This is a genomic window from Estrella lausannensis, from assembly GCF_900000175.1.
In the GTDB taxonomy this organism is placed as follows: domain Bacteria; phylum Chlamydiota; class Chlamydiia; order Chlamydiales; family Criblamydiaceae; genus Estrella; species Estrella lausannensis.
The window spans coordinates 1-57,671 of sequence record NZ_CWGJ01000011.1 but is presented as its reverse complement, the minus strand read 5'-3'; the positions used below and the strand labels follow the sequence as shown (position 1 = coordinate 57,671).

At 48.7% G+C, this 57,671-nt stretch carries 49 protein-coding genes, 3 tRNA genes and 2 pseudogenes (1 of these 54 running past the window's edge); 19 read left to right on the top strand and 35 right to left on the bottom strand.

Features of this window, described 5'->3' with window-relative positions; all coding sequences use genetic code 11:
- The 3 genes from ELAC_RS03370 to ELAC_RS03360 form a co-directional block, all read left to right on the top strand.
- A protein-coding gene (locus ELAC_RS03370) for a hypothetical protein (protein ID WP_098037871.1) crosses the window boundary here: on the top strand, positions 1 to 318 show its 3' portion. 195 nt of this gene lie to the left of the window's left edge; only the last 318 of its 513 coding nucleotides appear in the window; the start codon falls outside the window, past its left edge; it ends in the stop codon at positions 316 to 318.
- Between the two features lie 716 nt (positions 319 to 1,034).
- On the top strand, positions 1,035 to 2,393 hold the full coding sequence (locus ELAC_RS03365; protein WP_158227795.1) for a glycogen/starch synthase: 1,359 nt from the start codon (positions 1,035 to 1,037) through the stop codon (positions 2,391 to 2,393).
- On the top strand, positions 2,386 to 5,409 hold the full coding sequence (locus ELAC_RS03360) for an alpha-amylase family glycosyl hydrolase (protein ID WP_098037869.1): 3,024 nt from the start codon (positions 2,386 to 2,388) through the stop codon (positions 5,407 to 5,409). The genes ELAC_RS03365 and ELAC_RS03360 overlap by 8 nt, the downstream gene beginning before the upstream one ends.
- Here ELAC_RS03360 and ELAC_RS03355 read toward each other — a convergent pair.
- The 6 genes from ELAC_RS03355 to ELAC_RS03330 form a co-directional block, all read right to left on the bottom strand.
- Positions 5,333 to 6,493: a hypothetical protein gene (locus tag ELAC_RS03355; protein ID WP_098037868.1), complete on the bottom strand. Its 1,161-nt coding sequence runs from the start codon at positions 6,491 to 6,493 to the stop codon at positions 5,333 to 5,335. The two genes, ELAC_RS03360 and ELAC_RS03355, sit on opposite strands and share 77 nt — an antisense overlap.
- Positions 6,494 to 6,501: 8 nt before the next feature.
- Positions 6,502 to 7,389, bottom strand: coding sequence for a YybH family protein (locus ELAC_RS03350; protein WP_098037867.1), 888 nt, complete (start codon positions 7,387 to 7,389; stop codon positions 6,502 to 6,504).
- 333 nt (positions 7,390 to 7,722) lie between these two features.
- Positions 7,723 to 8,118 carry a DUF1398 family protein gene (locus ELAC_RS03345; protein WP_098037866.1) on the bottom strand — a complete coding sequence of 132 codons (396 nt, stop codon included), beginning with the start codon at positions 8,116 to 8,118 and terminating at the stop codon, positions 7,723 to 7,725.
- 3 nt (positions 8,119 to 8,121) lie between these two features.
- Entirely contained in the window at positions 8,122 to 8,547 is a 426-nt protein-coding gene (locus ELAC_RS03340) for a MarR family winged helix-turn-helix transcriptional regulator (RefSeq protein WP_098037865.1), read from the bottom strand.
- 45 nt (positions 8,548 to 8,592) lie between these two features.
- Positions 8,593 to 9,075: a peptidoglycan amidohydrolase family protein gene (locus ELAC_RS03335; protein WP_098037864.1), complete on the bottom strand. Its 483-nt coding sequence runs from the start codon at positions 9,073 to 9,075 to the stop codon at positions 8,593 to 8,595.
- 76 nt (positions 9,076 to 9,151) lie between these two features.
- Positions 9,152 to 11,035 carry a hypothetical protein gene (locus ELAC_RS03330; protein WP_098037863.1) on the bottom strand — a complete coding sequence of 628 codons (1,884 nt, stop codon included), beginning with the start codon at positions 11,033 to 11,035 and terminating at the stop codon, positions 9,152 to 9,154.
- Positions 11,036 to 11,499: 464 nt separating this feature from the next.
- Here ELAC_RS03330 and ELAC_RS03325 point away from each other — a divergent pair, with 464 nt between their 5' ends.
- Entirely contained in the window at positions 11,500 to 11,871 is a 372-nt protein-coding gene (locus tag ELAC_RS03325) for a hypothetical protein (RefSeq protein ID WP_098037862.1), read from the top strand.
- 26 nt (positions 11,872 to 11,897) lie between these two features.
- On the top strand, positions 11,898 to 12,863 hold the full coding sequence (gene tal, locus ELAC_RS03320; protein WP_098037861.1) for a transaldolase: 966 nt from the start codon (positions 11,898 to 11,900) through the stop codon (positions 12,861 to 12,863).
- A 251-nt stretch (positions 12,864 to 13,114) separates the two neighbouring features.
- On the opposite strand, the gene ELAC_RS03315 is transcribed toward tal, so the two are convergent.
- The gene (locus ELAC_RS03315) at positions 13,115 to 13,357 is read right to left on the bottom strand and encodes a DUF5407 family protein (protein WP_098037860.1); all 243 of its coding nucleotides are present in this window, start codon (positions 13,355 to 13,357) and stop codon (positions 13,115 to 13,117) included.
- Between the two features lie 225 nt (positions 13,358 to 13,582).
- Between ELAC_RS03315 and ELAC_RS03310 the strand changes: the two genes are divergently transcribed.
- Genes ELAC_RS03310 through ELAC_RS03300 form a run of 3 tightly spaced genes read left to right on the top strand, consistent with a single transcriptional unit; the run spans position 13,583 to position 15,485 of the window.
- Entirely contained in the window at positions 13,583 to 14,155 is a 573-nt protein-coding gene (locus ELAC_RS03310) for a TetR/AcrR family transcriptional regulator (RefSeq protein ID WP_143406424.1), read from the top strand.
- Positions 14,152 to 14,418 (top strand): zinc ribbon domain-containing protein, encoded by a 267-nt coding sequence (locus tag ELAC_RS03305; RefSeq protein ID WP_098037858.1) that lies wholly within the window; start codon positions 14,152 to 14,154, stop codon positions 14,416 to 14,418. The genes ELAC_RS03310 and ELAC_RS03305 overlap by 4 nt, the downstream gene beginning before the upstream one ends.
- Entirely contained in the window at positions 14,415 to 15,485 is a 1,071-nt protein-coding gene (locus ELAC_RS03300; protein WP_098037857.1) for an oxidoreductase, read from the top strand. The genes ELAC_RS03305 and ELAC_RS03300 overlap by 4 nt, the downstream gene beginning before the upstream one ends.
- Before the next feature lie 72 nt (positions 15,486 to 15,557).
- Here ELAC_RS03300 and ELAC_RS03295 read toward each other — a convergent pair whose 3' ends face one another.
- From ELAC_RS03295 to infA, 13 genes are all read right to left on the bottom strand, one after another.
- Positions 15,558 to 15,827 carry a DUF5407 family protein gene (locus ELAC_RS03295; RefSeq protein ID WP_098037856.1) on the bottom strand — a complete coding sequence of 90 codons (270 nt, stop codon included), beginning with the start codon at positions 15,825 to 15,827 and terminating at the stop codon, positions 15,558 to 15,560.
- Between the two features lie 80 nt (positions 15,828 to 15,907).
- Positions 15,908 to 20,119, bottom strand: a complete 4,212-nt coding sequence (rpoC, locus tag ELAC_RS03290; protein ID WP_098037855.1) for a DNA-directed RNA polymerase subunit beta' — start codon at positions 20,117 to 20,119, stop codon at positions 15,908 to 15,910.
- A gap of 103 nt (positions 20,120 to 20,222) precedes the next feature.
- Positions 20,223 to 23,999, bottom strand: coding sequence for a DNA-directed RNA polymerase subunit beta (gene rpoB, locus ELAC_RS03285; protein ID WP_098037854.1), 3,777 nt, complete (start codon positions 23,997 to 23,999; stop codon positions 20,223 to 20,225).
- 223 nt (positions 24,000 to 24,222) lie between these two features.
- Positions 24,223 to 24,606, bottom strand: a complete 384-nt coding sequence (gene rplL, locus ELAC_RS03280; RefSeq protein ID WP_098037853.1) for a 50S ribosomal protein L7/L12 — start codon at positions 24,604 to 24,606, stop codon at positions 24,223 to 24,225.
- A gap of 76 nt (positions 24,607 to 24,682) precedes the next feature.
- The gene (gene rplJ / locus ELAC_RS03275; protein WP_098037852.1) at positions 24,683 to 25,201 is read right to left on the bottom strand and encodes a 50S ribosomal protein L10; all 519 of its coding nucleotides are present in this window, start codon (positions 25,199 to 25,201) and stop codon (positions 24,683 to 24,685) included.
- Between the two features lie 12 nt (positions 25,202 to 25,213).
- Positions 25,214 to 25,912 (bottom strand): 50S ribosomal protein L1, encoded by a 699-nt coding sequence (gene rplA, locus ELAC_RS03270; RefSeq protein WP_098037851.1) that lies wholly within the window; start codon positions 25,910 to 25,912, stop codon positions 25,214 to 25,216.
- A 14-nt stretch (positions 25,913 to 25,926) separates the two neighbouring features.
- The gene (gene rplK, locus ELAC_RS03265; RefSeq protein ID WP_098037850.1) at positions 25,927 to 26,355 is read right to left on the bottom strand and encodes a 50S ribosomal protein L11; all 429 of its coding nucleotides are present in this window, start codon (positions 26,353 to 26,355) and stop codon (positions 25,927 to 25,929) included.
- 95 nt (positions 26,356 to 26,450) lie between these two features.
- Positions 26,451 to 27,002, bottom strand: coding sequence for a transcription termination/antitermination protein NusG (gene nusG / locus ELAC_RS03260; RefSeq protein ID WP_098037849.1), 552 nt, complete (start codon positions 27,000 to 27,002; stop codon positions 26,451 to 26,453).
- Between the two features lie 50 nt (positions 27,003 to 27,052).
- Entirely contained in the window at positions 27,053 to 27,331 is a 279-nt protein-coding gene (gene secE, locus ELAC_RS03255; protein WP_239414340.1) for a preprotein translocase subunit SecE, read from the bottom strand.
- 61 nt (positions 27,332 to 27,392) lie between these two features.
- Positions 27,393 to 27,465: transfer RNA gene (locus ELAC_RS03250), tRNA-Trp, on the bottom strand.
- A gap of 38 nt (positions 27,466 to 27,503) precedes the next feature.
- On the bottom strand, positions 27,504 to 28,688 hold the full coding sequence (gene tuf, locus ELAC_RS03245) for an elongation factor Tu (RefSeq protein WP_098037848.1): 1,185 nt from the start codon (positions 28,686 to 28,688) through the stop codon (positions 27,504 to 27,506).
- Positions 28,689 to 28,798: 110 nt separating this feature from the next.
- Positions 28,799 to 28,870 (bottom strand) — tRNA-Thr (locus tag ELAC_RS03240).
- A 163-nt stretch (positions 28,871 to 29,033) separates the two neighbouring features.
- A complete protein-coding gene (infA, locus tag ELAC_RS03235) occupies positions 29,034 to 29,252 on the bottom strand; it encodes a translation initiation factor IF-1 (protein ID WP_098037847.1) in 219 nt (72 codons plus the stop codon).
- Positions 29,253 to 29,641: 389 nt separating this feature from the next.
- On the opposite strand from infA, the gene ELAC_RS03230 reads away from it, so the two are divergent.
- The 4 genes from ELAC_RS03230 (at position 29,642) to ELAC_RS03215 (ending at position 32,817) form a co-directional block, all read left to right on the top strand.
- Complete coding sequence (locus ELAC_RS03230; protein WP_098037846.1) at positions 29,642 to 30,082, top strand: SufE family protein; 441 nt, start codon at positions 29,642 to 29,644, stop codon at positions 30,080 to 30,082.
- Between the two features lie 433 nt (positions 30,083 to 30,515).
- Complete coding sequence (locus ELAC_RS03225; RefSeq protein WP_204250528.1) at positions 30,516 to 31,523, top strand: macro domain-containing protein; 1,008 nt, start codon at positions 30,516 to 30,518, stop codon at positions 31,521 to 31,523.
- A 17-nt stretch (positions 31,524 to 31,540) separates the two neighbouring features.
- Positions 31,541 to 32,143 carry a hypothetical protein gene (locus tag ELAC_RS03220; RefSeq protein ID WP_098037845.1) on the top strand — a complete coding sequence of 201 codons (603 nt, stop codon included), beginning with the start codon at positions 31,541 to 31,543 and terminating at the stop codon, positions 32,141 to 32,143.
- Positions 32,035 to 32,817 carry a protein-tyrosine phosphatase family protein gene (locus tag ELAC_RS03215; RefSeq protein WP_098037844.1) on the top strand — a complete coding sequence of 261 codons (783 nt, stop codon included), beginning with the start codon at positions 32,035 to 32,037 and terminating at the stop codon, positions 32,815 to 32,817. The genes ELAC_RS03220 and ELAC_RS03215 overlap by 109 nt, the downstream gene beginning before the upstream one ends.
- A gap of 64 nt (positions 32,818 to 32,881) precedes the next feature.
- Here the strand turns inward: ELAC_RS03215 and ELAC_RS03210 are convergent, their stop codons facing one another.
- Genes ELAC_RS03210 through ELAC_RS03200 form a run of 3 tightly spaced genes read right to left on the bottom strand, consistent with a single transcriptional unit; the run spans position 32,882 to position 36,480 of the window.
- On the bottom strand, positions 32,882 to 34,675 hold the full coding sequence (locus tag ELAC_RS03210) for an Hsp70 family protein (protein WP_098037843.1): 1,794 nt from the start codon (positions 34,673 to 34,675) through the stop codon (positions 32,882 to 32,884).
- A 20-nt stretch (positions 34,676 to 34,695) separates the two neighbouring features.
- Positions 34,696 to 35,181 (bottom strand): DUF2760 domain-containing protein, encoded by a 486-nt coding sequence (locus tag ELAC_RS03205; protein WP_098037842.1) that lies wholly within the window; start codon positions 35,179 to 35,181, stop codon positions 34,696 to 34,698.
- A gap of 18 nt (positions 35,182 to 35,199) precedes the next feature.
- Positions 35,200 to 36,480 (bottom strand): amino acid permease, encoded by a 1,281-nt coding sequence (locus ELAC_RS03200; protein ID WP_275425081.1) that lies wholly within the window; start codon positions 36,478 to 36,480, stop codon positions 35,200 to 35,202.
- A gap of 135 nt (positions 36,481 to 36,615) precedes the next feature.
- Here ELAC_RS03200 and ELAC_RS03195 point away from each other — a divergent pair, with 135 nt between their 5' ends.
- Both ELAC_RS03195 and ELAC_RS03190 read left to right on the top strand, forming a co-directional pair.
- The gene (locus ELAC_RS03195) at positions 36,616 to 38,553 is read left to right on the top strand and encodes a hypothetical protein (RefSeq protein ID WP_098037841.1); all 1,938 of its coding nucleotides are present in this window, start codon (positions 36,616 to 36,618) and stop codon (positions 38,551 to 38,553) included.
- 89 nt (positions 38,554 to 38,642) lie between these two features.
- Positions 38,643 to 39,635, top strand: a complete 993-nt coding sequence (locus ELAC_RS03190) for a hypothetical protein (RefSeq protein ID WP_098037840.1) — start codon at positions 38,643 to 38,645, stop codon at positions 39,633 to 39,635.
- On the opposite strand, the gene ELAC_RS03185 is transcribed toward ELAC_RS03190, so the two are convergent.
- From ELAC_RS03185 to ELAC_RS03165, 5 genes are read right to left on the bottom strand one after another with little or no spacing between them, the layout of a single operon-like run.
- Complete coding sequence (locus ELAC_RS03185) at positions 39,624 to 40,796, bottom strand: M24 family metallopeptidase (protein WP_098037839.1); 1,173 nt, start codon at positions 40,794 to 40,796, stop codon at positions 39,624 to 39,626. The two genes, ELAC_RS03190 and ELAC_RS03185, sit on opposite strands and share 12 nt — an antisense overlap.
- A gap of 7 nt (positions 40,797 to 40,803) precedes the next feature.
- The gene (locus ELAC_RS03180; RefSeq protein ID WP_098037838.1) at positions 40,804 to 42,555 is read right to left on the bottom strand and encodes a HEAT repeat domain-containing protein; all 1,752 of its coding nucleotides are present in this window, start codon (positions 42,553 to 42,555) and stop codon (positions 40,804 to 40,806) included.
- Complete coding sequence (locus ELAC_RS03175; RefSeq protein ID WP_098037837.1) at positions 42,552 to 43,115, bottom strand: isochorismatase family protein; 564 nt, start codon at positions 43,113 to 43,115, stop codon at positions 42,552 to 42,554. The genes ELAC_RS03180 and ELAC_RS03175 overlap by 4 nt, the downstream gene beginning before the upstream one ends.
- 18 nt (positions 43,116 to 43,133) lie before the next feature.
- Positions 43,134 to 43,469 (bottom strand): histidine triad nucleotide-binding protein, encoded by a 336-nt coding sequence (locus ELAC_RS03170; protein ID WP_098037836.1) that lies wholly within the window; start codon positions 43,467 to 43,469, stop codon positions 43,134 to 43,136.
- Positions 43,466 to 44,356 (bottom strand): MYG1 family protein, encoded by an 891-nt coding sequence (locus tag ELAC_RS03165; RefSeq protein WP_098038182.1) that lies wholly within the window; start codon positions 44,354 to 44,356, stop codon positions 43,466 to 43,468. The genes ELAC_RS03170 and ELAC_RS03165 overlap by 4 nt, the downstream gene beginning before the upstream one ends.
- Before the next feature lie 865 nt (positions 44,357 to 45,221).
- On the opposite strand from ELAC_RS03165, the gene ELAC_RS03160 reads away from it, so the two are divergent.
- The gene (locus tag ELAC_RS03160; RefSeq protein WP_239414336.1) at positions 45,222 to 47,375 is read left to right on the top strand and encodes an LOG family protein; all 2,154 of its coding nucleotides are present in this window, start codon (positions 45,222 to 45,224) and stop codon (positions 47,373 to 47,375) included.
- Between the two features lie 43 nt (positions 47,376 to 47,418).
- Here ELAC_RS03160 and ELAC_RS03155 read toward each other — a convergent pair whose 3' ends face one another.
- From ELAC_RS03155 to ELAC_RS03135, 5 genes are all read right to left on the bottom strand, one after another.
- Entirely contained in the window at positions 47,419 to 47,802 is a 384-nt protein-coding gene (locus ELAC_RS03155; RefSeq protein WP_143406423.1) for a hypothetical protein, read from the bottom strand.
- A gap of 16 nt (positions 47,803 to 47,818) precedes the next feature.
- Entirely contained in the window at positions 47,819 to 50,623 is a 2,805-nt protein-coding gene (locus tag ELAC_RS03150; protein ID WP_098037834.1) for a hypothetical protein, read from the bottom strand.
- Between the two features lie 211 nt (positions 50,624 to 50,834).
- Complete coding sequence (locus tag ELAC_RS03145) at positions 50,835 to 51,569, bottom strand: hypothetical protein (RefSeq protein ID WP_098037833.1); 735 nt, start codon at positions 51,567 to 51,569, stop codon at positions 50,835 to 50,837.
- Positions 51,570 to 52,015: 446 nt separating this feature from the next.
- Entirely contained in the window at positions 52,016 to 52,921 is a 906-nt protein-coding gene (locus ELAC_RS03140) for a hypothetical protein (protein ID WP_098037832.1), read from the bottom strand.
- Between the two features lie 11 nt (positions 52,922 to 52,932).
- A complete protein-coding gene (locus tag ELAC_RS03135; RefSeq protein WP_098037831.1) occupies positions 52,933 to 53,931 on the bottom strand; it encodes a DUF1207 domain-containing protein in 999 nt (332 codons plus the stop codon).
- Between the two features lie 166 nt (positions 53,932 to 54,097).
- On the opposite strand from ELAC_RS03135, the gene ELAC_RS03130 reads away from it, so the two are divergent.
- Positions 54,098 to 54,171: transfer RNA gene (locus tag ELAC_RS03130), tRNA-Ile, on the top strand.
- A 363-nt stretch (positions 54,172 to 54,534) separates the two neighbouring features.
- A complete protein-coding gene (locus ELAC_RS12050) occupies positions 54,535 to 54,792 on the top strand; it encodes an integrase core domain-containing protein (protein ID WP_420810326.1) in 258 nt (85 codons plus the stop codon).
- 88 nt (positions 54,793 to 54,880) lie between these two features.
- Here ELAC_RS12050 and ELAC_RS03120 read toward each other — a convergent pair whose 3' ends face one another.
- Complete coding sequence (locus ELAC_RS03120) at positions 54,881 to 55,345, bottom strand: hypothetical protein (protein WP_098037829.1); 465 nt, start codon at positions 55,343 to 55,345, stop codon at positions 54,881 to 54,883.
- Between the two features lie 74 nt (positions 55,346 to 55,419).
- Positions 55,420 to 56,121, bottom strand: a complete 702-nt coding sequence (locus ELAC_RS03115) for a hypothetical protein (protein ID WP_098037828.1) — start codon at positions 56,119 to 56,121, stop codon at positions 55,420 to 55,422.
- 697 nt (positions 56,122 to 56,818) lie between these two features.
- On the opposite strand from ELAC_RS03115, the pseudogene ELAC_RS12045 reads away from it, so the two are divergent.
- Positions 56,819 to 57,250 (top strand): annotated as a pseudogene (locus tag ELAC_RS12045) (transposase); the annotation flags it as partial.
- Between the two features lie 77 nt (positions 57,251 to 57,327).
- Positions 57,328 to 57,653 (top strand): annotated as a pseudogene (locus tag ELAC_RS12040) (IS3 family transposase); the annotation flags it as partial.
- Positions 57,654 to 57,671 lie beyond the last annotated feature (18 nt).

The following is a 57,671-nucleotide window of genomic DNA, read 5'->3' as shown; positions in this document are numbered from 1 at the left end:
TATATCAGCATCCTCTCGATCCCCCTTAGGTCTTCACCCGGCGCTCCTCAAACAACAGAGTGCAAACTTCACTACGGCGATGGTGCCGAAGACACCATCCAGCTCTCTAGACTAGAGGGCGGCCAGCGCTTTTTAGTTCCTGACGATGCAATGCACACAGTCATCGACAGACTCTGGGCGGGAGACTCCGTGGTCATCAAGCTCGGCCGCTACGAAGGAATCTTGGTGAGCGACAATTTTAGAGCGGTTTATCAGGAGCTTCTCAACAAAAGCTCTTGCTCTGTCAAAGTGCACTGGTCTTCATTCTCCCTCCGTTAGTCCAACTCTTTCCTCACAGTACTCTCCTTACCCCAATCTTTTAATTGATGATTTGCAAACTACCGCGAATCATCAACACACTCCTCTTTAATCACATTTATTAAAAATAACAATTTAACAAAACCTCTCACCAACCATTCTTTACACAATATTAATAAATATTCATTATACTTAGCTTTTTGAATTTATTTTTATTACATTAAAACAGTAATCTCATGAAAATATTTAATATTGAAAGCAAATGCCGCCAAATTTCAGCAACCAAGCAAGCGCTCGTTTCCGCTTCGATAAATGAAGATCTAGGCTCTATTGCCCGGGCTGTTCGCCATCTCGATAACACTCAGCTGTCAGGATTTGCTGTTATCTTATTTAAGATCATGTCTGTTGTTATCCGTCTATTCTTTGGCAATCCTGCAAAAATCAATAGACTTCTTAACGAAGACAAACACACAAAAGAAATTTTAAAGTGCTCAAGAAAATTCTCGCAACTAGCTGATTTTCAAAAGCACATAAAGCACCCTTTTATTATCACCGCCGGAAAAGTCGATACTATCGCAACTCGCTATCAGCTGAAGGCCTACAAAGCCCGAATTTTCTCGCAAAGGATAGATGATTTAAAAACCTTGTTCAGAGCCCCCTCTTCCGATAATGAGAGGAAAGCATTGTACAGTTCGACACCGGAAAAGTTACTGAAGCTACTGCGCAACACAGCCGATATGTACGCCCCGCCCGAGACCCAAGTAGAAATGACCGCCCAAAACTTCGACATTTGGCTTACAAAACTATCCGCATTAAAAGACGCCTATGGAATGAGTGCGCTTGATCAGTTATCGGAACTTTACAAAAAGAAGTGCAACGTATTATTTGAAATCACCCGATTGAGAGTTCTACAGAACAAGCTGTCTTCTAAGGAACTAAATGAGTCTGTCGAAGAATTAACCAAAGAATTTATTGACACCACCAAGACTTACCCTCCCCACGCCGAGATCGAAAGAGAAACTCTAGGATCGATAATTTCCAATGCCTTGGCCTCATTAGAAGAAAACACCCTCTCAAAAATCGATTCGCTCGTAAAAGACCTAATAAATAGCGTTTACGATGAATTTGCCCTACACCAAGTTTCAGCTGAAAGACTCCTCCCGCTAATCCCTAAAGAAGAGATAGCAAAGCCCCTCAGTGTGACAATGATTGGAGCTGAGTTTACAGGTTTTGTTAAAGAAGGAGGTCTTGCCGAGGCTCTAGAAGGCATGACAAAAGGTTTAAAAGCACAAAATCAAGAAAACAAAGTACGAGTAATCCTCCCAAACTTCAGCACCTTCCCTGCTTCCATAAAGGAGAAAATATCGCTTAATCCCCCGCTTAATTTTCAAACAGCAGAGGGAGTGGAATATTCTGTCTCCATACTCAACCAGGATGGAATTGATTTCTATTTGATCAATCATCCCTGCTTCAAGCTCAAAGGTGAAAAGGCCAGCATCTACGGCCCTGACGATGAAACGGTAAAAAGGCGCTTCGTTACCTTCACAAACCTTGCTGCTGACTTGGCTAAACGCACCCCTACTGACGTAATTCACCTGCATGACTGGCACGTTGCAGGAGTAGCACTCAAATTAAAGAAAGAAAATCCAAAAAACTGGAAAACCGGAACTGTCCCCCCCATTGTTTTCACCTATCACAATAACTCAAGAGGTGCTCAAGGAAGGCTTTCATCGAGTGGAATTTATAATTACGACTCTGTCGTTCAAGGTTTAATCGAAGCAGGCATCGCGAGCGAGAAGGTCAACGTATTTGCTGAAGTACTTAAAGTTGCTGACTGCGTGACAACCGTTTCTGAAACATTTGCCATCGAAAGTCAGGAGGTCGAAACGGGAGAAGGGGTATCTTTCGCTGTGCGTGAAGCTGCCAGGATGGGCAAGTTAACGGGGATCATCAACGGAAGCAACCCTCACAGCTGGAATCCAGAGGAGGACAATACGCTCAAGCACTGGAGAGGCTCCGATGGAAGTGAAATTGATTTAAGCTATCATCCGAATCTTTCACCATTGAAAATTTCATCAAAAAAAATCTTTGGCTAAACGCGAGCTTCAAAAGTGGATTCAGAGACAATTCCCCGAAAATCAATTCGACCCCACAAAGCCCATCGTGACCTTTATAGGGAGATTTGATTCCAAACAAAAGGGGCTTGATAAACTTGAAGAGGCAATCGATGCAACACAAGCGGCGGGTGGGCAATTCATCGTCATGGGCTGTTTGGAAGATCAAAATGCTACCAAATTGCTTGACAGTTTGCAGGAAAAGTACAAAAACACAGTTCTTTTCATCAGAGATTATAAAGACGCAAACGGGCGTCTTCATTATCAGCAAGGCGATCAGGAACGCCCGGGTTGTGCCTCTCTCATCAGAGCGTCTTCAGATTTCATTTATATCCCCTCCAAGTTCGAGCCTTGCGGTCTTGTCCAGTTTGAAGGCTGGCTCTTTGGATCGCTGGCAATCGGATCTGACGTAGGAGGTCTTGCTGACACTATTATCTCGCCGGAAAAGGACGCATGTGCCTTTAACGGTTATCTTTTCAATAGGGATGACAAGAAAAATTGTGCGGCTAATACGATTCAACGAGCCATCGAAACTTTTGTCACTCTCTCGGATTGTGAAAAAGGAGCCCTAGCCAAGCGGTTGATCGAACAAGGAAGACAATATAGCTGGACCACATCCCCTGTCGGCCTCTCCCCGATCGATAAATATCGGTTGGTCTATGCGCAAGCCAAAAAACTATCCTCAAGACGCTCTCAGATTCAGAAGCCTACCGCAAACATTCTGGAAAGACTGAATCAAATCAGAAACAGAATAGCTCCCCCTCACTCCAAGCAAAGAGAAACCAACCTCAAGGAAGAGGCCTATTTAAAGTATTTGAGCTCTAAGAATCCGCAAGAAGAGATGCTTGAAAAGCTGTTTTTGGATCTTCCTGTTGATTTACGCACTCAAGTTCCCTTGCCATACGGACGAACATGCAAGATCAACCTTCACAAATCCCTCGGCGCTCACCAGATAAATAGAGGCTTTAGGTTCGGGCTTGATGCTCCGAATGCAAAAGAAGTCAACTTAGTTCTCGTAGCCGCAGATGGAACTGAAAAGAAGCTACCCATGATCCAAGATTCCAAAGGCATTTGGAGGCGCAAAGTTATAGGGATCTCCCCAGGGAGCTTCTATCAATACGAAGTCAATGGCGTCAGGAAACTTGATCCATACGGGAAAGAAGTGGCCAATCATCCTGCGCCGGAAAATGCGCCTTGCTCTGTAGCAGTTAAGAGCAACTACAGGTGGAAAGATGCGCAATGGATGAAAGAGCAGGTAAAGGAGCGACCTGCCGATAAGCCAATCAGCATCACCGAGATCCACCCCCTCATTTGGAAGAAAAAAAAGGGCGGGTATTTAAATTACCGGGAACTGGCCCCTCTTCTTGTTGAACACTGCAAAAATGCAGGCTTCACCCATGTCGAACTGATGGGAATCTTAGAGCACCCTGACGTACGTTCGTGGGGGTACCAGGTATCGGGATTTTTTGCGCCCACCAACAGAATGGGATCTTCTGATGATTTTAAATTTCTTGTGGATCACCTGCATAGCAACAATATTGGCGTCATACTCGATTGGATTCCCGCTCATTTTTGCCGAGACAGTTTTGGACTTGCGCATCTCGATGGCAGCAACCAGTATCAACCCTGTGGCCTTTCCGCCTTTTTCGCTGCCAGAACCTGGCTGTACCAATGGGGAACCTATTTCTTCGATTTTCGCAAACAGAACGTGCGAAATTTCCTATATTCAAGTGCCATGTACTGGATAAAGGAAATGCATATCGATGGACTAAGGGTAGACGCTGTGAAATCGATTCTACTCAGCGAAAACGGTAATGAAGGCGCAAAATTTTTCAAAAATTTGAATACCCAGATCCACCGTGAATTCCCACACGTTATGACTATAGCGGAAGACTACTCCAGCAGAATAGACACCACTTCATCCCCGGCAGTCGGAGGACTGGGCTTCGACTTCAAATGGAATATCGGCTGGAAAAATCATGTGCTCGACTACTTCTCGTTAGCTCCTCATGACAGAAAAAAATCCTATAAAACGATTACCAAAGCAGTAGACTCAGATAAATTTCACAAAATGATCCTGGCTATCTCGCACGATGATCTTCAAAAAAGCGCGAAGGCGCTCATCGCCAAAACGCCTGATCTCAGCAATGAGGACAAATACAGTAACCTGAGAGCCTTTTTTGGTTTGCTGACGGGAATGCCGGGAAAAAAGCTGATGTTTACGGGGTCTGAAATAGGATCCGATAAAGCGTTTGACACTCTTTTTGATCAGGAAAACGGACTTTTCGACCATGCTCCTAGCGAGATAGAAGAAAAAAACCTGTTATGCCTGCAAAAGCTCAACAAAATCTACAAGAGCGAACGGTCTCTTTGGGAAAGTGATGACAACGGCCACGATCTGGTCTGGATAGAAAATGATGATCCGGAAAGGCGCATCCACGCCTACAGAAGGGTTTCTGAGAAAGGTGGATCTGTCGCTTGCATCCATAACTTTTCAAAGGAAAAAGCGAAAAATTTCTTCGTTCCCCTTCAGAGCAAAGAGATCGAAAAGGAACTTCAAGAAGAGGCTCTTTTGATAAAAGGAGAGATGAATGTTTCAGCCCCCCATCATTTGATCGAATTTGAAAAAACGCAACTCGAGCTATTAAGTGGTTACCCACACCTCATCAAGAGCCTTAAATCGCAAAAGCTAATGGATAAATATTATTCAGCTCTTTTCTTAAAAAATGAGAAGCTGAGCAAATTTTTGGCGCAAAATCACATCAACATGCCTGCTGTCTCGCCTAGGGAAATTTTCAACTCGGACAGCAAAGAATTCGGCGGTTCAGGCATTTGCAATGAAAATATAGAGGCTGTGTTTGATTCAACTGGGAAGGCGCTCGGATATAGAGTCCAAGTTCCTCCCCTCAGCACACTATTTATCAAGGAGCAGGCTTACTCTCCTGTTGCTTCAGGCGCACCAGCGTCATCTGCTGGACCCTGCCATCGGGGAAGTTGACCCGGGCCGGTGCCTGGTCTTCCGTCAGGTTGTACAGGCCTGTTTCAATAATGGGAGAATTTTCGTTATTGGCAATTTTCCACGCTGCCCTGCCAGTCTTCTCATCCACCGCTCCCTCCGTCTCATAGGTCTGGTCGGTCGTTGAGTTGTAGTAGGTGCCTGCTATGGTTCCACTCTTGCTCAAAGCCAGCTGCAGGTAAATATTCGGTGTCGCCTGCGTATCGCCGTCTTTAGAAAGAGCAAAAACCCCAAGCGGAAGCCAGTCTCCGCTTGCCGTTTCCCCGGCAGGGGACGCGCTTTCGATCTGCTGATTGCTCTCTAAATAGCTCGGCCCTCCCGTTTGCTGAACGGGCTGTGCGCTGCTTGACGAAGCCTGCTGCTGACTGCCCTGAGTATACCCTTGTGAATACCCTTGAGAATAGCTCTCTTGGCTGCTTGAGCTACTGCCATAGTAAGGATAGTACCAGTCGTCGCCATATCCGTAATAATAGGGCGTCCTGTTCCAGCCAAGCCATGCGCCAATGCCTGCCGCTGTAGCCACACCCCACCAATTGCCGTTATGATTCCAGTAACCCGGGTACCACCCGTGCTGATTCCAGAAATTGTCATGGAACCAGTTATTATGATCTGGATGGTGGTTATACACATCATTGCGGACATGATTACCCCAATCAGAGCGCCTGTCTTGCCGATTGTCGCGATTTTGTAGACGCTCCTGAGTATTGGCCCTGTTGCCAAGATCCCTCTGGCCGCCCTCTGGCCTGTTACTTAGAAACTGCTTCACCTGATCCCGTGAGGCATTGCTCGCGGCAGGCCTCTGACCCTGCCTTGCACCTTGGTTGGCAAACTGCCCCCGATTGATATCGGAAGGTCGATTCTCCGGCCGTTGCACGCTTCTTGTCTGCATATTGGAGGGTCGGTTATAGCTTCTCGAAGGGTTGCCGGAGAAACTGGAGCGGCTCATAGACGGACTGCGGTTCATTGAACGCCCTCCACCGCCTCGCCCGCCTCCTCCGCCGCGCGCCTCGGCGTAGCCCACCATCAAAAATGAGGTAGCCACTAACAACAGTACAATCTTTTTCATGATACCCCCTACCCTTTTACTCTTTTGACCGTCACAGGCTCGATGTCAGGCAAAAGCTCGCCGCCGACTTCCCGTCCGGTTGATTCCCATCGATAAGTGTCTTTGTCGATCGGAGTGTAGATATTCGTGGCCGAAGCCTTGCTGCCATCGGCAAGAGTGTGGGAGGTTTCAACTACCCAGCTATCGCCCTTCTTGTGCCAGATTCCCTCGCCAAATCCTCCGTCGGAATCAAATACCCAGGAACGGATGCGTTCCTGACTTGGATCCCAAGCGATCAACTGCCTTCCCTCCAATTGGAACACCCCTTCACTTACGAGTGTGAATTTCTGGGTGATAAAATTTTTGTAGCGATCCCAGGAAAACTCCAGGGAATTTTCAGATTCTTCATCTTCATCGATCCAATTCCCGATCATCCACTCGAGCTCTTTTAAATGCTCATAGTTAGTGGGGGCATCGCCTTGCTCGATTTCGCTGACTTTTGCAATCAGCCACTTACCATCGTTTTTTTCGAAAACTGCTTTATAGACAGTTTTTGAAATCTCCTGACCGCCCTTGGTCAACGTTGCAACGCCCGACTGAACGGCGCTGCCTGGTTCCGGAAAGGCGATGTTGTTCACTTTCAGCTCGATTTTGGCATCTCCCCCCTTTGCAAACGCGTAGGAGTATGCTTTTTCGATCGCATCCCTTCCCTCGTGGATGACGCCGAGATCAGGACGGACAAACTCCCCGTCTTGCGCCCACAGGGCTCCAATCGCTTTAATATCCTTTTGATTGTATGCCGTCTTGTACTGATCGGTTCTCTCCAGAATTGCCGACTCTTCCCCTTTACCCTGCTTGTCGCAGGCCACTGCGATAAGAAGGAGGAGCGACACCGGTAGATAGTAACGCCAATGCATATGTTCACCCTCTTGCTGTTGATGATAAGCGGCTGCTGCCGAACAATAAATTGTCAGCTGGCTTGCCCCCTGCCGCTTTAGATTTTACGAGGGGGATACCACAAGCATTTCAAAATTATGTATTGGAGCTGTCTCTTGGATGAAACCCAATTTTTGAGATACCTTCGGCATAATTTTTTAGCGGTGAGACGAAAGGGGGAAAAAGGACAAAAGAGATCTCGCCGCAAGACACCTGTTTTACAAAAAAAACTATATACCAAAAACTGCGGCGAAAATCTTCATTATTTAATGGAGGGGGTCCTAAGGAGTAGAATCCTCCTTAGGATATGACTCTTAGGCCATTTGGGGTACATGCTCTTGATAGCTAGCGCTTTCATCAAGATTGTAGTAGGTCACTGTGCGTTTGTCCATATCGACAACGTAGTGGGTCGCCCCAGAATCGGTTGCATCCTTTAAAAAATCGAGGTAATGCGACTGTTTAACGGCATGATCGATCACGGCTTGTCTTAAACCCTCTTGAGAAAATGACTTAGATGCCGTCAAGGGCTGATACCCCTCCATTCCCTTCTCTTCGTAGGATCCAAACGACCCGGTATAAGTCGATGAGTAATATCCCTCGAAGTGAACCGTGTAGGAGGTAACCCCAGCATTCTTGATCGCCTCAAAGGTCTTGGGATAAGGCCATTTGTTCTCTTTAGATTCTTGCAGCACTTTTTTCAAAACTTCCATTGCTTACTCCTTTTCATGTAAGATTAGGTTTATTATTTTCTTGAATGAAGACATTTGTTCTTTCGAAAGCATCGCGAAGAACTGGCGTTCGTTCTCTTCAGCTTCTTCAATTAAAAGGGGCACCAACTCCCTCCCTGACTTCGTCAGGGCAACCACCCCTGAGCGCTTATCTCCTCCTTCCTTATGGGTGAGAAGTCCGCGCTTTTCCAGTTTATCAACCAGTCTCGACACCGAAGCCTTGTCCACTTCGATATAGCGGGAAAGTTCATTGATGGACCGGGCACTGTCGTCATAGACAGAGACGAGAACACACCAGGCAGCGATTGAGATATCATACGCCGACAGACGCTCTTCAAACCTTAAATGAACACGCTGTCGAAGTTTGTTGATCCAATACCCCACGTGCTGTCTAAGAATATGGCGACTCATAAACCCCCTCCTTTTTCTTCATTATAGTTGATTAAGCAACAGTTGTCAAGACAACGATTGTCTACTGTCTTTTATGAACGCCCCGCCTTGCTCCGCGCGGAGAGCTGTGTTCCTGTAGTCGATATAGCGCAGCATCTCCTGGGGCGTAAGCCTCTGCTCATACTTGGAAAAAAATGTGCTAAGGCTTTCAACCTCGGCGCAGCCGGAGTCGTAGCTACAGTGGAACACACGCTCTTTATCCACCGCCAAAGCCACATGTGTGATCATCCGCTTGCTCTTTTTGCTTGAGACAAACAGGATATCTCCCAATTGTAGTGTGGTCGAATCGGCTTTTAGATAGCGGAGACGGCTATAGCTGAAGAGTTGCCTCGGCATATCACCAATAAAGGTGACAGAGAGATCAAACCCCAGCGCCCGTTTAAAGATATAGTGGATGGAAGTTAAGCAGTCGGCGAAACTTGGCGCCTCCTCCACAAACGCCTGACGCTTATAGGAGGCACTCGCCTGCAGGTCAACAATAGCCTGCAAAGCCGGCTGCTCGATGAGATGAGGGCAGCGGAAAATGGTGATACTGAACGGAAAATTCCTTTGGTGTGTTATGGATTTATAGGCTGGATTTCATCTCATACAGCTTCTGATCTGCCGATTCAAAATACTGATCGACGAAAAGCAGCTTTTGCCTGAGGCGTCTCCCCTCCAGGGAGGTATTCTCAAGGTGATGGAAAAACTCCCCGAACAGGTTTCTATAGATAAGAAGCAGGTGGGCGAGGTCGTACACTTTCTGCTTTTTAACCTGATGCTCTACCTCTTCCTGAGAAGCTCTTTGTACAAGTGCTAAGAAATCCTGAAGGTAGACTTTCAGATCATTGACATCAAACTCGATCTCCCGCTCATGCTTGCGCGTCTCGCGGCGCGTGACCCAAAGCTCAAGCTCTTTTGTCACATAGGTGAATTTATTCATCCTATTGAGGTGGCGCCTCTCCTCTATTCCTCCGGTGATGCCAAAGTGATTCTTTATGATCTCTTGGAAAAAAGGAATCTCGTGGAGTATGTGAAACTTCCAGTCGGCACGCAGCATCTTGGAAAGGATGTCTCCGGTATATTCTATCGCATGCGGGTTTGTGGAGCCCAGCTCATTGATCTCGCCCAAGTGGTCAAGCAGCTTTTCCGCCCTCCCCTTCACCATCCCATAAGTGGTAAGCGGCTGTCCCATTTCATGGAGCATCTTGTGCACTGCGGGATCGAAGGGAATTTTTTCGGGTGGCTGAGGACCCTCTCCGGCCTTGGCGATGGCAGCTTTTATCTGGTCATTAAGCTTCTTCAAGTTCTCCACTTCAAACTCCAGCTCGAGCAGCTGCTTTGCCTGCTGTGGCTCCGGAGCGACGATTCCCTCGGTAAATCCCCATTTAGTCCCGACATAGGGGTTCGGATCTGTTTTCAGTATGAGTTCGCGATAGCGGGCCACTGTAGAGCCAAGCGAAAGGATCTCCGAGCGATATCCCTTGACGACCTCATTAATTTTATCCTTGCCGCCGGGTTCGCTCAAATAACGAACTTTTTCCTTTTTTAAGACACGGGATTGATGATAGTGCGCTCCATAGAGGGCTTTGACATAGTCCCTGAAAATCTCGAGCGCGTATTCCACACTGACCGTGTGCGACAGGGCACGCATGAGTTCTTGGAAAAAGGAGGGTTTGGGACGAGCGTTCATCTGCCCAAGCTTAGCGTAGAAGTACACCCTCTTATATTTTTGGCGCTGCCCTTCTTCCAGTTTTTCTAAAGCTTGGTAGTTGTTTAGCTTCTTTAAGGAGATATTGACCTGATCTTCGATTTGCAGATAGTCGACAAGGTAGCGGGAACATTTTTTGTGCGAACTCTTAAGATACTTCTCGAGCCTCTCGAGGTTTGAGACCAACGAAGAGTCCAGTACAGGGAGGAAAGAGTCGGCGAGCGCCTTGACAACTAAAAAACCGCCCTCTTTTTCCCGACACGCCTTTCTATACTCTTTCAAGACGTTTTCGAGGCGTTTCAAAACGAGAATGGAGTCTTCTATGTGGTGATAGAGGAGGTCTTTGAAAAAATCGATCGCCATGAGAAGATCTGATGTCCAGCCCTCAAGGCCGGTCTGATCCACCTGCAGGAAAAGCTCTCGCACGCACCCTTCAAGCACCTCGATATAGTTTAAAAAACTCTCTTCGACCTTGAACCTGACATGCTTCAGCACCTCGTCATTGACGAGTTCATCTTCGCGCTGTATGGCTGAGCGAACGCGCTTGGAAAAGCCTTCTATTGCATCGGAGAGTTTGAGCCTGAGGAGCTTACTTGGTTCGAGCATCGGCGGAGCGATACCCTCCTTTCCTGTCGGAAAAGATGCTAAAATTTCCTGACCGAGCTCCGCTTCTTTATCTTGAAGGTAGTGGTCCAACTGTTGAACAAGCGACTGGTCGAGGACTACAATCCTCTGGAAGTCAATAGCTTGCCATGACATAGAATTCTCCTCGATAGTGCGCTCTTCATGGCCTTTTCACTTTATCACTCTATAACCTTTGCTGCAAATCAAAAACTTAGAAAAAAACCACAAATTGAGCCCTCTCACTTTTATATAATCGATGGTTGATGTGTCGTTAAATTTGGTGTCCATATCAAAGAAGGCTCCTTGAGCCCGGTACGGCTCCGGCTGCTTTGGCCGAGGAAATAGTTATAGCTGCACATGCTCCCCCTTGATCAGAGGTGAGTAAACCTGCTATGATTCACTACACCCAGGCGAATTGGATTTCTAAATGTACACCGAAAGTGCTTCTAAATTTGGCTGTTGGCCAAGAGAATGCTCTCGCGACCGGAAGAGTTTAAGTCACCTAATATTAGAAATAAGAGTTGATTTACAGTCTTTCAAACCCAGGTATTATCAAATAGAAAATCATAACCCCCTTCGCTGAAAATATTAGAGGTTATATGCAAAAAGGCCCCCACCTGGAGTTTTGCTGCCCAGGCTGCAAAAATCCCGTTCCATTCTCTGTGATCAACCTAGACAAACAAAATTATTTAGTTCCCTGCCCATCTTGCAAAAAGAAATATGTGTTCGATGATGAAGTTCTCGTCCGGCAACTCAAAAAATTCTCCAATCTGTGCCTTGCCATCCACGAATCGGAAGAAATTTTAGGAAACTCCTCTATTGGCATCCAGCTGGGCAAGGAAGAGGTAAAAATTCCTTTTAAGCTATTGTTAACCCGGCTAAGCTCCACTTTAGATCTAATGATCGGGGAGATGCCTTTGACAATCGTTTTCCGGATCGAACCTTCCGATCTTAAGACACAATCATTCTAAGCAGCCCCAACGAGGAGAAAAGGACTATGAGCACACTGGACAGCTTAAGCAAATCGACCGTGATCGTGATCGACACCGGAGACATCGATGCCATTAAAGAGTTCTCTCCGCGGGATGCTACGACCAATCCCAGCCTGATTATGAAGGCTGCTTCCAAAGCTGAATACAAGCACCTCATCGACGAGGCTGTTGAGTTCGGTAAGAAAAATGCCAAAGGCAAAGACGATGTTCTCCATCAAATCTTAGATAAACTCTTCGTCAACTTCGGCCTTGAGATTCTGAAGATCATCCCCGGCAGGGTCTCGACCGAGGTGGAGGCACGGCTTTCCTTTGACAAAGAAGCGAGTTTGAAGAAAGCCCGTCACCTAATCCAACTCTATGAGCAGGCTGGCATACCGCGAGAGCGTGTATTGATCAAGCTAGCCTCCACGTGGGAGGGAGCCGCAGCGGCAAAAGAACTGGAAAAGGAAGGCATCCACTGCAATATGACCCTGATGTTTTCACTCGCGCAGGCAATCGCATCATCTGACGCCAAGGCAACGCTTGTCTCTCCCTTCGTTGGACGTATCTATGATTGGTACAAAACCAACAGACCTCTCGATAAAATCGAATCGCCCGAACTCGATCCCGGCGTCATCTCGGTCGCCAACATCTACAACTACTACAAAAAGCACGACATCAAGACAGAAGTGATGGGCGCATCTTTCCGCTACAAAGAGCAAATCACCGCACTCTCCGGCTGTGATCTCTTGACCATATCCCCTCAGCTGCTCAAGGAATTGAAAGAAGCAAAAGATGACGCGCCGAAAAAACTCACCGTCGAAGCAGCAAAAAAACTGGGTTCGGAAAAGATTGAGATGGAGGAGAAGCTGTTCCGCTGGATGATGAACGAAGATCCCATGGCCACGGATAAGCTCGCTGAGGGCATTCGCCTGTTCTATCAGGACACCAAAAAGCTGGTCGACTTCATCAAGAAGACATACCAGATCTAAGAGGCTGCCCAGAGGCACTTTATACCGAGAGTGCTTCATAATTTGATTTTTGGCAAAGAGAAAACTCTCGCGATTGAATGATCGTAAGCCACCTAATATTAGAAATATGAGATGACTTTGTATCCTTTCAATCCCGAGGCTTTCTCAAAGCCAAAATCCCAAGTTTTGAGATACTTTCGGTATAGATATAAGAAAAAAGGCAGGACAGCCGGGAGGGAGGTCCCGGCGCCTGCCTAGCTCGCCTATTAAATTTAGTTCTTAATTGCTCTTGCCATGCTCATCAACGACGCATTCGCTGCGGAAACGACCGATGTCGTCATTTCAGAGAGCTGGGAGAGGTTATTCATCAGAAACTGCATCTCGAACATCTGACCGATGCTGATCTCTTCTGATTTTTTCGTTTTAATTTCGACAAGTTTCTCTTTGGCCGTCTTCATCGCGTCATTAATGACCGATTTCAACATGTCAAATTGAAAGGACTCATGATCTGCCATACACACCACCTTTTGTGCATTTATATTTGTAGACTAATTATTAATTCATGAAATAAAAATTATCTTACATTTATATTAATGATCGATATAGAGAATATTAATATTTTGTAAATAAACCAATTAATTTCTTACATCACCTCAGCCAAATCCCCTGCATTTTTATTTTTTCTGGAAGAAAAAGAGCGGATCGCGCAAAATGAGTGCTTACTCAGTGAGTTGTTAGTCATGCAAAAAAGAAGCGACCAAAAAATTGAAACAAAACGGATGATCTTGGAGGCGGCGATCCGCCTCTTCGGCCAGAGAGGGATCCTGAACACAAAAACGGCCGCCGTTGCCCAGGAGGCGGGTGTGGCCCACGGCAGCGTCTTCTTGCACTTCAAAACAAGAAGCGAATTGGTGATTGCCGCCGTAGACCAAGTCGCAGTCCATCTCTCTGCAAAATTTTCGAGCCTAAAAGAGTGCTCGAATCTGAAGGACTTCCTGACCACCCACTTGGAAGCCTTGAAAGAGTGGGAGGACTTTTACCGCTGGCTGATCATCGAATCCCCTCTCTTAGAAGAAGAGATCGGGCACAGGCTGGTGTTTTTACGCTCGGGCATCAGTGCCTATTTCAGGAGCGCTCTACCCAAGGATCCCGTCAACGAACCGTCGTTCCTATTCAACACCTGGATGGCGCTTTTACACTACTATCTGATTGAAAGAGCCCTCTTCGTGAAAGACAAACCCTTCATTGAACACGGTGGCGAGGAGCTCGTTAACCGTTACCTAAAACTCATCCACAACAAGGAAACTAGATGAATACTCAATGCCCAAGCTGCCTATCGTGCGGCATGCCTCTTGAAGATAAAAAAGACAGCAAACTCGGCACCGATGGTAAACTCTATTGCGTATACTGCCTGCGGCCGGATGGCTCGGTGAAGAGCTATGAAGAGATTTTGGAAGGTTGCGTTTGCCATCTCCAGCAATCTCAGGGCTTGGACCCAGCCTCCGCCCATGATATTGCGGATAAAATGCTAAAGAGCCTTCCCTTCTGGACTAATATGCTGAGGGAAGATAAATGAGCCTGCTTCTTCAACCGACTACTGTCGGAGGGATGTCTCTCACCACCTCCATTGTGGCAGCGCCCATGACCAAGTGCCTTGCCGATCCGGTCACACATATTCCAACAGATACCATGGCGGAGTACTACCGAGTACGCAAGGGACTGTTCCATATTGCCGAGTCCTCCTCTGTCAATGCTGCCCAGGCCTATCCCGGAACTCCGGCGATTGCAACAAAAGAGCAGATTGAGGGCTGGAAAAGGGTGATAGATGCGGTGCACCAAAATGGAGACCGTATCTTTATGCAGCTCTACCATCCCGGGATGATGGGGCGCCCCTCCCTAAGTGGAGGAGAGATGCCCCGCTCCCCTTCCGGTGTAGCTCCGCTGAAAACCGTAGTACCCAGATCGGGTGGTGAAAAATACCTCGCACCCATCGAAATGACTGCCGGTGAGATCGCATCCGTTGTGAACGACTTTCTTCAGGCAGCCAAAAATGCTCTTACAGCCGGCGCAGACGGGGTCGAGATCCATGCCGCATCAGGCTATCTCGTCAACACCTTCTTGGCCTCTTCCACCAACAAACGACAGGATGCGTATGGAGGAAGCCCTGAAAAAATGTGCAGGTTTGCTCTCGACATCATCGACACGATCGGGAAAGCGATCGGATATCACAGGGTGGGCATCCGTCTCTCGCCTGTGCCGCTTGTCAGCATGGGTGACCCGGGACAAGGGGGCAATTTGAAAGAGGAACCTCAAGATCAGGAGGTCTACGCGACACTTCTTGCAGCGTTGCAGTTGAGAAAGATCGCCTATGTTCACTGTTCTTCAGATGGGGAGAGGGAGAATCAGGGACTGCTAGGCGAGCGCGTCAGCGACTTTTGTCGAAGACACTTCGATGGAGTACTGATCGGTGGAGGCGGCTATTCCATTGAGGAGGCTGAAGAGCGTCTCAAAAGTGGGAGTTGCGATCTGGTGTTCTTCGGCAGGCCCATCTTAGCCAATCCCCGCTTCGTTCAAAAGGTACAAGCCAAAGAACCACTCGTTCCTTTCGATCCGGCGATGATCGCCACCCCTCCCACAGATTGACACTTCAGGGCAAAAAAAAACCGGGTATCTTGAAGATATCCGGCTTTGTGATCGATAGAATTCCGTTGGGAGTTATTGCTTGATGGCCCTTGCCATGCTTAGGAGCGCCTGGTTGGAAGCGCTGACTACCGAGGTGGACATCTCGGAGAGCTGAGAAAGGTTGTTCATGACCATCTGCATTTCGAACATGTCGCATATGCTGAACTGGTCTTTCTTCCCTTTAATCGACTCAAGCTTTTTCTTAGCGTCCAAGACTGCAGTTTGAATGGCATCAAAGAGCGACTGCACTTCAAAACCTTCATGAACTACATCTGATCCGCCAAATTTACTATTCTGGGCCATATTCGCACTCCTTAGTTTCCGTACCGGTTGAAATCACTATTACTTTATGGCGGAGGGGCAAGTTTGCCCCTCCTCTGTTTTTATGCCGCTGGAGCAGGTCCGGGAGGAAGAGTCTCTTCGAAATCGAAGGCTAGAGCCTCTTCATGTTCGATGTCAACGAACTTCTTCACCTTGTTGTGGTAGTCGAAGCCCGTACCGCCGGGTATGATGTGCCCCATGATGACATTTTCCTTAAATCCCATCAAGTAATCTGATTTACCAGCACAAGCCGCATCCGTCAAGACCCTTGTCGTGTCTTGGAAGGAGGCTGCCGAAATAAAGGAGTCGGTGCTAAGCGACGCTTTGGTGATACCGAGCAGAACCGGTGCTGCCTGAGCTGCTTTTCCGCCCTCAGCCGCGACCTTCTGGTTCTCACGCTCGAATTCTTTCTTATCGACCTCTTCGCCGTAGAGCATGCTCGTGTCGCCCGGATCTGTGACCCGGATCTTCTTAAGCATTTGACGTACAATAATCTCAACGTGCTTGTCGTTGATATCGACACCCTGGAGTCGATAAACTTCCTGAACTTGGTTTACCAGGTACTTCTGCAGCTCACGCACGCCGCAGATCTCCAAGATTTCGTGCGGGATGACAACGCCGTCTGTCAGCTGTTGCCCCTTCACCACGTGGTCGCCTTTTTGGACGATCAAGTGCTTGGTGTGCGGGATAAGGTGCTCCTCTTCCATGCCGGAGACCTCGTCACGAACGACAACGATACGCTTGTTCTTCTGCACGCCACGGAAGTCGACAACGCCGTCGATCTTGGCGATCTCGGCGGAGTCTTTCGGCTTCCTCGCTTCGAAAAGCTCGGCGACTCTGGGGAGACCCCCCGTGATGTCCTTCGTCTTCATCATTCCTCGGGGCAATCTGGCGAGCAGCGTACCTGCTGTAGAATAAGCTCCCTCCTCAACGGAGATGATGGCGCCCGAAGGCAACGGATAGGTACCGACGAGTTCTTCAAACTTCTTGTCAGCGTAGATCATGATCTGCGGATGCAACTCACCACGGTGTTGCTTCACAGTCAATTCGACCTGACCGGTCTGTTTGTTCACTTCCTTCTCAGTCGAGATCCCTTCCACCAAGTCTTCGTATTTGGCAAAACCCGGTCTGTCGCAGATGATAGGAATGTTGTGCTGTTCCCATTCGGCGATCTTCTGACCTTTTTTAACAGGTTGTCCATCCCCTATCAAGATTTTGGTACCAAGCTCGATGGAGAACGTTTGCAGCGGCTCAAGCGACTTTGTCGAGAGGAGTTTCTTATACTCTTCGATCGTTCTTCCTTCATCGCGCACAATGTTCAGGGCGCCTTTTTTGTTCAGAGCAACCCACTGGCCTTCTTCGTTCTGTACCACTCTTAAGTCGGAGTAGATGACGAGACCCACCTGTTCTGAAATAATTTCAGGGGTGATGGATGCGGACGCGATACCACCGGAGTGGAACGTTCTCATCGTCAACTGCGTACCCGGTTCACCGATGGACTGGGCTGCGATGATGCCGACCGCTTCTCCGCGGCTGACCTCTTTACCGTTTGCCAAGTTGATGCCGTAGCACTTGGCACAGACTCCGCGTCTTGTCTCACATGTCAGTACGGAACGGATTTTCACCGTTTCGATACCGGAGTCGTCGATCGCTTCCGCCTGCAGAAGAGTCAGCACATCGCCGCTCTTTGCCAAGAGCTTCGATCTGTCGCCTGGTTGGTAGATGTCGTCGCAGACAGTTCTTCCGAAAATACGGTCTTTAAGCGGCAGGAGTTCTTCCTGACCTTGCTTAATAGCCGATACTTCGATGCCGTTCAGCGTTCCGCAGTCGTACTCTGTGATGATCACGTCTTGCGATACGTCGACAAGACGTCTTGTCAAGTATCCGGAGTCGGCTGTTTTAAGCGCCGTATCCGCAAGACCCTTTCTAGCACCGTGTGAAGAGATCGAGAATTCAAGAACCGTCAGACCTTCCCTGAAGTTGGAAGTAATCGCCGATTCCATGATGGCGCCCGAAGGTTTCGCCATAAGTCCCCTGAGTGCTCCAAGCTGCTTAATCTGGGATTTGTTACCCCTGGCGCCCGAGTCCATCATCAGGTAAAGCGGGTTCTGACGACCGTCTTCAACTTCTCCGATCTTCGTGATCAAGTCTTCAGACAGAAGCTCTGCCGTCTCAGTCCAGATCGCGATCGTTTTGGAATGACGTTCCCCGTCGGTGATGATACCGTCTTCGTACTGTTTCTTGACCTGGGCCACTTTCTTATGCGCCTCGTCGATGATTTTTTTCTTCATCTCAGGTACGCGCACATCGGATATACCCATCGAGATCGCCGCTTTTGTCGCCTCGGAGAATCCGAGCGACTTTAAGTTGTCGAGGAAACGGACAGTCTCTTCCAAGCCGGCTTTCTTGTAGCACTGCAAGATGAGCTCTCCCATCTTCTTTTTCGGCAGGCTATAGTTCTGGAAGCCAAGCTGCTTGGGCACAATGCGGTTGAAGAGAACACGGCCTGGCGTTGTCTCGATGATACCGGCTTCTGTTCTCAGCTTGATCTTCTCATGGATGCGAAGACCTCTAACGTAGCAGCTCTTGGGGTGATCCATGTCTTTAACGAGATCGGAATCGCCTTTCTGCTTGGTGTACCAGTTGTAGCTGCCACTTGCCTGAAGGGCTGTCAGAACCTCGTCTGAATCCTTGAACATTTTGGTTTTGCCGCCATGCTCTTCTTGGACATAGAGAGGGTCGCACATCAGGTAGTAGAGACCGAGTGTCATATCCTGCGATGGGATCGCTACCGGTTTTCCGGATGAGGGCAAGAAGATATTGTCCGGTGCCATCATCAGAAGTTTTGCTTCGAGCTGCGCTTCCACCGACAAAGGAACGTAAACGGCCATCTGGTCACCGTCGAAGTCCGCGTTGAACGCGGCGCAGACGAGAGGATGGATACGAATCGCTTTACCTTCGATCAGTGTAGGCTGGAATGCCTGGATACCAAGTCTGTGCAAAGTGGGCGCTCGGTTAAGAAGAACCGGGTGTCCCTTGATGATCTCGTCAAGAACGTCCCATACCTCGGGTGCATGACGCTGGATCATCTTCTTGGCAGAGCGGATGGTGTAGACATAGCCGAGCTCTTTTAGACGCTTGACGATGAATGGCTCGAACAGCTCGAGCGCCATCAACTTGGGCAAACCGCACTGGTTGAATTTCAGTTCAGGTCCCACAACGATTACAGAACGGCCGGAGTAGTCGACCCTCTTACCGAGAAGGTTCTGTCTGAAGCGGCCCTGTTTACCTTTCAGCATTTCCGAAAGAGACTTTAAGGGTCTGTTTCCTGCGCCCATGACCGGGTGTCCGTGCCTGCCGTTGTCGAAAAGGGCATCCACAGCTTCCTGCAGCATCCTCTTTTCGTTACGAACGATCACTTCCGGGGTCTTCAGCTTCAGAATTGCTTTGAGACGGTTGTTACGGTTGATAACCCTTCTATAGAGATCGTTCAGGTCGGAAGTAGCAAAACGGCCGCCATCCAAAGGCACTAAAGGACGAAGCTCGGGCGGAATAACCGGCACCGCGCCCATAACCATCCAGTCAGGACGATTCTTGGACGAGAGAAACCCTTCGACAATCTTCAGTCTCTTGGCAAGCTTCATACGCGCTTGTTGGGACTTTGTTTTTCTCAGCTTGTCTTTCAGTTCCACAAAAGAGGCCTGCAAGTCTTCTGCCGCAAGCAGGTCGCGAATTGCCTCGCCGCCCATTTTGGCGTCGAATGCATCTTTGCCCCATTTCTCCTGCGCTTCACGGTACTGCGCATCGTTTAAAAGCTGCTTCTTTTGCAGGTCTGTCTGACCTGGGTTGATGACAACATACTCTTCGTAGTATATGACGCGTTCCAAGTCAGTTGTCGACATACCGAGGATGTTGCCGATGCGTGATGGCATCGTTTTGAAAAACCAGATGTGGACGATCGGCACTGCGAGGTCGATGTGCGCCATTCGTTCACGTCGCACTTTAGAGAGGGTTACCTCGACGCCGCAGCGGTCGCAGACAATGCCTTTATGCTTGATCTTCTTGTATTTACCGCAGGCGCACTCCCAGTCCCTTGTCGGTCCAAAGATCTTTTCACAGAAAAGACCACCCTTCTCCGGCTTGAAAGTACGGTAGTTGATGGTCTCGGGCTTCTTAATCTCTCCGCGGGACCAATCATTTCTTATCACATTGTCAGACGCAATCTGAATCGTCAGCTTATCAAACTGCTTCTGCTCTTGCTCTTTTTCAGTCATATTTCTCCCCTGACTAACTACCTTGCCGCGCCGGAGGCCGCTCTAACCCTTGTGAGGTGGCGGCCTGGCTCCTTGACGCGCGGAGGTGGAAACTTTCTATTTTTTAACTATGAAACTCAGATTCAATAACCTCTTCGGCCCTAATGTCTAGTCCCAAGCCCTGCATCTCTTTGATGAGAACGTTGAACGACTCAGGAGTTCCGGGAGACAAGATGTTGTCGCCTTTGACGATCGACTCATAGATCCTTGTTCTTCCGCCCACGTCGTCCGACTTAACAGTCAGAAGTTCCTGGAGCAAGTGCGCCGCGCCATAAGCTTCGGCTGCCCACACTTCCATCTCCCCGAATCTCTGTCCGCCCATCTGCGCCTTACCACCAAGCGGCTGCTGGGTAACAAGGGAGTAGGGGCCGACGGCTCGGGCGTGGATTTTGTCGGCGACAAGGTGTCCCAGCTTCATCATATAGATGTAGCCGACTACGATCTTACCGTCGAAACGCTCGCCTGTGCAACCGTCGTAGAGGAAGAACTTGCCGTTCTCCGGCAGGCCCTGGCTCTTCATCATCTTCCAGATCTCTTCTTCGGGGAAGCCCTCGAAGACCGGCGATTTGACGAAGATGCCTGCGCGCTGCGCAGCAAAGCCAAGGTGAGTCTCGAACACCTGTCCCAAGTTCATACGGGAAGGTACGCCGAGCGGGTTCAAGATAATTTCAACAGTCTGTCCGTTCGGCAGGTAGGGCATATCCGCTTCAGGTACAAGCTTCGATACGACCCCTTTGTTACCGTGGCGGCCGGCCATTTTGTCACCGACTTGCAGCTTACGCTTGGAGGCGACGTAGACTTTAACCTGGCGGATGACGCCGGGATCCAGTTCCGTATCCCCTTTCCTCATCTGCTCAAGTTCGGTCTTGTATTGGCTCTCGACCGTTTGCAGCTTAACGTCATACTCATGCAGAACGCTCTTCAGCGTTTTGTAGATATCATTTTCCGGCATGATCAGGTCTTCGACAGTTTCCTGTTCGATCAACTCGATCAGATCCTGAGTGATGAGTTCGCCTTCGTCGATAACGATTTCTGCAGTCTTTCTATGGATGATTGTGCCGGGGGCCTGGTCGTTCAAGAGAAGAGCTGCCATTTTCTCGCGTCTTTCCATGCGGAGTTCTGCTTTCTTCTGCTTGTACTCTTTCTGCAGGTCCTTAAGTCTTGTGGCTTCTTCAACCAACTCTTCATCGCTCTTCGAGAGTTTGTCGCGGCGGCTAAACACTTTAACATCCATAACGACGCCTTCTGTGCCCGGAGGAACAACCAGCGATGCGTCTTTTACGTCGGCGGCTTTTTCACCGAAGATGGCGCGCAGGAGGCGCTCTTCAGGAGCCAGTTCCGACTCGGATTTGGGTGTGATCTTACCGACTAAGATATCTCCCTGCTTTACCTCTGCGCCGATACGGATGATACCGTCGTCGCCAAGGTTTGCAAGCGCCTCTTCCGAAACGTTCGGGATATCGCGCGTGATCTCTTCCTTACCAAGCTTTGTGTCTCGTGCTGTGATCTCAAACTCTTCGATGTGGATCGAAGTGTAGGCATCTTCACGGATCAACTTCTCGCTGATGATGATAGCGTCTTCGTAGTTGTATCCATACCAAGGCATGAACGCGACGAGCACGTTTTTGCCAAGAGCGACTTCACCCTTGTCTGTTCCGGGACCGTCAGCGATGACATCGCCGGCTTTGATCTTGTCGCCGACTTCGCAAAGCGGAGTCTGGTTGATGCACGTGCCTGCGTTGGAGCGCATGTACTTCTTCAACTGGTAAGTCTTCAGCTCCATCGGGTTGTCTTTCGGGCTGATGACGATGATGTTGCCGTCAACATAGTTGATGACGCCATCTTCTTTGGCGATGATTACAGCACCGGAGTCTTTACCGGCTCTTGCTTCAAGGCCTGTACCCACGATTGGTGCCTCGGGTTTCAAGAGAGGCACACCTTGACGCTGCATGTTCGAGCCCATCAAAGCACGGTTCGCGTCATCGTGTTCAAGGAACGGAATCAAACCGGTGACAATGGAAACGAGCTGTTTTGGAGAAACGTCTACGTGCGTCACTTTCGGCGTTTCGATCTCTAGCGGTTCGCCTCTATATCTGGCCCAGCAGATTTCGGTGATGAACATGTTGTGCTCATCGAGCGGCGTTGTCGCCTGCGCGATGACGCAGCGTTCTTCCTGATCGGCTGTCATGTACTCGATCTCATCGGTTACAACGCCATCCCTTACGATGCGGTAGGGTGTTTCGATAAAGCCGAATTCGTTGATCTTGGCGAAAGAGGAGAGCGAGGTGATAAGACCAATGTTCGGTCCTTCAGGTGTCTCGATAGGACAGACTCTTCCGTAGTGGCTTGCGTGGACGTCGCGGACTTCGAAGCCGGCTCTGTCTCTGTTCAAACCGCCGGGTCCAAGTGAGGAAAGACGACGTTTGTGTGTCAGTTCTGCAACCGGGTTCACTTGATCCATGAACTGGGAGAGCTGCGATCTTCCGAAGAAGTCCTTAAGAACGCCGGCAAGACCTTTGGCCGATACGATTTTACCTGGAGTCAGTGTGTCAGATGTGAAGTCGAAGAGGTTCATCCGTTCGCGGATGATCTTCTCCATTCTTGCAAGACCAATGCGGCACTGGTTCTGAATCAATTCACCGACGGAACGGACCCTTCTGTTGCCAAGGTGGTCGATGTCGTCGATGCTGACTTCATCACTACCCTGCTTCAGCTGGATCAGGTACTTAAGGGCGCCGATCACATCTTCTTTAGTCAGCGTGACAGCTTGCATCGCTTCGTCATTGATGGGGAAGCCGAGCTTGCTGTTCATCTTGTAGCGGCCGACACGACCTAAGTTGTAGCGCTTCGGGTCGAAGAAAAGACGCATCATTGCCGAACGGGCGTTGGCGATCGTTGCCGGTTCGCCTGGTCTTAACTTACGGTAGAAATCCTTCAACGCCGATTCGTAGGAGTCGGTTGGGTCTTTGGCGATCATCTTGATGATCGGGTTGTTTTCGTCAGCATCTTCGGCGATACGGATCATCTTGATGCCCGTGTCGCTCATTCTCTTCAACATCGCTGTTGTGAGCTTCTCTGCCGCTTTGCCGTAAACAACGCCTGTTTCTTCGTCAGTGACGTCTTCCGCAAGAATCTTTCCAACCAGTTTGGAGTACTCTTTTTCGCTGCCGAGTTTCGCTTTCTTAGTGGAGAAAAACTCTTCGATGATGTCGGTGTTGGTGGAGTAGCCGAGAGCGCGAATGAAAGTGGACGCCAGGATTTTTCTTCTGCGTTTCTTTCTGTCGATATAGATATGGATTAAATCGCCTGTGTCGAAAGCGCCTTCTAGCCAGCTTCCTCTGTAAGGGATGATGCGGAACGAGTAGAGCATGCTTCCGCGCATCGACCTTTCCTGCTCGAAGCAGATACCGGGCGATCTGTGCAGCTGAGAGACGACAACACGTTCAGCGCCGTTGATGATGAAGGTACCCTTGTCTGTCATCAAGGGGATTGTCCCCATGTAGACTTCTTCTTCTTTGATACCTGTCTCGTCTGTCAGACGAAATTTAACTTTGAGTACGACGTTATAGCTAATACCGCGGCGGATGCACTCTTCGGGATTGTATTTGGGAACTCCCAGACTGTAGGAGAGGTACTCGAGAACAGTTTTTTCATCATAAGACTTGATAGGGAAAATTTCAGTGAAGACTTCCTGAAGGCCTATGTTCTCTCTTTCTTCCGGATAGAGGTCTGTCTGAAGGAACTGGTTGTAGGATTTAATTTGGATTTCGATAAGGTTTGGAAGATCGATGATATCTTCTTTACCACCAAAACTGATACGTTTGGGCGCCTTTTTTAGCATAGATGAAAGACTCCATTTGGTAGGCTTTTGAAACTGTGATCGGCTCGGGAAAGCCTTTTGTGTAAAAACGGTAAAAAAAATGACCGCGTGTAAAAACGGTAAAAAAAATGCGCGGTCATTTTTTTTACCGTTTTTACACAAAACATTCCTAAAACGAGAAAAACCAGAGCAAGAGGAAACGCTTTCTTCTTGCTCTGTTTTTCAATCGTCTTAGAACGTTTTGTTAAACGCCTTTCAGGGCTACCTTACCGCCAGCTGTTTCGACCTTTTTCTTGATCTCATCAGCTTCTGCTTTAGGAGCAGCTTTCTTCAGTTCTTTAGGTGCGGATTCAACCAGGTCTTTTGCTTCTTTCAAGCCAAGGCCAGTGATCTCACGAACAACCTTGATGACCGCGATTTTCTTGTCATCAGGGCAGCCTTCCAGAGTAACGTCGAATTCAGTTGCTTCTTCGGCTGGTGCTGCTGCTGCTACAGGAGCTGCGAATGCAACTGCTGCTGCTTGAGCTTTAACGCCCCATTTATCTTCCAGTGCTGTCTTGAGCTCAGCCATTTCCAGAACTGTCAAAGCGCTGAGTTCTTCTACTAGTTTTTCAGTTTTGGTACTCACGGTACAATCCTCTCTGATTTTTGAAAACTTATTCAGCTTTCTCGCTGATTTCGGTTTTGTTTTTTTTTAAACTTAGTTAATTAGCTTCTTTCTGTGATTTATTTTCCAGACAGTGCAAGATCGATGTGAGTATTGCATCCATCGCTCCAACAGTTTGACTGAGCGGCGCTTCGAATACGCTAAGCAGCTGCGCACGCATTTCGTCTTTTCCTGGCAGAGTCGAAAGCATCTCGACATCTTTTGCATTCAGGTATTTGCCGTCGAACCTTCCACCGAGTACAGCCAGAGAGTTGTCGTTCTCTTTGCTGAACTTAAACACGGCCTTAGTTGCTTCTACCGGATCTGTTCCGCCGAATACAACGCTGATGTGTCCTGGCAGATCGGCCTCTTTCAGCTCAACTCCGGCTTCTTTCGCTGCTTTGATCAAGAGTGTTTTCTTGATCATCTGCACGTCGCCGCCCATGTCGCCGATTTCGCGACGGAACTGGCCGAACGCGTTAGCGGAAACACCAGCATAATTGGCGATTACGAAAGATCCGAATTGATCGATTTGTCCCTTTACTTCGTCTAAAAGGAGTTGCTTTTCTTTTTTCATGGAGCTTCTCCGTTATCCGATGTCAATTTGTCTTAAATCGATCTTGATGCCTGGGCCCATCGTGGAAGATAGGGCTAAGCTCTTCATGTAGTTGCCTTTCGCGCTGGATGGCTTCGCTTTGAAGACAGCCTGCAGGAAAGTAGTCAAGTTCTCAACAAGCTTTGCCTTGTCGAACGAGAGCTTTCCAACCACATTGTTGATTACCCCGTGGCGATCGACTTTAAATTCGATTTTACCGCCTTTCAATTCCTGCACCGCTTTGCCGACGTCGGCCGTTACGGAACCGGCTTTGGGGGTTGGCATCAGTCCTCTCGGACCGAGCACTTTACCCAGCTTACCCACCTGACGCATCATGTCGGGGGTTGCGACGACGGCGTCAAAATCCGTCCATCCGCTGTTCACTTTTTCAAAAAGGTCATCATTGCCCGCGTAGTCCGCCCCAGCTTTCAGAGCCTCGTCAATCTTCTCACCTTGTGCGAACACGAGGATCTTCAAAGATTTACCCGTGCCATTCGGTAAAGTCACGGTGCCTCTGACTTGCTGGTCCGACTTACGTGGGTCAACGCCGATTTGAAGAGAGAGGTCCACTGTCTGGTCAAATTTGACCGGAGGACATTTCTTCAATATGTCGATAGCTTCTTCGACAGTGTAAACCTTTGCCGGCTCCACCATCTTGGCTATCTCCCGAATTCGTTTGCTTGGTCGACCCATAGTCTCCTTTTTATTTACGATACGATATCCACGCCCATAGAGCGCGCTGTTCCCTCCACGAGTCGCATTGCTGCTTCCAGTGAACGGGCGTTAAGATCTTGCTTTTTATCTTCAGCAATTTTCTTTACGGATTCTTTGGACAGTTTGCCCACCTTATCCCTGTTTGGCACAGCGGAGCCTTTTTCGATTTTGCTGTGCTTTTTGATCATTTCAGCTACCGGTGGTTTTTTGCAGATGAACGTGAAGCTCTTGTCCGAATAGACTGAAATGACAACAGGAAGGATGTCTCCTGCCATTGCTTGTGTTTTGGCGTTAAACTCTTTGCAGAACGCCATGATGTTTACACCCGCGGAACCAAGGGCCGGACCGATAGGAGGTGCCGGGTTTGCTTTGCCTGCCGGGATTTGCAGCTTGATCAGTTTTTCAAGCTTTTTCTTCGCCATATATCTTTCCTTATTCCAATCAGGAATGGTTTATTGTTTTTTCCTTATTGGAGTTTTGAACTCGAGGCGTATTCAAACTCACAATGATTCAGGCCCTACTCGTTAGCGATTGCATCTTCGCTGACTTCTTCGACCTGTGTAAATTCTAAATCATCCACCTGTGTCTCACGCCCGAAGATGGATACGCTAACGCTTAAGCGGCCTTTTTCATGCAGCACTTCTGTGACTGTTCCCACAAAGTTGACAAACACGCCATCGATAATCTTGACGGTATCTCCTGGCTTGAATTTGTGCTTTTGCGTGATAGACTTCTGCTTGTGTTCGAGATCTTTTAAGATTTCATCCACTTCGGCATCTGTCAGAGAAGTGGGAGAATTTCCCCCTAAGAAATCGATTACCCCGGGCGTTTTCTTAACATACTGCCAGGTGTCGTCGTTCATGATCATCTTAACCAGGATGTATCCTGGCCAAATTCTTCTTTCGACAACTTTTTGCTGTCCTTGCTTGACTTCAGACACATTCTCCGTCGGAACCAAGACACGCTCGATATAGTCTGTCATTCCCTGGTGCGAAAGCTGTTCAAGCAATGCTTTCTGAACCCTGTTCTCTTGGGCGGACATGACTTGGATGACGTACCATTTATGCATTGCAACTCTCCGTTCTCATTATATCAGCGTACCCTGAGGGTTCCATTTGTTTATCCGAAGATAAACTTCACAATTGTCTCGAGAGACGTCAAGCAGGCTCTGATCGAAAGATCGACAACATAGACTGCAACGCCCGATACAAATGTCGCTCCAACGACGAGCTTGGTATAGAAGGCTAGCTCATCTTTGTCAGTCCAGGTGATTTTGCTGAACTCGCTTTTGATCTCGGAGAGGTAGGATTGGGATTTTTTCGCTGTCGCTCTGCTTGTTATCGCCGTCGTCGCCTTTTCTGCCTTTTTCTCTTCCATCACTTTCACACCGACCGTCATGAAGCCACCTTAACTTTCTTCGTGCTCTCTTGCTTTAGCCCTCTGTAGGACTGAAAGCGTACGAGTGCGGAGGGGCTCGAACCCCCGACCCACGGCTTTGGAGGCCGTTGCTCTACCAACTGAGCTACACACCCAGAAAACGGCCGTCCTAATAACGGACGGCCATAGCAGCTTATTTAAGGATCTTTGTTACAGTTCCTGCGCCGATCGTTCTGCCACCTTCACGGATAGCAAAGCGCATACCTTCTTCCATCGCGACTGGAGCAATCAGTTTTGCTGTGATCTCGATGTTGTCGCCTGGCATAACCATCTCGACTCCTTGCTGGAGTTCAACCGAGCCGGTTACGTCTGTCGTTCTGAAGTAGAACTGAGGTCTGTATCCAGTGAAGAAAGGCTTGTGACGTCCGCCTTCTTCTTTTGTCAATACGTAAACTTGACCAACGAACTCAGTGTGCGGTGTGCAAGTTCCTGGAGCGGCCAGAACCATTCCTCTCTGAACTCTGTTCTTGTCAACACCCCTCATCAGAACGCCGACGTTTTCACCAGCTCTGGCTTCGTCGAGGATTTTGTTGAACATTTCAAGGCCTGTAGCAACAGTTTCCATTGTGTCTTGGAAGCCGACGAGGTGCATTTTGTCGTTAAGACGGATAACGCCTCTTTCAACCCTGCCAGTGGCAACAGTTCCACGGCCGGAGATAGAGAACACGTCTTCAATCGGCATCAAGAAAGGCTTGTCAACGTCACGCTGAGGTGTTGGGATCGCTTTGTCAACTGTGCTCATCAACTCAACGATTTTTTCTTCGTACTTCGCATCGCCTTCGAGAGCGCGGAGAGCTGAACCACGAATGATCGGGGCGTTTTTATAGCCTTTGGATTCGAGAAGTTCGTGAAGTTCCATTTCGACCAGGTCGAGAAGCTCTTCATCGCCTTCGCTCAGCATGTCGACTTTGTTCAAGAAGACGACGATTGCAGGAACCTGCATCTGGTGGCAAAGGAGGATGTGTTCTCTTGTCTGTGGCATAGCACCGTCAGTTGCGGAAACAACGAGGATAGCTCCGTCCATCTGGGCGGCACCTGTGATCATGTTCTTTACGTAGTCAGCGTGGCCGGGGCAGTCAACGTGTGCGTAGTGTCTGTTTTCTGTTTCGTATTCGACGTGCGAAGCGTTGATTGTGATACCACGAGCTTTTTCTTCAGGCGCGTTGTCGATTTCATCATAGCCTTTGAATTTAGCTCCACCGATCTTGGAAAGAACTTTTGTGATTGCGGCAGTCAGAGTTGTTTTGCCGTGGTCAACGTGGCCGACAGTGCCGATGTTAACGTGCGGCTTGTTACGTTGAAATGTTTCTTTAGCCATTTTATCCTCCGTTGGACTCAGCTATTGTTTGTTTTAAAAAACTTTTGGATCCTGACTCGATCGAAGTGCTGAAACACTTGGGATGAAGTTAGGCGCCAGAAATCGTGCACTGCCCAGAATAGGAATTGAACCTACGACCTTTTGCTTACCATGCAAATGCTCTACCACTGAGCTATCTGGGCAAATTTGTTATTTTGGCCTGAATAAACTTTGCAGCCTACTCCACCAAACTAGAAAGCTTGTAAGTTTATGTTTTGTATCAAATAAAAGCAAGCACTTCTTAAGGATTTTTCATCCGCAACCCCTGTTACCAGTTTTTAGGCTCCGGACGTATACTACGAACCCCTACTTCTGTCTGTAAGTAATGCGTGCTTTACTTAAGTCATAAGGGGACATTTCGACTGTCACGATGTCGCCGACTAAGACCCTGATATTTTTCATGCGCATCTTGCCGCACAGGTGTGCTAAAACCAGCATCCCATTGTTGAGCTTGACGCGAAATTGCATATTGGGCAACAACTCGTCTACAACGCCGTCAATCTTTAATGTATCCTCTTTGGGCATATTACTCTGCCACCTTGCCTTTTTTGTATTTATCCAAGCGACCACCAAGTTGGATGGTAGCGCCGAGTGATGCCGCTCGACTTTAAATGTATTAGCGCAGATGAAGCACGAACAATCCAATGCCGAGATAGCACTTTAGCAAACAAATTTAATCATTTCGCTATAAATGTCAAGGATTTTCCTAGGAAAAGCTTCCTTTTTACACCACGCAAACGCGACCATTTCTCAATCCACTCGTTTTGAGTTTTTTAGAATACAAGCATCTCCCTCTCATTTTTCCCCCTTTTCAAAACTCTCTCTTTCCGCGATCCCCATTATTTGCTACAATCCCCCAATAACCCAACAATTTACCAACATTTAATTTTAACTTTACAAACTATATTTACCTGATGAACAACGAAAGCTGTATCCACCGACAAAACATCCTAAAAGATCGATTTTTTAAGCTTCCGAACGAAGAGGCCAAGTATGATATGATCATTCAAATGGGAAAAAAGATCGCGCCAATGGATCCTCTCTACCTCCAGCCCGAAAACCTGGTAGCCGGATGCCAAAGCCAGATGTTTTTGGTCGCGAGCGAGAAAGAGGGCAAGGTCTTTTTCCAAGTCGCTTCCGATGCTCTTATCTCCGCAGGACTCGCTGCCCTAATGCTGGAAGTCTACAATGGCGAGACAGCCGAAACCATCCTCACCTGCCCTCCCGTTTTCATCGATGAGCTAGGCATAGCCACCTCTCTAACTCCCAGTAGAGCCAACGGATTGTACAGCGTGCACCTGCGCATGAAGCAAGAGGCGCTCAAATTGATCATCAAGCGGCAAAAACAAAGCTAAGCCGGCACCTTTTAATAACCAATTTGGCGTAGGAGTTTTGCGAGTCCCCTCCCGGTTCGAAAAGTACTCAAAACAATTCCCAAAATCGACAAAACCCTAAATTCGTTACCAGCCTCGCAAAGCAAAAAACAGATTAAAAAACGTTCCCGTATAAACAAGCTTTTATAACAGAATTACACCTAAAGTGTCTTAAAATTGGGTTTTTGGCAAAGAGATAGCTCCCCGAGATTGAAAGATTACAAGTCACCTAATATTAGAAATATGAGATGACTTGTAATCTTTCAATCCCTAGGCTTTTACAAAGCCCCCATGCCCAATTTTGAGATACTTTTGATATAAACTCTGATTAACCACTCAAACAACCGCCAATTATTGCTTTTAATTACTAAAACAACTAAAACAATTATCACGTTTAATAACTTAGGAATTTATTATGTCAGTGTCAGCCTTCTTTAATACCGAAATCACTTCCACATCCCCCTTGGAAAACGCGGGCAATTTCTGCTTATCCCCCCTTCGTACACTGTTTGGAGGTAGATCCTTTTCCGTCGTTTCGGAAAATGAGAAGGTCATCGAATGGAATCCCCCTAAAAAATCGACCCTGGAAAAGGTCATCATGATCGCCGTCTCCATTCTGCTGTTCATCCCTGCCACAATCGCCGGAGTAATCATCAAAGGACTGGCCTTCATGTCCGAAGAAGTGCGCCATCGGCACAATTTTGTAATCGAGTTCACGACAAACGCCCCTCCGAGAAATCCATTACCAACAAGCGCTTCCGAAGAGGATGATGGGGTGGAACCTGAGTATTTTTTCGGCTCCGATGATGAGCTAGAATCCGCCGAAGAGGTGGACTACACCCGCAGAGGCGAGATCACGCAGGAGATACAGCAGCACTTCGGTAGAATCAAGGTGGTCTTGAAAAGAGGAGACATCACCAAAGAGCGCTGCGACGTCATCGTCAATGCGGCAAATAAACAATTGCTGGCGGGCGGTGGGGTAGACCACGCCATTCACAGCGCCGCGGGCCCAAGAGTGCAGCAAGAATGCCTTCAGATACCAACCGCAAACGGTATCCGCTGCCCGGAGGGAGAAGTGCGGGATACCGGAGCCGGCACCCTTCCTGCCAAGCGCATTTTCCACACGGTCGGACCACGTTGGGCAGGTGGAGAAGCGGGAGAGAGCTCGCTACTTAGGAATTGCTACGTTAACTGCATCACAAAAGCCGTCGATATGGGATTCCGCTCCATTGCGTTCCCCTCCATCAGCACCGGTATCTTCCGTTACCCTCTCGAGCAAGCAGCAAAAGAAGCCTTCAAAGCAATCAGCGACACCGCCAACGACTTTGGGCCCGGTGAAAACATAGAAGTGCGCTTCATCCTCTTCTCGAAAGAAGACATGGATGCCTACACGTCTGCCCTTGAAAACTCGGTCGAACGATAAATGGATAGGAGAGAGACGTGCAATCCGTAGCGCTTTTTTTCAACACAGCCATTGAAGGCAGCAACCTCATTGAAGAGGCAGGAAACGCTTTAATGGCGCCTGTCCGGGTTCTTTTTGCCGGAAAGACCTATTCTATCGAGGGTGCCACCTTTAAAGAGGTGACAGCTGAAGAGACCACTATCCTTCGCATTGCCAAGATAGCGGTAAGCATCCTCCTTTTCATCCCTCTGACCATCGCAGGATGCCTCTTGAAGGGAGTGGCTCAGCTTAAGGCCTCTGTCAGGGAGCGTAGCGACATGCTCTTTCGCTACCTCAACACGCCAACACCTCCCAAACAACTCCATGAGGAGCCTTTTTTCAAGGATGGCGAGCTTTATCAAAGAACAATAGAAGCCCTCTCCTGTCACAGCAGAGAAGTGGACAGCGAGCTGACCTCGAAAGAATCTGCCGAAATCATTCTGGGCAAGCTTGAGGTGATCGTTAAGCACCATGTAGAGACAGCAGCGCCCCAATTCAGCAAGGAGCGGTCTCAAGAAATTACGGCAGGATTCTGCAAACGGCAGGATTCTGCACCCGCTACAGCAATATTCTTCCCTATGACTACAATATTCCTACACTAGATAGTTACATCAACGCCAGCAGGGTTATCTTTGAAGATATTGCGTTCATCGCAACGCAAGCCCCCATGATCGCATTTTTTAGCGGCAGAACCGAGACTCTGTCGCATTTCATCGATATGACGCTGGCTTCGGGTTCTAAGACAATCGTAACTCTGCTTAATAAGGCAGAGAGTGGAAAAGCAGATCCCTACTGGGAAGGCAATCAGCCGCTGGACGGCGACCGATGGCTTGTATGTGAAAAGCAGGAGCCGCTCGTTCATACTCCACGAGGCGAGCGCCTGGTCAAGAGGACGTTACTCATCAAGGATAAAAACCAAATTGAACTTGACAGAGTTACCCAGTTCCACTACGAGCACTGGCCCGATCACGGTCCGCCAAATGAAGAGCTATTCAACGACTTCCTCACAAAAATTGAAAAGCACGCTGAAAAAGGGCCCCTCGTCACGCACTGCAGCGCGGGTGTGGGAAGGACTGGCACTTTCATCGCCGCTCTTGGCCTGCGCAAGAAAATGCGCGAGCAGCTAGCTAAGGATAGCAAAACAAAACCCACGGTAAACATGGCACAGGTGATACTGGAGCTTAGATTGCAAAGAAACGGGATGATTCAGTCCGCCTCGCAGATCTCCGCTATTGAAGCGGCGCTCAAAACGCACTATCAGGAACTGACTGCCTAAATTTGTTATGCTTTGCCGCTCAATTACCTATGAGCGGCAAAGCATACTAGTAAGAAATCGAAGGCTAGACGAGAGAATCTGCCTCTTGTTTTCTCAAGTCAAACTCAAGCTTCCACTCACGTCCCGCTTCCGACCTGCAGAAAAGCTCCAGTACACCAAGTTCAGTGTAGCGCACTTTCAGCTTCACAAAGACAAAGGGGCTGTCTCCCTCTTCTCTTGGCAGCACGGTCTCGATCGAATGGAGCTCCGTCAAGGTCGACTCCGGCTTGCTTACCCACAGTCCGGTCGCTAGCTCCCCTTGCGGAATCGTTTTTTTATCAAGCGAGAAGAAGCGGAAGGAGGCGATCTCACCAATAGCCAACTGAAATTCTTCGCGCTCCAGCATCGTTTCTGTCCCCTCTTCCATTCCGATGGGTGCAATGCAGAGGGCGCGGACGGGAGGCTTTCGTCCCGGTACTGCCGGCATCGGCTCTTCGACGCCGATGAAATAGCTGCGGGAGAGTCCGCTCTTGATGCGGACAGCTTTGCCCTCTTTGGAAAATCCGTAATAAACGGCACCGATGGAGACCGCATGGTCCAGATCGTGGCCGGGAAGGGCTTGGGGAGCGGGCTTGCTTTTTTCGCGCGCCCAATTGGCGAGGGTCTCCAAGATTCTATCCTGCAGCGCCGACGCTTTCATCGTTCCTCCGTTAAAGAGGATAAAAGCCGGAGTGGTGATATCATCGCCGTTTGTTAAAAACTTAGACAACTGCGCCGTGATCCTCGGATCGCTGACATAGGGAAGCCCCGCTTCCTGAAAGCCAGCTCTCTTATCGGCAAGGGCCTTTTCGCTGCTCGGAATGATCGGGCAAAAACCATCTAGAATGAGGGCTAGCGCCTCCTCCTTTTCTATTTTGGCTTTTAGAGAGCCTCCGATCAATTTGGAGCCTCTGCCCATAATAGAGAGATCCGCGCTCTTCTTTTTCGAGCCTTCAGCGAGAAGCTCCTCTTTTGCTCTCCTGGCCGCGTGCTTTAGCGCTGTAAGCTGCCAGCTGTCGATGGAGTGGCCGAGGGCTTCGAGCTTATCTTTTGCAAGGTACGCCAGCGAGAGGTCGATATTGTCGCCTCCCAACAGAAGATGAGGACCCACCTGCGAACGGGTGAGCTCTAACGCCCCTTCCCGATCTTCGACTTTGATCAGGGAAAAGTCTGTCGTACCCCCGCCGATGTCGACGACCAAGATATCATCGCCTACTTTAAGCTGTGAGCGCCAGGCATCACCCTGGGCGCCAAGCCAGGCATAAAAGGCCGCTTGCGGCTCTTCTAAAAAGACCGCTTCGGGATACCCGGCCAGCTCCGCTGCCTCCTGCACGAGCTGCCTGGCGGACGGATCAAACGAGGCAGGCACTGTGATCAGAATTTTTTGCTCATTGAAGGGGGCGTCCATCTTGCTGTCCCACGCCTCTTTTAAATGACGTAAAAGGCGTGCGGATGCTTCAAGGGGACTTGCCTTGCGGCTTGGATCCTTGGAATTAAATGGAAGGTTTTTAGCCCGCCTGTCGACAGAGGACTGGCAGAGCCATGATTTAGAGGAGGCAACCAGCCTGTCAGGCACCTCTTCTCCCCGGCTTTTGGCATAGGCGCCGATTACAAAACGACTCCCCTCTTCGCTCACAACCTCAAGCTGTCCCTCTTCTTCTTCCAGAGGAAAATAGATAAAGGAGGGAAGGCTGAATAACTCCTCCTTAACACCGGGCGCGGTCATCTGGGGTATGGCAAACTGCTTGACCGCGATTGGATCGCTCTCTCTTTCGGCATAGGCCATTGTGCAGTTAGTGGTTCCTAAGTCGATGCCGATGATGTAGCGCATCTTTTGCATAAGCGGTCGTCCTTTTGTCTTTAGCGAACTTCGATCTCGGCGGGGTAGATTACGGCGAGGCCGTCAACACCTGCCTTGGTGGCTTTCCAACCGCTATGACGAACGATTCCCTGAAAAGGGGGATGGCCGGCGGCGTTGCCGACCACTTTTATCGCCCTTGCGTCATAGCCTTGCGGTACCGTGTAAGAGGAACCCTCTTTTTCTTGAAGCACAGGCCTGATGGCCACAGCCTCTTCGAGGGTTTTGCGGCAGTCTTCATGGATCTTGCGTACACAAGAGCCGATGTCGGCGTCCGGATAAGAGACGATCTCTTCCTGTAAGAAGTCGACCAGGCGGCCCTTTTGCTGCAAAAGGGCAAGCATCTCAAGGCTGCCCGGCTTTGATTCGTCTTTTTTGAGCTCCACCCTCGGCTGACAAACTTGGGGCTGTCCCTCGACAAACTTCTTTGCCTCTTCCGGCTTTTTGAGTGCTTTAAAGAAAGCTTGTATCGCGAGTTTGAAGCTCATTGAATTTCTCCTTAATCATTAATCTTGCATGAGGGCCGGCTCTAACAGCTCGAGCTTGTCTGTCATCTGGTGATCTGCGGAGATTACCCCCGTCTGAATGCCCATTTCAATTAAGAAAGAGATCATAAAGAAAGAGAACACGGCGATCAAGAGGATCTTTCCTCCGGGAACCCTGAAGGAGTTCTGAATGCCGAGTCTGTAGCGGCCGATCCAGATCATCAGCACCGGGATCATCCCGTTTAAGATGGTATCGCCGATACCACCCGACGTCTCCATGGCGACCATGAAAGCTCTCTCAAACTGAGTGGAGAAAATCAGCGTCGGCACGGCAATCATCGTACCAAGGATCAAGATACCCTTGCCCTGCTTTTTGATCGAAAAACCGTCGGCCAAAAAGTCAAACAGACCAAGCCCCATCGCCAGATAAGAGGTGACGATCGCGAACAAGGTGAAAAAGCGGGAGATCGTGATGATTAAAGAGCCTTGGACATGGCTTTCAATAAACTGAGTAGCCGGCACCGACTGACGGTTTGCCTCGATCAAACCCTCCGACCCCTCCACGGGAATAATCCCCAAGATGAGCATCTGCCAGATTGCATAGACGATAAAAGCGATGGTTGTTCCGCCAATGATCGCGATCCTTAAAGCCTGCGGGTGCCTTTTAAGAATGGGAGTCAAACTCGGAACCATCGTCTGAAAACTGAAAGATGTCAGAAGGAAAGGAATGGCGAGCGGAGCCAGTCTCCAGTTGGCAAATTCCAAAAATTGCGGTTTCACTTCATCGACTCCGGAGGAGATGAGTAGGAAATAGGCGCCGATCATCCCTGCGAAAAGAAGGGTGTTGACTTTACCGACAATCTCCCCGCCGAAGATAATGACGAAAGTGAAGGCCAATGTCAGGATGATTGCTCCGACGTCTTTACCGATCGGGATGTCGAAGGAGTAGCTGAGGAAGTGGGATATCTGCGCTCCTCCGCCCGCCGCGTAGGCAACCAGGGAGGCGTAAGAAATGTAGAGAAAAAGCACCCAGGCGACCGCTTTTCCCACCGGCCCGAGAAGCCGCGATGTCATGGTGATGACATGGCTCTCCCCTTCCATCCAAAGACTTACTTCAAGCAGAAGCAGAGCCGAAATCGTCATTCCCAGCCAAGACACTGCCATCATGGCAAGAGAAGGGATAAACCCTGATCCGCCCGAAGCGACGGGAAGCCCTAACATCCCACCGCCGATGCAGCAACCCGCAACCAGCAGCATGGTGGAAATTATACTTCGTTTCGTAGTCTTCTGATGATCGGCCACTTCTTCTCCTTTGTTAAAATTGATGATCAATTTTAAGTCATCGAATTATTCAACGCAAGAATATGTGTTGCGCTTGCCAATTTATCATTTACTTTCCTATAATACTTCAGCTTCAATACTTAATGGATTTTATTTATGGGAATTCCTCCTATTGCCGGTGGCTCAAACCAGCCTAATATTCTAACCGATGACGTGGAGCTATCCCTCATCGAGCAACTTCCTATCGAAGTGCTAAATGTGATCTTCTCTCAATCGGGTTTCTCCTGTGCCTCTCTCGCTGAGACCAATTTCTCGTTCAGGGAGCTAGTCCTAGGCACATCCCACCTTAAGATCCATCATCTGGCCGCCAAGTTTATTGGCTTGGGCTTCCAGGCAGCCGAAGCTCTTCCCCCAAGCAGTCAAAGAACTCTGCTCATGACAAACTCAGCCCTCTTTTTAGCCCCCTGCAATCCTGAGAAGGCGAAGAAAGCGTTGCGAAGGACCGTGAGAGCCACCGAATCGACGACGACAACCGCCCGCAAAAAAAAGCAGCACGAAATGAAAGCCGCCCAACTGGCCGATATCGCGCTATCGTCTCTGCCGTTAGACCCCCTCCTTGCACGGGAAATCCTGAAAAAGGCGCAAGACGAAGCGATGCAAAGTAAAAATCGCCTAAACCGCGCATTGGCGCTTGGACGCGTGGCTGAAACAGCGGGCGCCATCGATCCGTCAATCCAAAGGCACATGGCCGATTTAGCGCTTCAGGAAATCCAAAAAATGCAAGTTGTCGGCGAGCTCCTTAAGCCGCTTTTTGGCACCCTGGTTCAATATGAGCCCGTAAAAGTGATGAAAACCATTGGTCTCCACAAAGACCCGGCTGGGCGAGCGCAACTTTTAGAACATGTTCTCCACAAAGTTTCCAACACGGCGTTTTTAGAAATATTACCCCTTGCACTCTCCATTGCCGCCAGCGTGAGCAATGAAGAGGGCGATGAAGGACTTCTCGAAGGCGACCAAGCACTTGGCCACGATGCCCTGATGGGACAGATCGTCACCCGCCTCGCTCCGCTGAATGCAGACGCTGCAATCGACATTGCTAAATCAGACGGCCAAAGCATTGATTACCTAATCTCCTGTATTGTCCAGGCGATCGCCAAAACCTCTTTCGATCAAGCGCTCGTGCTTGCCAAGTCCATCAACGATGCCGCGCTCCGACTTGAAGCGCTTCAAAAGGTGATGCTCTCGCTCACCTCCGAAAATTGCCTTAAAGCCTGTGTCGTGGCTACCCAGTTAAATAATGAGCAGATTGATCACGACCTGACAATGGCCATCATCCGATCGGAAGCCAATAACCATCCTGCACTCGCGCTGGCAAGAGCGGACGAAATCAGAGATCCCACCCAGCGGGAGCGTGCTTTCGTCTCCCTCTTCGATCAGTGGACTGAAGGGCAAAATCAGACAATATTCTCCCACCTGCATGAGTTGAAGATCTGGATGAACAAGTCCCGGCAAGCGCTCAAAATCATCAAAGCATTCCCTGGCCTTGGCGATACCGATCTGAAGGAGCTCTTGAATATGATCAAAACTCCCCTTGAAAATATCGAGGCACAGATGGTGGTAGCTAAAATCTTAGAGCCAAGCAACCTTCAGCGCTCATCCGACCATGCGCTTGCCTCGATGAAACAGATTTTAGAAATTCCGCCACAGAGCAGCTTGATGCTTGACCAACTGAAAAGTGTCATCGCCGATTTCGCCAGGATGCAGCCAGCCCAAACTGTGACGATTCTTAGAGAAGCAAAAGAGAAACGGTATCACGAGAAACTCGTAGCCTACCTACTTCTTTTCATTGCCGAGGCAAGACCCTCCGAGGCGCTTGACTACATGAAAGATCTGGTCTGGGCTCCACAACTGCGGCACGAGATTATGGTGGCGGTGGCCAAAGGCATTGCCGCCAGGGGTAAGCCACAGGATGTCGCCCTCATCGATACTCTCTTGAATTTGATCCATTCCGAACCATTATCGGCTTCCAAAGTCGAGTTATATCTATCGATCGCTGAGGCACTTACAAATACACGCCCTATTACAGCCAGCTAGATCGCTTAAAAAAACGGCTACTAAACCCACTCTCCCCTTACAAAATTAAAGAATTTTGTATATAATAGACCTATACGGGGGGAGGGGTTATGGACACCCAGGAACCTAAGTCCAACCGATCTTACCAGCAAAATTTCCATATTAAAGAACAAGAAATCAGAGAAGTTGGCAGTAAATCTGGCAGAAAGCGGGATGACTCAGCACGCCCTGCGTGTGCACACAGCCGCGCTCCCGTCTGTCCCTGCGCGAGCGGCAGGAAAGATTCCTTGCCTCAAGAGACTTTTGCAATGGATAGGCCCGATATTGAGGCCTACCACTCCCCACTCCCGGTTACACATCTTCCATTAAAAAAGAGAATCAGACACTGGCTTAGGAAAGTTGTGAAATCTGTCGGCAATGCCCTGATCAGCATCTCTGCCTTTTGCCTGACTGGGTTGGCGAGATTTGCTCATCGTCTTCAGGGCAAAGTAGATTGCAAAGATTTAGCGAAGGGAATGAGCGCCCTGGGCCGGTCCCTTTTCCGCCAGCTGAAAGAGGCTCCCACGATTGAAGGCATCTTTCAGCCCCCGCCAAGTCCCTCCGCCCAAAATGCTCTGGCGAAACAAGCTCTCGCCAATCCCCGCTCCATCGCCGATCTTAAAGAAATAGAGGACACTCCCCTCTCCCCACCGCTCCTCGCGGCGGCCATTCTGTCCCTCGCCCGCCTCTATATCGATCTTGCAGCTGCAAAAAAATTGCTCCACCCGCAAAACCCTGCCATGCACCGCGCCTTCTTAGATGTGCAAGAGGCGATGCAGTGGCTTGTCAGCCATAAAGAAAAGAGCAAGATGTGTTGGATCGGGCTCGCCATCTCCTCGCTGCCCTTCTTCAAGACGATGCGTCTGGAAAACTACCCGCTTCGCTTCCAGGGAGCTACCCCGCTGGAAGAGGAGTTCTTGTCATTGGTCATCGATAAACTGGCAGAAAACCCTGTCGATCTGCAGCGTGAGCTGATGCTTGTGCCGCTCATGACCGAGTTTGCCCACGCGGATGACATGAAGAAAAGACAGCTGATCGACAGCCTCAAAGTGCTAGACGTCTAAAAGAAAGAGGGAGTCTTGCACACCGCCGATGATCTCGACTCGCCTGTCTGGATGCACCAAAAGATCATATTCGAGCCTTACACCAAACTCTCCCCTGAGATAGATGCCGGGTTCGATGGAAAAAGCCGTGGCAGCGATCACCTCGCGGTCGTCATGGGTCTCGTAGTTGTCCATGTTGGCGCCATCGCCATGAGTTTCCGTGTGGATGTTGTGTCCGGTGCGGTGGATAAAATGGGGGCCGTACCCCTTTTTCTGAATGACTATCCTTGCGGCGTCATCGACTTCATACCCCAATAGGGTCTCTCCCGCCTCCACTCTCTTGATGACAAGATCCGTCGCGGCCTTCTGAGCTTCTCGCACCAGAGCAAACACCTCCTGAAAACGGGCGGGTGGACTCATGCCGGCATAGCCCATTTTAGTGATGTCGCCATAGATGGAACCTGGTTGGTCTTTTTTGCACCACAGGTCGATCAAGACAGGATCTCCTTTCCTAATCTCTCCCTCCCCTCCTGCGTAGTGGGGATTGGCGCTATTTTTTCCCGCCGCGCAGATCGGTGGGCTGTCGGTGATATAGCCCTTTTTGTCGAACGCTTCCTGAATAAAGCGCTGGACAGACGCTTCTGTCACAGACTCGCCTTGCTGCAGACGCTTTTCAATCATCAAAAAAGCGCTTGTGGCAGTTTCCTCAAGAAATGCTCCTGCCTGCTGCATGGTGTGGATCGCCTCCTCATCCATCACTACTGTGAAATGCTGGAGTAGGTCCTTGGAAGAGAAGACGCTTGCGCCAAAGCCGGAGATGAGTTCGACGATGCCGGCATCGACCTTGGAGACATACGGGATCGCCCCCAGCGGAGAGTACTCCATGGCAATCTTCTTCCCGCGCGTCACTTCCGCGATACGTTCATGAAATGCCTGCCAGCCGGCATAAGACACTTTTCTTCCAGGGAGATGATCGAGATGAAAATCTTCAATCGCATGTACGATCTTGACGGGTTCGCCCTCTGCCGGAATGAAATAGGCCAGGCGGCGCGTTAAGTGAGCGCTCTCTTGCAGCTCAAGAAATTTAATGGCCAATGTATTGGAGCGCCTGAAATCATATAAGAGCCAGCCGTCGAGCTTCTTCTCCCTTAGAATCTTTTGTGCCTGCTGAATTTTCTCCATGCCGCCTTTAGTGGTAAATGGTTTGGATGATCGCAAGACTGGCCGCAAGACGCAGCGTCGGATAGGGTTCGTTCAGCTTTTCTGCAAGAAAGGGAAGCTGCTTTTTGTTGCCAATGTGGCCGATCGACTCGAGTACTTTGATCTTCAAGTCACGGTCAACACCCTCATACGCCTCTTCCAGAATCTCCAACGCGCGCCCTCTGTCCCTCCACGATGCCAACACGACAGCTGCCTGGACACGAACTTTTTTATCCGGATCATCCAGCAGCTTTTTCACCGATTCTTTGGCCTCATCATCGCCCTCTGTCATGAGAAGCGCCGATGCCACACCCGTGATTCCCCAGCGCCGCTCCGTCAAAAAAGTGCGGAGCATGGTTTGGGTTTCGGGATCACCCTTCACAGCCAGGAGATTGATGAGCTCGAGTCTGACAATCTGGTTTACCGCCTCCGGGGTGATGAGCACGTCGCCGGAAAAGCTCAGCTTGGAAGGTGCGATGGCGTCTCCTAAAATATCGCTGACAACGGCCAGACGCTCATCGCCGGCGAGCGCCTCTTTAATGGTCGTAAGCGCCTCTTCGTCCTCGATGCCAAGCTGCACCATACCCACCGCCAAGTTGAGCCGCACGTAGGGACAGCGTGACTTACGAAACGCTTTTTTCATCAGCTCCATGCCGGGCACGCCCGTTGAGGAGATGGCCGAGGCTGTCTTCACACGCACTTCGACGAGCGGACTTTCAAGACACTGAAGGAACAACTTCTCGGCAGCCGGAGGATCGATTAAGGTCATGAGCCAGAGAGCGTTAATTCGTGTGGAGATATCTTTTTCGTTTAAAAGAGGAGTCAGTTTTTTGCGTACAGCTTCTTTCGGAAACTCTCTTTTGTCCATCATCCGGCCCAGAGCGATCAGGGCGTAGCGGCGCACATCGCGGTGTGTATCGCTTAGGTGGTCGACTAAAATATCGATCTCTTCGACCAGGTCGAGATGTTCGATCGCGACAGCGGAGAGCGTGCGAAACCCCACCCGCTGACTTTTCGCCATGCGGCGCAGGTCCTCGCTACGAAGGGAGCGGTCCATGTTGACATAGGCTTCGATCGCTGCCGCCTTGGCTTCGTCCCCTTCGCGGTCACTGGTTATGATGTTGATGAGTAGCTCTTTAGCTTCGACGATCTTCATCGACCCGGCGGCCCGGATGGCGTCCAGCTTGAGGTCATAAAGACGCTCTTTCGCGATGATGCTGAGCATCTCTTGCTGCAAGGTCTTGTCCCTGAGCTTGGCTGCCAGTTTGATGCTCGCAGACCTGACGAGGGCGCTTTGATCTTTGAGCCCCTTTTGCAAAATGGCAACCCCCCTTGCGTCATTGGCATGAAAGGCTGCGAGCGCTGAGAAGAGCCTGAGGGCGGGCGTGCAGGAATTCATGCCCATGCGGATAACGCCGAAGGCTACCTCTTCTAAAAAATCGGTATGCTCGGGGTCGATGCCAAAGCGGCTGCGGTAGTTCTCAAAAAGAGTGAGGCCATAGCTTTCCTGTCCGGTGTAGAAGGAAGCGACGATAAGATCTTCTATGGCTGTGCGGCTGCCGGGATTTGCCTCATAAGCCCATTTAGCTTCTTGGAAAGCCGTCTGATAGTCCTTGATAAAAAGATGAGCGGCCACGCGCCTCGACGCGGCCGAGTCATCGGGCGGGGCCGAGTCATCGGCCGCTACCGATGAAACAAAGAGCACGCCCGCGGCGGCAAGGGAAAGGAGGCTACGCTTCATTTGATGAGCTGGCTGACAGACTTAAACTCGGGGGCTTTAGAGTTCTGCAGCAGCTCAAAGAGAATCGTTTCCACGGAACTGACCCGTGCGCCGATATCTCTTAATTCCGCAATCGCGCTGGAGTAGTCGTAGACGGAACGCGACGAGATGGCATCGTTTAACACAACACACTGCTTGCCGTGTAGAATAAGGTCTTTTGCAGTCTGCAGGATACAGACATGCGCTTCGATGCCAAGAAGGATCCAGGTGTCTACCGACTCTTTCAAAAGGGCTTCTTTAAGTTTGTCATCTTTAAGGCAAGAGAAGAAGGTCTTGCTGAAGACTCTCTCTTGATCAATGAGGCCCTTCAGTTCGGCAATGGTTCCGCCAAGCTTCTCGGGATATTGTTCTGAGACGATGTAGGGAAGGCCCAAAAGCTTAAAACCTTTGATGGCTTTAATCATCGCTTCCGAAGCTTCAACCGGATTTTCGACTAAAGGAAAGAGCTTATCTTGGACATCGACGAGTAAAAAGCCCGTTTTGCCCCTTTCGACGAAACGGTTTCTGAACGAAGCGTTCATGGGATACCCCTTTTCGATTTATGCCATCGGACCTAAGCGTTCGCCGCCGATAAGATGGAAGTGGAGATGAAAAATTGTCTGACCGGCCTCTGTACCGTTGTTGGTGAGCAGGCGGTAGCTCTCTTCAACATCATGCTCTTCCGCCAGCTTCTGCGCAACCGCAAAGATCTCCTGAAGCAGAGGGAGGTCCTCGGGTTTAACCGACTGGATATTTTTGATCTCTTTCTTGGGCATGATCAAGATATGAACCGGGGCTAAGGGGGCGATATCTTTGATCGCGATGATGTGGTCGTCTTCGTAGACTATGTCCGCGGGAAGTTCTCGTTTGATGATCTTGCCAAAAATCGTGGTCACGCTGTCTCTCTTTGTTGCTGCAGGATGATGTCTAAAGCTTTCAGCGCATCTTCTTTAGTCTCCCAGACGGAGATAAAGCGTCCTTTGTGGCAGAAGATGGCCCCTTCGATGCCTGTCCGTTTTTTAAGCTCCTCTTCGAGCAGTCCGGCCCACTCTTTCGGCAGAGGCCAACGGACGCGCATTTTGTCGTGGGGCGAGGGTGGTATGCCCCGGACTTTCCAGTGAGTTCCCGAGGGCATGACGATAAACTGGGCGGGATGCTCCTCGCCGCCAAGTTCAAAAAAGACGTCCATCCAGGGAATGGCTCTCTCAAACAGGAGGAAACTCTCGCTCGTTTTCATCGCTTCGGCAATGATTTCGCGACAAGAATGATTGTATTGATAACGGTCCCAAAGACGCTGTACATGGCCTCTTGAAAAGGTGAGCGCTTCCCGAAATGCTGCCTCCAGCTCCTCTGGTTCAGCTTCGTAGTGAATCGGCGTGAAGTTGGCGAGAATGTGGGAGTAGGTGCAGACGCCGGGAATCTGGGGGTCTAAGCCGTTGTCGTGGTTGTCGACGCCTCTGACCAGACTCTCGTTGAAGAAGTGATACACCTCTTCGGTGATGATCTTTTGGTTTTTCAGGTAGAGCAGCACCATGCCGGCAGACGAAAGAGGGCCCTGGTAGTCCACCTGATGGTGGTCAAACAGCTTTTTGGCCGGTTCGTATATTCCGCCGACATCGCAGATGTACTCGCACTGGGCAAGCAGCTCAGAATCTCTTGTGCGGATGATTTTCTCTTCGTCGATGAGGCCAAAAACGATCAAAAGAGCACAGGCAGTCACCTCGTCGGCATGGAATGTGCCGTCGTGGATACCGCAGCTTCTGTTGACCTTTTTTTCCACCATCTTGTCGTATCGCCTGACTACGGACTGCTCGAGAGCTTGTCGCTCCCTTCCTGCCGCCACCCTTTTTTCTTGAATATTCTGCATCCTCTTCAGCCTTTTCCACTCCTGCCTACCGGTCTTTCTTACCAAAAACCGTGAAACGAGCCAAGAGTCAGCTTATTTGGGAAAGGGCGGATTATACTCCGACTCTTTTTTTTTAAAAACCGAGAAATTAAAAAGACGCGCAATTTACAGACAACTTGTGAACAAATTGCCTCGCAAAGCGTTTAAAAAAATACCTTGGCAAACATCCACAGCAAAAACCACTCTAAAATCAATATTTATCCGATTTACTTACAGTTATTTATGATACTCAACCTCGTGCAGAACGATCGCTAAATCTTCTCTGACAAATCGAGCGTAAATCATGGTAAATTTCATTTTTACCGACAACCCCTCTACAGTTTTCCCACAAAAACACCCACTAAAGACCAATACTTTACCAAATCATAGCGTACATTCTCCGTACTAAATCCGGTCTTTTATGGGTAAAATCTTTGCACAACTCTCTCAACAAGCTGGTTATTAACCTCTTAAAAATCCCCTTCAGTCTGTAAACAACAGCATCCAAACGGCACCTTTTGTAAAAAGGAGCACTGTGGTAAATATGTCCCTTTCTCATAACCCTAAGCCGGCCTCTTCTTGGATGGAAGGGTTGTGAACCAGTCATTGAAAGTAAACATTTCCACTAATTTAGCTTCATATCCGCGCCCCGCTAAGCTGTAAAGGGACTCCCCTTTTGGCAAAGTCCATGAAGCGTTTACTTCCTTGTTGATTGGTTCAAAGGCTTTACTAGTTTTTCATCTCGAAATGGAGAGAAGACTCAATGCCCGCGATTGAATACTACCTAGACCCCGCCCACTTTGACCTTGTCACTCCTGACGGTAAGATCATCAGCATGCAGCGCATCGATGACAAAACTCTCGAAGCGATTGTCTTTATCGAGAATATCTCCCCTGTGTTTGTCGGCTTTCAGATCGACCCACAGCTTATTTTTTTCAACGTGAAGAGCACGTTGGCCCAAGTCGGAGTCGACGGCATCGGGATGGAATATAAACTCGACCAAAAAAGCCGCTCTGCCGAAGTACGCGTCCAGCTGCGAGCTATTGGCGAGCTCGCGAAAGAGATGCTGAAATACATCGCTGTCGGCGCAGAGATCGGCAAACTGTTTGCCGCTGACGACCGCCGCCGGGTGCGCGATCCGGAATACCTCTCCCGGATGTTCGGCCGGGCCGACCGCTGGGGAAGACCTCTTCTTTCTCTTGGGGGGCTCCATGGCAGCGACGACCTCATCCTCGATAAGATCGATGGCCGCACCGTCGCCTACCTATCCTTGCAGGTGGGACGAGTGACCTATTCCAAAGAGATGCTCGGCTTTTTGCCCACCCTGGGAAAAGCGCTGGTATCCAATATCAAGACCCGAAACATGATGCGCCTGCATCAGGAGTGGCACCCGCACCTTCCCCGAAATATTACCGATGAGGAGCTGCTGCTCGTCCGCACTCTCCCCCTGCACATCCGCACAGTCTTTGCACGAGTTGTCGACAATCTTCTGGCCGATGGCTATAAACACACGAGCGCAAGCATCCTGCAGCCGGACACCAAAGCCTCGGGCGACATCTATGAACTCTTTGGCGGCAGCAAACGCGAACTCTCCGATATTCCGCTCGAGTTCTACACACTGGAGCCCTACCGCGAGCACGTCTTCTTCTCCGACCGCGACCAGCTACAAAGCGCCCTGGAGAATGACGACGCCCTCTTCAACGCTTTCGCCACCGCTCCCGGAACGCTGCAGGAGAGAGCGGCAACTTTTGTCGTAAAAGGCAACCAGCTCCTTAACCTGACAGCTGAAGACTGGATCGTCCGCGAGACAAGGTCCTTCGATTTTCCGGGTACAACCCATATCGAACGGCAGGCGCAGCTTGTCGAGCGCTATATCGAACAGCAGCCAACCTATCCCTTCTTAAAAAGTATCAATGACGGGGCGATCACGAGCCAGGGCATCCTCATGACGCGCTACTTCCCCTCTCCCCTCCTTAAAAGGATGCTGCTTGGGGATATGACCCAGCGTTTCTTGAAAGGGATCTATTTTCAATACCCCTCGCTCTCCGGCGACGGCTTTTTCTCCTCGGAAGACAGGGCTCTCCTGCACGACCTGGAGAAATTTGCCATTCCGGTTTTCTGGGTGGACGACTCGACTAAAAAGATCCTGCGCTATGCCGAAAAGGGCGGTCGGGATACAGGGATGTTCGTCCCTCTTTCCCAGCTCGACACTTTCCATAAAGCAACCAGTATCGGCATCTATGGCTCCAACTTAATGCGGGGTGACTTTGAAATCGAGCTGCGCGAGCTGCTTGAAGGCCTGCTTAAAATGCGAGAAACGGTGAACCACCCGCTCCTTGGCAAAGACAAGCCTCTGGCGCTGATCACCGGCGGCGGCCCTGGAGCGATGGAGGTGGGCAACAAAGTCGCCACCGAACTTGGCATCTTATCGTGCGCCAACATCGTCGACTTCCGCCCCAAGCAAGGGGGTGTGGTCAATGAACAAAACCAGAATCCCTTCGTCCAAGCCAAGATGACCTACCGCCTCGACAAGCTGGTCGAAAGACAGGCAGAGTTCTACTTAGACCTACCCATATTCCTCGTCGGAGGGATAGGCACCGACTTTGAATTTAGCCTGGAAGAGGTCCGCCGAAAAGTGGGAGCCCAGAGCCCGACGCCCATCATCCTCTTTGGCGGGTCAGATTACTGGAAGAAAAAGGTGACTTCCCGCTTCCAACTCAATTTGGAGTCCGGGACGATTAAAGGTTCTGAGTGGCTAAGCAACGGCTTCTTCGCAATCCAATCGGCTGCGGAAGGGATTGAAGTGTACCGCCAGTTCCTGACCGGCAACTTGCTGATTGGGAAAGAAGGCCCTATCTATCCCAACGGATTTGTCGATATGGCACACGACAAGCTCGCCCTCAAGCAGCCAACATAGAGACTTTCCACAAACTGCAATTGGATGATTTTTGCGGGATACGTCAGGGATAAACTGTTAAGAGGAAGTCTTGCACTTCCTCTGTGGTCTTTAACGCAGCGTCCAGGGCGGCGGAGGTTTTCACAAGCTCTCCTTTGACACTCCGATCCCATAGATCTTTTGTGACCAGTTGAAATTGTAAAACATCACCAATATCGCTTTTACATGTAATTTCCACTGCGTTTAGCTTTTCCGGCTCGTCAGTTAATTCTATAACGCGATGTCTCTGCGCCAACTGGTCGAAAAAGCTGAGAAACCCCCAAGGTTTCGGGTCTTTCGATTTGAAGACCTTCACGCCGATAGCCAGCGTTTTCACTCTCTCATCTTGGGGTGAGGCACCCATCCTAAGGAAGTATGACGCCTGGCCAAAGTCTAATAGCGGATTCATAAGCCCCTTCCTCGTTTTATTCTTCATAGACTTGTTTGATCATCGATTTATCCAGCTTGCCAACGAAGATGGCCTCATTAAGAGGCACGCCTTGAATGTTATCGATCCCCATGCCGGTCAATACACGAATCACTTCGGCTTTGTCTTCCGGCCTGTTGACTACCGCTCCGTAAATATAGTCGGGTCCAACAACATCTTCAAACATCACTTCTGCCGTAGGAAGCGTGTAGTTGTTCGCTCTCTGTTTTTTACAGATGTCGCTTAGCGTCTCCCTCTCAGTCATCATCTCCCCTCTAAGCCCCCTCTCCGGCCGCTCTTTCTGTGCCACGCGCACCATCTTTTTGCTGACATGATGGGGATTTCTGATCCCTGCCCTGTCTTTTGCATAGCCATATGGCAGGCGTTCTGCGAGGCGGGCATCCATGAGCAGTAAAATATTTCCTTCGATCGCATACGAGCGCCAATCATGTGCTGATTCAAACTGATTGTCTGTGAGGGGGCGGGTAAACACCTGGTTGGCAGACCCTGTCTCGATATTCTCTTCCGGTGCGTTTCCCGCGCCGATGATTCCCATTTCAAATCTTTCGAAAGTACTGATCAGCCCTCCTTTCAGGATATACCCAAGAGTTGTGGCGGCGCTTTCGATTTTTTGTGTCTTATAAAACCCCTTACTCAACACCTCTAACGGGTTGAAGGTGACGCCGTCATGCCCTAAGGTGGCAGCAAACCCTCTGCCGCCGCTAAGCCAAAAATCTTTGATCGCGTGGCTGTCGACATATTCCATCCGTCCCTTGCCAACATCTTTCAGATGCATGTTTTCGGCTCTTTTTTCGATCATAACTTTATCGGCATTGCTTACGATCGCATCAAGGGTTTCCTCCCTCGAACTCTGCAAAGCAGTCTCTTTTGGACGCACAGCATTGGCGAGCCTCGCTTTGTTCTCTAGCATGACATCTTCCCGCCTGGATTGCATCATGGCTGTGGACAGCCCAAACAGCGTGAGAAAGGCATAAAGATCTTCAGCTTTTACACTGGCATCGGCCGTTACGTTGATTTTCTGATACTGATTCCACTTCTCGTCGTTAGTTCCGATTGTCAAAGTGATCTTCCCTGAACTATCTGTGTAGGAGACGGCCTCCCCGGCGTTCACTGTAACCGTATCTTTATATGTATTGTCGGACCTGTCAAATGTCTGATAGGTCGCTTTGGTAATCTCCTGCTTTATGCTTTGGTCTTCGAGCAACCCCGATTTGGATAGAAAACTCATGCGACGGCTCAACTTCTCTCGCTCAGCCTCTCCCACGGTAAATGCAAAGCAGAGATTTTCCGTAGTACGGCCTCCGCTCTCAATTTTTTTAAATTGACAGCGTACATTTCTTCTCCTGACCGTCTGATCTCCCGCCTCCAGCCAGGTCGCTGATTTTTTCGACATGTCGGCAACTCTACCGATATCACCCACTGGATGGGAGCTTGAGATGCGAATGCCCTGACAGCCTTCAATGTAGGCCTTAGCGCGCTGCGTGCGTTGCTGCAAGAGACAGATGTCGGCCAACTGGTTGAATACACTGACGAGCGTAGTCTGAAGCATGGTGCTTGCTGCATTGGGAGCGATGTCTTGAATTAAAGTGTTCGCTGAGAAAAGAAGTCCGTGCAAATCCTCGATCTTTTCACGATGATTGATAAACATGGCGGAAGTGTCCCCGACAGAGGACTTTAGACTTTCATGCACAATGACAGAGGCTCCCTTGATAAGCTCGATGGAATCGGGAACTTTGCCCGACTCTTTGTACTCACGCAGCAAGGATTCGGCTAGCCTCTGATGGCTCTCACTCACCACCTCCTTAAGAAGCGCTTTGACAGCGGGCTCTTCAAGAATCACGTGGTTTGCACTGCCAAGGATCCTGATAACATCCCCCTCTGATTTTGCCTCTTTAAGGCTATCAGTGAGCTTTACCATGCTGCTTTGCCTCACAGCGATGTCACCTTGAATCAACGCATGGAGATCCTTAAGACCTTGAGACTGATCGCTCTTCTTAATCTGTTTATTCAGTTCAACAGCCCACTCTTTGAGCTGCTTTATGGAGACCGATTCAGGAGAGCGCCTCAGAATATCGCCTATGGCGTCTGACTGCTTGGCCAGATTAAAAAGGAAATCTTTACCCCCAGAGAATGCCTCCTGCTTAGCATTCAGCCAGGCATCTTCGAAATTTTCCAGATCCATTTCCTGAAGCACATTGGGGTCGGTGAGAGTTTCGAAGGCTGAAGTTAATACATTATCTGCCCCATCGAATTCATCTGCGTTGGGGATCTCATCGCTGTCCAGTTCCTTGATAATGCAATTGAGCCGCAGGTGGAGACTGTAACTTTCTCGCGCCAGTTTCTCGTATGCAGTGCTTGCCTCTTTCTTATCGGTACCTCTCGTCCATCTCTGCTTGCTTTGCTCCAGATAATCTTGAGCTACTTTGTGAAGGGCTCTTGCCGATTGCTCTATCGCCAGATCCAGTTTTTTGATGTTAAGATCCCTGCTACTGTCGGGATCTTCCAAAACATGAGCGTCCAAAAGATTTTTCAACTGACCGTTGACTTTCTCTATCTCGCTTGTGACGCTGCGCCAATCTGCTTTTTCGCTCCCATAAGACCAGTTCGTTACCGTTTTTCCGATGGTAGCGCTCCACGCTCCGATCAGAGAGTTTTGGTCTACCTTCTGCAGCTCAAGATCCCCATCCGGTTTGACGTAAAAGTAATTCCCGTTTTCAAATTGTCCAATTTTGTCATAGGCCCGCTGGCAGCTGTTGTAAAGGTTACTATAATCCGGCAACATACAAGACCCCTAACCCACACAATCCCGATAGAACCTATTTTAACACATTTGTTAATTTTTAAATTTAAACTCATACTCTTGTTTATAAATTAACACACGCCAAAACATACACTTTTAACTGAAAATACTATCAACAAAACACACGATACAAAAAGGAGGGAGCCGTCAGAAGTTAAACATCTCGAAAGGAACAGCACATATTAGCCGAACTTCAGGCTAGGAGACGACACAGTGCAAATGAGCCGACACTAAGCAAATATTCCTGCAACCGCTTTGCTTCTTCAGGAAAATCTGAGTGCTCGGGACTGCCATGGCTTGCGCCGCAGATGACAAAAACGCGGCTACGGTCCAGGCTTTTTTGAATTTTAGTGATGAGTTCAGTCTGACGCTCTGGAAAGGTCTCACTGATTATGGCTCTGCAAAAGGCACGATAGGCCAGATCAACAATCTGTTTTGCCTGTAATTGAAAATCATGAATCTCCGCTTGGTTCACCGAGGGGGTCTTCAGCCACTCGCCAATCGTAGCCAGATCAACTCCCCTGCCTTTAAGCGAATCCGCCTCTTTGAACCCCATCAAAATCTCGCAAGCGATCATTTTTCGCCTGAAGGCAGTCTGTTCGTCTTGGAGCTTATCGATCACCTGGCTGGCGTAGAGATATTTTTTTCTTTGCTCTTCAACCTGTTTGAGCGTCTGGGGATTTTCCCAGCACTCGGTCGCCGCGGCAATTTTCCATGTGCCCACCACTTTCATGCTCTCGGCAAGCAAAACATCTGTTTCCTTGAGCTTCAACCCTGAAAGGATGTTCCAAATATGGGGATAGTGGCTGGGTGCTTTGTGGTTCGTCAAGAACACGACGATTTTTGCCGATTCGAGGCTTTCTTCATCGGATATGCACTCGAATGCTTCTGTCCGATAGGTTGTCAGCGAGGCTGCATGTGAAAACATAATAAATTAAATCCAAGTAAAACAAACTTCAATTTTACAACAACAAACAATTTAATGTTAATAATTAATTAAGCGACCATCAAAACAAAACTTAACTAAAGAGACCTTAATACGATTGATATGAGAAGATTTTCAGGAAAGCCCTACCACCCCAAATTTCGACACCACAATCTCTAACGACAGTTCCTATTCAGAGAACTCCGGGCAAGATACCCCACTGATGGCCGCAGCATACTACCGCGCTAGACGTCTTTGACCACACAATCTCTGAGAACGAACTTTTTAAGATGCTTAGAATCAAACCGCTTCAGCAAAACTAGACACCTTCTGCCGAATCCTAGATGGTGCTCAATACCCAAGGGAGCTGCCTTGCTCGATACAAAGCGCGGGCGTAAGTGGAAAGCCCCCTTAGAAATCTTCAGGGGCTTTCTGTGCTCTTTTTACACTTACAACTTTTTTTCTGCTTGAATCATGTTGAATAGGGCGACTTTTACAAACGGGGGGATCTCTTGGGGAGGGACTTTGTCCTCATCCTTGTATGAGCCCGAAGTAAATGTCTTCAAATAATTGGGATAGTCCTTTTTGACGAGGTTGATCCAGTAGTTTCTTGCGTAATGCGGATGCCCGCCCAAAAACTTTTTCAGATCGCCATAGGTGATGGAGAAGATGTTGATGAGGTCGCCCTCCTCGAAAAAGTTCTTCCAGCCCTGATAGGCAAGACGCACCTCTAAGGGCAGCGCCTGCTTGGAGAGTTGCGAGAGATCTTGTTGCGGGCTGATGTCGAGAGACTTGACCATGGCGGTATACTCCGGCGGGGCCTCGCTCCACTTCTCCGGCAGCCACTCGGGCGATTGCACTAAGAACTCAAAGAAGTCCTGCTTGGAGATGATCCTCTGCGTGTACTCCTCTTTGATGAGCCTATCCCAGGTGTGGTAGAGAAACAGCACTTCCGGTGGGGCGATGACCCGCTGATCTGCATAGCCTGCTTTGATGCCTACCCTGTTTTCGAGATCGAAGCCGGTCAGATAATCGCCTCGCGACTTAACATTCTGCCTCAAAAGATTAGGAAACTGCCACAGGAATACAGACATCTGGCGGTTAGTCACCTGAAGGAAGGGCTTGTCTTCGGCCGCTTTCCTCATGAACTGCAGCATGGAGCCTGAATAGCCCCAGATGATCAGAGCGAAGGTCAGGAAAAATGCCAGCCAGACGAAGAAGAGAAAAGGGTTTTTCTTGGGAGGCTTTCTTGTGGCGAGATCCTGGTCGGGTATCTCACGCACAGGCGGCTCTTCAACCGCCTGCCCTTTTCTGTCTTCGATGACGTCTTTTGGCTCTGGATCAAGTGGGTTCATGCATGCCGCCTTTAATAACCGTATGTCGCCCTGACGCTGAAGTAATTGGAAGCTTTTTTGCTGAACTGACCATCAACGTTGTAGCCGTCATGGTATTCGGCAAAGATTCTGAGCTTCCTATAGCAGCCGCAGGTCTTTCCCCACTCATAACCGATGACGTATGTCTGGTCGATGTGCTCGGAGAAAGTGTTATAATAGAGGAAGTCCATCCCGAAGAAGGGCGTTCCGTAAAGATGCTGACAGGGATCATAAAATCCATAGCTGTAAAGATGCAGTTCCACACCGGCGTTGGCGTAGAAGTTTCCTGTGTCAAACGACTCGTCATGCTGAATGACCCAGCCAAGACCGCTGTAGAGCCTGATTTCACTCGTGAGCATGTTGGATACGTAGAAGTCCAGATACTCCGCTGACGGGTTTCTTCTGTCGAAGTTAGGGTGGTTGAGCAGGAATTCATCCCCGATATGGGACGAAATGTGATAGGGCCTGATCCTGAACACCCAGTTGCCAACGGCATACTCGATTGGCAAACCGATGTAGTAGTCTGCGTTCATCAAAGGAGCCGACTCATGGCAGGGGTCGAATACCGCCCAGACGCCGCCATCGAGGTTAATCTGCAGCTGTCCGCACCAGGGCCATACGTTGCACCAGCGGATGAAGGCGATGTTGTCTGCAAAGGATACGGGAATGACGTTCTTTGTCAGAGCCTGGTCGTTAAACCTCCAGCCGGCGGAATAGGTCAGCTGCCTTGGCGATGCCAACAGGGGCTTAAATAAAGGACCTTCTTCAGGTAGCCACACGCCCCAAAGACCGCAATGTCCAAAGGCTGCGTCGCAGTCCCCTGCCATGTGAGGATAGGGCCCTCTCCAGTAGCAGTTTGCTGCTCTCTCCCATTTTTGTGCGTCAATGTCGCTGCACTGCGTGCAGCAATCGCATGGACAGCCGCAGGACTCTCCTGCTACTGCTGCATGCCCAACTAAAAGAAAAAATGCCGTGATAAGAAGACGGACCATAGTGCTTGCTCACTCCGCTAAGTGTTGAGTCTCTTGTTTTGTAAGAGATTTTTGATACCCCATTTCACCATAAGAGAAAAGCAAAAATTGATTTCACATACATTTCCGCCTAAGAAAAATATTGCGCGGCTTCTTCCCAACCTGCTACACTAGTTTTTCCTTTCCCGGGGCAATAGCTCAGTTGGTTAGAGCAACGGACTCATAATCCGTTGGTCCTTGGTTCAAGTCCAAGTTGCCCCACTCTTTTCACTAGTTCATATCTTTAAGCTGCCATATCAACAATCTGTTAGCCTATTGCATACCCCTTCACAGCTTCCCGAAGTAAAATCCCGTTCATCTTTGCCCCAATTCACACGCACTCTTCATGCCCAACATGTCTAATTTGATTTCAGATTTCTTGCATTAGTACTCCCCGTGTCTGTTTATACTGGTTATACTCTGCCGAAATCTAAGTCTTAATCTTACCTCATACAATTAAGGCAGGTGGCTCTGTCTAGATGAGAAGCACTCCACATGAGCTATCTGGGAAATCGGAAAGCCCTTGCTGATATTTAGGGACAATAGAACCGAATTTACGAGCGTATCGGTCATCAAGTGGAATGAATTAAAACGGTTAAATGGCCATATATCAAACCGAGAAAGCTCATGCAGAACGATACGATAGAAAGTTTTAATGACAAAGTACGAGACGAATTTTTGAACCAACATTTGTTCTTAAACCTAAAAGAGGCCAGACATTTAGCTAAAGAATGGAGCTTTGATTATAATCGAAAACGATCTCATAGCACTTTGAAGGTTCTATCTCTCGAAGAATTTAAGAAGGCTTTAGAAAAGAACTCATCAAAAATTTGGTTAGCTTGAGATTTTCCACAAGAAATTGAGCCTAAATTTTGGGCAAGTCAACACCAGTTTGATTGTCCGATCAATTCCTATTCAGGATATTTTAAAGTTAACTGCGGTAATACGGCTTTACGTAAGTTCCATTTTTTCTGTAGTACCCGTTAACATAATTAGTTCGTGCTCTTCCAGTTGTTTTACTAATTTCACCATATCCATTTGCTGAATTTGAGTACGAATTGTTTTTAGAAGATGATTGAGAATTTAATATTTTTTCTGAGTCTTCTTTGCAATTGTTTCTGTTAGATGGAATCAGTAAAATTTTGAGAGCTTTCGCATTAGTGTATTCTTTTATACGTTTGTCTTCATCAAAAGATAAACTATTAGATCCGTAGTACCAGCGATCGAAATAGGCATCAATTTTTTCAGGTGTTCCGAGAATTTCAAGAACCTCGTCCTTAGTACTTCCAATTGTTAAGTACTTAGCACCTGACTCATCTACTAGAATTTGCCCCCAAGTTGTATTGGCAAAAACAGACATAAGTAAAAAGAGGAAGAGAAAAAAATTTTTTTTCATTTGTTTTACTTAATATTTTTTCGCGATAATGGTTGCCATGTGTTTTTAAGAGACAACCTCTTTAACACCAGTTTCTATTGTATCGATTTTTTTAGTTCTTCTACTTCATGGTTATCTTTAGCAATTTGAATATTTACTTTTTGCAAAGAGTTTGTTCGTATGAAGTTTTTAGAAGCGACCAGCATGTAGGGAAAAACATATCGAAGATCGCCTGATTCTCCATTACTTATTGCTGCTGTTTTCCAGAGATCATAGACCTTTCCATTTTCGCGGAATTTTTCAAGATCGACTCCTTCCAGAGTTAGATTTCTAAAATAGACAACACCCACGCCTACATTAGTTTGCGAGCCGATGACACCATATTGTGGGGTGTACGTGGTATTTTGCGAATATGTGGCACAATTTCCATATCTAGTAACTGACCCATAAGTGTTACTCTGCGCGACTCCTGTCTGGCCCCAAATTGGTGTGGAATATGTGTATTCATAAAATTTAGGATCACTTACCCCGTATGAGAGAAATATACCTACATCAGCATCTTCAGGATTCGATACTTTTTCAAAACCAATGCTTTCTAAAACTTTTTCTGTGTACGCAGAGAATTCCGCATATTGTAAGTTATTTTCGTCGACGTCTTTATTTCCGGGAATAATAATAAATTTATTTTTTTCAATAGCAATAGGTGAACTTATTGAATCGACAGTTACATTGAAAGGTGTACTACATCCACAAATCAATATTGACATAAAAACCATGAACAAATTGGAAAGCCACATCTGTAAATATTCCTTAATTTATCGAATCGATTTTTTAATTAAATTCACGTCAATCACTCCTTCACGAACAATACAACTCGAACCTGATATTTTTTTTGATTTTTGAAATTTTAACACCGCATAATCCGTGTATTTCGCTGCATCAGATAAAATCACATAATTTTTGTGCTCTCGATCTACGATCTCGTGTGCTTTTGACAATTCTACATGTGAGTAACAATATGTTAGATTGAAAACCAAAGAAAGAACCAACAATTTTCTGATATTTTTTAGCATAAATAGATTAACCTCTTGTTTATTTTAGCATTAGATAGTCTCAAACAAAGCCATTTTCAGCAACCACAATTAATTTGTAGTCACAAATCAAGTTGAAATAGACTCAAAAACCTCGTGTTTTAAATCAATAATTTTTCATGCTATTTAACATGGATTTCAGAAAGTATTTATTTTCCTAATTAGAACAATCACCTTCTCATCATAATGTAAACCCATCCAAATAAAATATTGAGTAGACACACTGTTATCCCACGATTGTGGATGAGGTTGTTATGAGCGTAAATTTTCACCCGCTGCCGGTATCGTGGAGTGCTCCCCATTTAGATCGGACCGCTTAACTTTGGAGTGCTCCCCATTTAGACCGGACCACTTAACTTGCTCGTAAGACATTGGAGTAAGACTTAAGAGTAAGACTAGGCGTATGACTGAATTTAAACTTATTACCTCGGTAGAAAGAAGAAGGCGATGGACCCTCGAGGAGAAGCGCCAAATCATCCAGGAAACCTACCAATCCGGCAACTCTGTTTCCCAAGTTGCTAGGAAATATGGTATAACTCCCAGTCAGCTATTTCAGTGGAGTAAGCGGATGGAAGACGGAGCTTTAGAAGGAATCAGTTGCCAAGATGAGCTATTACCTAAAGCTTGAGGTCAAAGAGTTCGAGAAAAGAATCAGGGAATTAGAAAGGATTTTAGGTCGTAAGACCCTTGAAAATGAAATTTTGAAGGAAGCCGTAAGAATAGGTTGGAAAAACAACTGGTCTCACGGCAGCCATTTCAAGTCTTTAAAGATTTAGAATCAGACAGATAGCGGAGGTTATGCAAGTGTCCCGCTCTAATTTGATTCAAAATTTGAATGGTCAGAACAAGAGACCAGGGCAATACAAAATTGCGCAAGACGAAGCGCTGATTCCTTTGATTCAAAAGATCATCAAGGAAAGACCGACCTATGGTTATCGTAGGGTTTTGGCATTAATGAACGAGGAACTCTCGAAGCAAAACAAGACATTTGTCAATCATAAGCGGGTTTACCGCTTGAAGAAGCAAAATGGCCTTCTTCTGCAGAGAGCTCCCAGAAGACCGAAAAGAGCTCATACCGGAAAAGTAGAAACTCTTCACAGCAATACTCGATGGTGCTCTGACAGCTTCTCCATTCAATGCAAAAATGGGGATCAAGCCATGTGGCTTTCTCGCTCAATACGTGCGACTGTGAAGTAATGCGCTATATTGCTTCTACCGTAGGAATCGATGGGCGAGTGCAGTTGCCCCTATAAAGC

Bases quoted from the DNA above. Each gene is read 5' to 3' on its own strand.
- ELAC_RS03365 (WP_158227795.1), top strand. From the start codon at position 1,035: ATGTACGCCCCGCCCGAGACCCAAGTAGAAATGACCGCCCAAAACTTC.
- ELAC_RS03355 (WP_098037868.1), bottom strand. From the start codon at position 6,493: ATGAAAAAGATTGTACTGTTGTTAGTGGCTACCTCATTTTTGATGGTG.
- ELAC_RS03350 (WP_098037867.1), bottom strand. From the start codon at position 7,389: ATGCATTGGCGTTACTATCTACCGGTGTCGCTCCTCCTTCTTATCGCA.
- ELAC_RS03345 (WP_098037866.1), bottom strand. From the start codon at position 8,118: ATGGAAGTTTTGAAAAAAGTGCTGCAAGAATCTAAAGAGAACAAATGG.
- ELAC_RS03340 (WP_098037865.1), bottom strand. From the start codon at position 8,547: ATGAGTCGCCATATTCTTAGACAGCACGTGGGGTATTGGATCAACAAA.
- ELAC_RS03330 (WP_098037863.1), bottom strand. From the start codon at position 11,035: ATGTCATGGCAAGCTATTGACTTCCAGAGGATTGTAGTCCTCGACCAG.
- ELAC_RS03325 (WP_098037862.1), top strand. From the start codon at position 11,500: ATGCAAAAAGGCCCCCACCTGGAGTTTTGCTGCCCAGGCTGCAAAAAT.
- tal (WP_098037861.1), top strand. From the start codon at position 11,898: ATGAGCACACTGGACAGCTTAAGCAAATCGACCGTGATCGTGATCGAC.
- ELAC_RS03315 (WP_098037860.1), bottom strand. From the start codon at position 13,357: ATGGCAGATCATGAGTCCTTTCAATTTGACATGTTGAAATCGGTCATT.
- ELAC_RS03310 (WP_143406424.1), top strand. From the start codon at position 13,583: ATGCAAAAAAGAAGCGACCAAAAAATTGAAACAAAACGGATGATCTTG.
- ELAC_RS03305 (WP_098037858.1), top strand. From the start codon at position 14,152: ATGAATACTCAATGCCCAAGCTGCCTATCGTGCGGCATGCCTCTTGAA.
- ELAC_RS03300 (WP_098037857.1), top strand. From the start codon at position 14,415: ATGAGCCTGCTTCTTCAACCGACTACTGTCGGAGGGATGTCTCTCACC.
- ELAC_RS03295 (WP_098037856.1), bottom strand. From the start codon at position 15,827: ATGGCCCAGAATAGTAAATTTGGCGGATCAGATGTAGTTCATGAAGGT.
- rpoC (WP_098037855.1), bottom strand. From the start codon at position 20,119: ATGACTGAAAAAGAGCAAGAGCAGAAGCAGTTTGATAAGCTGACGATT.
- rpoB (WP_098037854.1), bottom strand. From the start codon at position 23,999: ATGCTAAAAAAGGCGCCCAAACGTATCAGTTTTGGTGGTAAAGAAGAT.
- rplJ (WP_098037852.1), bottom strand. From the start codon at position 25,201: ATGAAAAAAGAAAAGCAACTCCTTTTAGACGAAGTAAAGGGACAAATC.
- rplA (WP_098037851.1), bottom strand. From the start codon at position 25,912: ATGGGTCGACCAAGCAAACGAATTCGGGAGATAGCCAAGATGGTGGAG.
- rplK (WP_098037850.1), bottom strand. From the start codon at position 26,355: ATGGCGAAGAAAAAGCTTGAAAAACTGATCAAGCTGCAAATCCCGGCA.
- nusG (WP_098037849.1), bottom strand. From the start codon at position 27,002: ATGCATAAATGGTACGTCATCCAAGTCATGTCCGCCCAAGAGAACAGG.
- secE (WP_239414340.1), bottom strand. From the start codon at position 27,331: ATGACGGTCGGTGTGAAAGTGATGGAAGAGAAAAAGGCAGAAAAGGCG.
- tuf (WP_098037848.1), bottom strand. From the start codon at position 28,688: ATGGCTAAAGAAACATTTCAACGTAACAAGCCGCACGTTAACATCGGC.
- infA (WP_098037847.1), bottom strand. From the start codon at position 29,252: ATGCCCAAAGAGGATACATTAAAGATTGACGGCGTTGTAGACGAGTTG.
- ELAC_RS03230 (WP_098037846.1), top strand. From the start codon at position 29,642: ATGAACAACGAAAGCTGTATCCACCGACAAAACATCCTAAAAGATCGA.
- ELAC_RS03225 (WP_204250528.1), top strand. From the start codon at position 30,516: ATGTCAGTGTCAGCCTTCTTTAATACCGAAATCACTTCCACATCCCCC.
- ELAC_RS03210 (WP_098037843.1), bottom strand. From the start codon at position 34,675: ATGCAAAAGATGCGCTACATCATCGGCATCGACTTAGGAACCACTAAC.
- ELAC_RS03205 (WP_098037842.1), bottom strand. From the start codon at position 35,181: ATGAGCTTCAAACTCGCGATACAAGCTTTCTTTAAAGCACTCAAAAAG.
- ELAC_RS03195 (WP_098037841.1), top strand. From the start codon at position 36,616: ATGGGAATTCCTCCTATTGCCGGTGGCTCAAACCAGCCTAATATTCTA.
- ELAC_RS03190 (WP_098037840.1), top strand. From the start codon at position 38,643: ATGGACACCCAGGAACCTAAGTCCAACCGATCTTACCAGCAAAATTTC.
- ELAC_RS03185 (WP_098037839.1), bottom strand. From the start codon at position 40,796: ATGGAGAAAATTCAGCAGGCACAAAAGATTCTAAGGGAGAAGAAGCTC.
- ELAC_RS03180 (WP_098037838.1), bottom strand. From the start codon at position 42,555: ATGAAGCGTAGCCTCCTTTCCCTTGCCGCCGCGGGCGTGCTCTTTGTT.
- ELAC_RS03175 (WP_098037837.1), bottom strand. From the start codon at position 43,115: ATGAACGCTTCGTTCAGAAACCGTTTCGTCGAAAGGGGCAAAACGGGC.
- ELAC_RS03165 (WP_098038182.1), bottom strand. From the start codon at position 44,356: ATGGTGGAAAAAAAGGTCAACAGAAGCTGCGGTATCCACGACGGCACA.
- ELAC_RS03160 (WP_239414336.1), top strand. From the start codon at position 45,222: ATGCCCGCGATTGAATACTACCTAGACCCCGCCCACTTTGACCTTGTC.
- ELAC_RS03155 (WP_143406423.1), bottom strand. From the start codon at position 47,802: ATGAATCCGCTATTAGACTTTGGCCAGGCGTCATACTTCCTTAGGATG.
- ELAC_RS03150 (WP_098037834.1), bottom strand. From the start codon at position 50,623: ATGTTGCCGGATTATAGTAACCTTTACAACAGCTGCCAGCGGGCCTAT.
- ELAC_RS03145 (WP_098037833.1), bottom strand. From the start codon at position 51,569: ATGTTTTCACATGCAGCCTCGCTGACAACCTATCGGACAGAAGCATTC.
- ELAC_RS03140 (WP_098037832.1), bottom strand. From the start codon at position 52,921: ATGAACCCACTTGATCCAGAGCCAAAAGACGTCATCGAAGACAGAAAA.
- ELAC_RS03135 (WP_098037831.1), bottom strand. From the start codon at position 53,931: ATGGTCCGTCTTCTTATCACGGCATTTTTTCTTTTAGTTGGGCATGCA.
- ELAC_RS03120 (WP_098037829.1), bottom strand. From the start codon at position 55,345: ATGAAAAAAAATTTTTTTCTCTTCCTCTTTTTACTTATGTCTGTTTTT.
- ELAC_RS03115 (WP_098037828.1), bottom strand. From the start codon at position 56,121: ATGTGGCTTTCCAATTTGTTCATGGTTTTTATGTCAATATTGATTTGT.